Origin of the sequence: Citrobacter sp. RHB25-C09 (assembly GCF_013836145.1) — a bacterium.
Lineage (GTDB): Bacteria > Pseudomonadota > Gammaproteobacteria > Enterobacterales > Enterobacteriaceae > Citrobacter_A.
Genome location: NZ_CP057483.1, coordinates 2,247,986 through 2,305,036, shown reverse-complemented (window position 1 = coordinate 2,305,036; position 57,051 = coordinate 2,247,986). Strand labels below are relative to the sequence as shown.

The window sequence follows — 57,051 nt, the reverse complement described above, 5'->3', positions numbered from 1 at the left end:
CGCTGACTTATGAGCAGCGCCTGCTGGCGGTACAACAACTCGGTCGCGACTACATGGCCGCCGGGTTATATGACCGCGCAGAGGACATGTTCAACCAGTTGACCGATGAAACGGATTTTCGTATCGGCGCATTACAACAGCTCCTGCAAATTTATCAGGCCACCAGCGACTGGCAGAAGGCGATTGATGTCGCAGAACGCCTGGTCAAGCTGGGTAAAGATAAACAGCGTATCGAAATTGCCCATTTCTACTGTGAGCTGGCCTTACAGCAAATAGGCAATGAGGATATGGACAAAGCAATGGCGCTACTGAGAAAGGGCGCTGCTGCTGATAAAAACAGCGCCAGAGTGTCCATCATGATGGGCCGCATCTGGATGGAAAAAAACGACTATGCCAAAGCGGTCGAAAGTCTTCAACGGGTGATTTCGCAGGATAAAGAACTGGTCAGCGAAACGCTGGAAATGCTGCAAACCTGTTACCAGCAGTTGGGTAAAAACGATGAGTGGGCAGAATTTCTGCGCCGGGCCGTGGAAGAGAACACTGGCGCTGCCGCTGAATTAATGCTGGCGGATATACTTGAAGCGCGCGAAGGCCATGATACGGCGCAAATCTACATTACCCGCCAACTACAGCGCCATCCGACCATGCGCGTTTTTCATAAGCTGATGGACTATCACCTTAACGAAGCAGAAGAAGGGCGGGCAAAAGAGAGCCTGATGGTGCTGCGTGACATGGTGGGTGAGCAGGTCCGCAGCAAGCCTCGTTATCGCTGTGGTAAATGCGGATTCACCGCCTATACCATGTACTGGCATTGTCCTTCCTGCCGGGCCTGGTCAACCATCAAGCCAATTCGCGGACTTGATGGGTTGTAATTTTTTAAAACTCCGCACTTTAGTTACAACATACTTTTATTGATTTGTTATCCCTGTTTCGGCAATGGTGCCACATCGCTAAGCAGGGACGAAATCGCGCCTGTTCATTTTGGCCGCTGGCAGGTAGAATGCTCGCCGTTTACCCATTTGCCCTTAGCTAGAAGGCCTGGTTATGACGATTACTGCTTCATCTTCTTCCCGCGCGGTTACCGATTCTCCCGTCGTTGTTGCTCTCGATTATAATAATCGCGATAAAGCGTTAGCATTCGTTGACCGCATCGATCCGCGCGACTGCCGGCTGAAAGTCGGTAAAGAGATGTTTACTCTGTTTGGGCCTCAGTTGGTTCGCGATCTCCAACAGCGGGGTTTTGATATCTTTCTCGACCTCAAGTTTCATGATATCCCGAACACTACGGCGCATGCGGTTGCGGCGGCTGCAGATCTTGGCGTCTGGATGGTTAACGTCCACGCGTCCGGTGGGGCACGAATGATGACCGCCGCACGTGAGGCGCTGCTTCCCTTCGGTAATGATGCGCCGTTGCTGATTGCCGTCACCGTTTTAACCAGCATGGAGGCCAGCGATCTGGCGGACATCGGCGTGACGTTGTCACCGGCAGAGCATGCGGAACGTCTGGCTGCCCTGACGCAAAAATGCGGTCTTGATGGTGTGGTCTGTTCTGCTCATGAAGCGGTACGTTTTAAACAGGTCTTTGGTCAGCCGTTTAAACTGGTTACGCCAGGTATTCGACCACAGGGCAGTGATGCGGGCGATCAGCGCCGTATTATGACGCCTGAACAGGCACAGGCGGCCGGTGTGGACTTTATGGTTATCGGGCGTCCCGTTACGCAATCAGATGCGCCAGCGGAGACGCTGAAGGCGATCAACGCCTCACTCAAACAGAGGGCATGATGAACGATTCAAACAGTCGCCTGGTCTATTCCACCGATACCGGGCGAATAGATGAACCGAAAGCGGTTGCTGAACGCCCAAAAGGCGACGGTATTGTGCGAATTCAGCGCCAGACCAGCGGAAGAAAAGGTAAGGGCGTTTGCCTGATCACCGGGGTGGACCTGAATGATGCTGAGTTAACAAAGCTCGCCGCAGAATTAAAGAAAAAATGCGGTTGTGGCGGAGCGGTTAAAGACGGAATTATTGAAATCCAGGGCGATAAGCGAGATTTAATTAAATCTTTGCTTGAAGCGAAAGGAATGAAAGTAAAACTCGCTGGCGGATAAACGAAAAGCCACGATCATTGTCGTGGCTTTTATATTCTCTTGTGTAGTACAGACCAAAAAATGTTCGTATTTTATTATGAGCCGTTCAATCGTAGATGATTTACGATTATTTACCAACCTGATGGCCGATAATACCACCCACAGCGGCGCCACCCAGCGTACCCAGCGCGCTACCGTCTGTTAAGACAGCACCACCTACAGCACCCGCACCGGCACCAATCGCGGTGTTACGGTCACGTTTGGACATGTTAGAGCAGGCGCTCAGAGACATCGCCAGCGCAATTGCCAGCACCGCAGCGGTCATTTTTTTGCTCGTTACAAACATAATACTTTCTCCTGAATTAATGATTCACGGAAAGAAACTCTCTTTGACTATAGTTTAAATATTCGTCACTGAAAAAGTCATCCGTAAAACCTTATTGCGCAGGGTAATATCACGCAGGTGATAGTCACTTCCTGTTATATCGCTAATAATAATTTTACGACACCCACCTGCTAATAACAGGTAAATAGTCTTAATTGAGGAGTCGGAATAGTCTCAGAGCGCAGAGGATCTGCCATAGGCAAATTCTCTGCGCAGAGATTACCCAGCGTCGACGATATTTACCGTCAGGCCGGCTTTTTCCATCTGAATTCTATCGCGGTCGCTGATTTTGCTATCGGTAATAACGCGGCTGAAACGCGCGATAGGACCCAGCGTGTAGGGATGAACGGCGCCAAACTTCGAGCTATCTGTGAGCACGATGGCCTCTGAACCTTTTTCGAGTACCGCATTGACCACATCGGAACGCATCATATCGCGGCCGGTAAACCCTGTTTCAGGCTGCCAACCGTCAATGCCGATAAATGCCTTACTGAAATGGACCTGCTGAATAAACTGGCGGGTAAGGGGACCGACCATGCTTTCGCTTTTTTTCTGATAGATACCGCCAAGCAGGATCACTTCGCACTGCGTTTCTTTCAGTAAGTGCGCAATATAACTGCTAACGGTAATAATGGTGACATCTTTTTGTTCGGCAAGTGTCCGGGCCAGCAGCGCGTTACTACTCCCGTTTTCGATGAATACCGATTCACCAGGATTCACCAGCGATGCCGCAAATTCAGCCAACTGGCGCTTCAGGGTGTAGTTCGTCATCATCCGAGTTTCAACATCTTCGCTATCGAGAGACACGGCGTAGCCGTGTGCCCGGCGCAGATAACTCTGTTTTTCAAGCGTGTTCAAATCCTGTCGAATGGTGACTTCAGAAACGCCGGTGATTTTTGCCAGTTCAGCCACGCTGACCTGGCCTTTATCAATCACCATTTGCAAAATTGATTGTTGTCGGGAATTCATAACATTATTTTTTTATTGTGGTTTTTATACCGTGGATTAAACACGTGCGGTGGCAGCAACATCCAGACTTTGCTTGTCATCACAACGCTGCGAACAGATTAAATCTCCCATGGCGCTCTGGGTTTGCCTGCGGGTGATGCCGCTTCATCCTGTACCTTACTGAGCAATTCGGCTTTCAGAATTTCGAGATTATGGATGGCGGAGTGGTAATCACCGGCAACCAGAATATCCAGTACAGTATCAATACGCTCGGCAACCCGTTTTGCATCGAGATCGGTCATGGCGGTGATCCTTTATCAGACTCTTATTGCATTTAATGATGCAAAAAATAGCGCCAAAAGAGAAGGGAAAATTAAGGTTCGGTATAATCATTAGGGAATACTATATATAAGCTTATGCTCGCCATACTTCGAGCTGACTATGTTTTAGCTTCACTCACTCACCCCAGTCACTTCATTGAGTAAGCGACTGGGGATTCGTCCCCTTAACGCATTTTGTTGTTCAGATATCGCTTATACCAGCGCTCAAACACGGCGGCAGGCATCGGTTTGGCAAACAGAAATCCTTGTCTTTCATTGACGCCATTTTTAGTGAGAAACGCATCCTCTTTGCGACTTTCGACACCTTCCGCAATGACCTGGAGATTGAGCGCCTGTGCGACGGCGACAATGGCGCGCACCATAGATTGCGAAACAGACTGCTTATGTATGTCCCTGACGAAGGCCTGATCGAGTTTTATCGCATCAATCGGGAAGCGCGCCAACTGGGATAAAGAGGAATAGCCCGTGCCAAAATCGTCGAGATGCACCTGGGCGCCTAATTTACTGAACTGCTGGATCACGGAAAGAGCGAGGGATTCATTCTCGATCAGACAACTTTCTGTTAGCTCAACATCAATAGGGCAATATTCAAAATTGAGTTCCTGCAGCACCTGCTTCAGATCGGTAAAAAGTGTCTGGTCAGCAAGCTGACGGGCTGAGATATTCACCGCTACCCGAAGATTTATTCCTTTATTCCGCCATTTCGCCACCTGGCGAACCACGTCGATGATGACCCAACGCCCAAGCGGTACGATTAACCCGGATTCTTCCGCATAGGAGATAAAATCGTTTGGCGGAATAAGACCGCGTTCAGGAGACTGCCAGCGAACCAGTGCCTCCAGACTTCTAACCTCGCCGCGCCATGTGATCTTGGGTTGATAGTGAATCACGAGCTGATCGTTGTCGAGCGCTTTACGTAAGTTGGTATCCAACCAGAGATACTCGAATACGCGCTCATTCATTTCAGGCGAGAACACGCAAAACTGTCCACGTCCGCCTTCCTTTGCGGTATACATCGCGGTATCGGCGTTACGGATCAAATCCTCGCTGGTGCTGCCATGTTGAGGCGCCAGCGCGATGCCCAGCGAACAGCTGGTATAAATCTCAAGCAGACCGATGCGAAAAGGCTGGCGCAACCGGGTTAATATCCGTGAGGCCACCGCCTCCAGTGAACTCTGTGACGTATGGCTGGCCAGCACTATGAATTCATCACCGCCGAGTCGCGCCAGCAGCTGATTTTCTTCCAGGCAGCTCAACAGCGCTAGTGACACTGCCTGCAAAAGCTGGTCACCAAACATATGACCATAGGCGTCATTGACCTTTTTGAAATTATCGAGATCGAGATAGACAATTCCGACCTGACTGTCATCCGAATGCGAAACAGCTTGGTTAATCAGCTCCAGGATGGCATTCCGGTTAGGTAAACCGGTAATCGTGTCGGTACTTGCCAGCACGCGCAAACGCTCCTGTGCGCGACGTTCTTCGGTGATGTCGGTTCCTGAACAGATAAGATAGATTTCGTTCTTACCGCTGCCGCTGTGAACGAATTTATTGCGGAACAAAAACAGTCTTTGCCCCTTTAGTGTCTTGACCCAGCGCTCCACTTCCCAGGAGTTGCCATTGCGGAAAAAACCACTCATGTTGCGATGAGAAGCGACGGCTTCACGACGACTCATAAAGAGCTTGAATACGCTTTGCCCAATCACTTCCTGTTCTTTGAGCCCGGTATATTCTTCACAAAGACGGTTGAAGCGCTGAATATTGCCCTGGCTATCAAGAATGACGATAACTGAATTAGCCTCGGAAACGACCTGTTCGGCAAATGACAGGCCCTTTACCAGATCGCGGGCGACAGAAGGGGTGTCGTGCCAGGCTGAAGCGCTCCCTGCCCATTGGTGCTTGCTTATTTTGCGGCCAACCAGATGCACAGGAATATCGCTGTTCTCAAATGGCAATGTCATCATCAGGCTTGAGGTAATAACCGTCATATCACGGATGCGCTGAGCTTGTTCAGGCGATAACGCAATCGCTTCTGCGTCATGAGTGGATTCGTTGACCGCCAAATGAAGAACGTCAGACTCATTCGATAAGTGCCAGTAAGGGGTGTGAGTACCCAAAAAGCTATACAACGTAGCGGACTCCTGGAAATCTTTCATGATTTACACCCTCCAGCATAAAGCGCGAACGTCCATGAATGGAAAAGCTAGCCAGATCACATACCAAACGAACGATGCGGAGAATAAGTTTAACTATTTCAACGTCATTGTGTTTTGGATAGGTGTCCAAAAATCACCAAATGACAATGTGAAGTGTAGCGGGTGGAAGGAAATCGGGAGGAAAAAAGAAAACGGCCTTTCTCACAAAAGAAAGGCCGCTGATAAACCGCGCGTCAGACAATCGGGCGGGCGATGATGCTTCGGGTTTCCATCCGCACTTCGGCGATGGTGACATCAATAACATCCGTCACTTTGTAAACCGTTTCACCTTTGATCTGTACAGTACCGTTTTCCTGGCTGCAAACCAGTTCGTCGCGAACGGCATTCAGGAACGGCGCCGGAATAAACGCTACCGCACCGTTATCGACCAGACGGACACGCATACCGCCACGGCTGATATCAACGATCTCTGCCGCAAAGCGCGTATCGGTCCCGACGTTGCCCTTCAGGAAACGGGCATACAGCCAGTCACCGACGTCACGTTCTGCCATACGGTTCAGGCGGCGACGATCGGTCATCTGCTGAGTGATATCATCCTGCGGACGGCTGACGCTTTCACCTTTAATCACCGCTTTCAACAGGCGATGGTTAATCATATCGCCGTATTTACGAATAGGTGAGGTCCAGGTGGCGTAGGCTTCCAGGCCCAAACCAAAGTGCGGGCCGGGATCGATACTGATTTCAGCAAAGGACTGGAAGCGGCGAATACGGCTATCGAGGAAGCCGGACGGTTGTGCATCCAGTTCACGGCGCAGCTTGCAGAAGCCTTCCAGCGTTAACACCTCTTCGGCGTTCACATGCATACCGTGGGATTGCAACAGCGCTGCCAGCGCGTCGGCATTCGCCGGGTCAAACCCGAGATGCACGTTGTAAATACCAAACCCGAGCTTGTCACGCAGGACGCGGGCAGCGCAGATATTAGCGGCAATCATCGCTTCTTCGACAATGCGGTTGGCGGTACGACGCGGCTCAGCCACGATATCCAGCACTTCGCCTTTCTCACCGAGAATAAAGCGGTAGTCGGGACGATCCTTAAAGACCAGCGCATGATGGTGACGCCATTCGCCACGGCTCAGGCAGATGCGATGCAGCAAGCGGATTTGATGAGCGATCTCTTCGCTTTCTGGCTGCCAGCTACCGGTATTTTCCAGCCAGTCGGAGACGTTGTCATAGGCCAGCTTCGCTTTTGACTCGATGGTTGCCGCGAAGAAGGTAATCTCATCCTCGATAGTACCATCGGCGGTGATGGTCATGCGGCAGGCGAGCACCGGACGCTCTTCATTGGGGCGCAGTGAGCAGAGATCGTCAGAGAGCTCTCGTGGGAGCATCGGAATGTTGAAGCCTGGCAGATAGTTGGTAAATGCGCGCACTTTAGCAGCGTTATCCAGCTTGCTGCCTTCAGCGATCCAGGCTGTCGGGTCAGCAATGGCGACGGTCAGTTGCAGTTTGCCGTCGGCCAGCTCTTCAGCGTACAGCGCATCGTCCATATCTTCCGTACTGGCGCTGTCAATGGTGACAAAATTCAGTGCGGTTAGATCCTGACGTTGCAGACCTTCATCCAGCATCTCAGTCGCAATGCCTTCAGGCGCTTCTTTTTCAAGATTGTGGCGCGCCAGGGTTACCCACCACGGCACGAAATGATCGTCGGCGAAGGTAATAAATTGGGTTAATTCAGCATAGAACGTGCGGTCGCCTTTCAGAGGATGACGGCGCATTTCTGCGACAGCCCAGTCACCTTCTTTAAATTCATGTTCCACACCGCGCGCAGCGCGGCAAGGGATAGCATCTTTCAGCAGCGGATGATCCGGCACGATGGACAGACGATCGTTCTTGCCCTGGATTTTACCCACGAAACGGGTCAGGAATGGCTCAACCAGTTCTTCTGGTTCGGCAGTCTCACGATCTTTGTCAGTATGGATCACGGCAATAACACGGTCACCATGCATTACTTTTTTCATCTGCGGCGGCGGGATGAAATAACTTTTTTGCGAGTCGACTTCCAGGAAGCCAAAACCTTTTTCAGTGCCTTTAACTACCCCTTCAGCTCGCGGCGTCTGGGAATGTAATTGCTGTTTTAGCTGCGCTAGCAGCGGGTTGTCCTGAAACATATTTGTCTATTTTCGTGGCCATAAGAGCGGCTGACAGTTTTACGCGAAACTCCCTGATGCGGCAAGCGCTCTTTCTGTTATTTAGCGGTACTAATATGTCTCACCCAGTGCGATTTTTAGCCGATTCAGCCAGCCACACAGGCCACTCCAGCCCAACAGATTAATCGTTTGGGAAACGGATCCGAGCTGTTGCTGTAGCGGGGTAAACTGCGCGGCGCTAAAACGATCTGGTGCGCGGGTGAGTAAATTTATCGCCTGAAAGAGCGGGCGTTGACTGGGCTGTTGTCGCTCCCACCGTTCAATCTCGCACTCATGCTGGCGTAAAGGTATGACAAGGGCAGTCTGTTCAGGGAGGCTGAGTGCCTGCTCGTTAAAGCAACTGACGCTGCCATTAATCCGCGAGGTCAACAGGTTGGCGAATTCATGACTGGCGGTTTGTGCAGATAAGCCGCTTTCCATAAGCCTGGCGAGTAAGGACAGGATCGTCGGCTGATGAACCAACACGGGAGCCAGCGACCTGAGCTTAGCGTTTGATTCAACGCGCAAAAGACATGCACTTTGCTCCGCATTGGCGTAAGGCGTTTCAACCGGGGCGAGTGCGGTATGCCAGGAGGCTTCTGGCTGTTGAAACGGGGTAGCACCAGCATAAGACTGCATATCCAGCCCAGGCAGCCAGCGTACCGCCTGCCCAAGGCTGGCCTGAAAAATAGCGATAACGCGAGCCTGGAACCCCACAAAACCCACGATTTGGTTAATTAACACTACATCCCAGATGGACAACCCTACGTCACTGAGATGCTGACGGGCGCGACCGTCGATGACGGAAGGGGAAATGGCAAGCTGGCGCGCATACTGGGTGATTTGTGCCAGTCGGTGGTTACTCTCGCGTGAGGAGTCAGGGCCGGGCAGGGGCGTCAGGCGGGCAGCGTAATGGTTACACAGCCGCTGAACGCCAGATACTTGTGCCACCGTAAGCGCTGTGCTCATGCGCTCATACGCGCTGAAGGTATGCAGGCGCGTCAGCGAAACATGAGCCGGGAATAGGGCATCGGCAAGTTGGCGAGCGGGCTGTAGCCAGCTTTTGTATGGCAGGAGATCTTCTTCAGAGAGTGCTAAATCCAGCAGCAAGCGATCGTTAACGTGGGCGGCTTCAGGGACTAACGGCAGCACATCCTGTGGCAAGGTACTGGACTGAGTTTCATGATACCAGTGGCTTTTGCCGCTATATCGGCGTTGTTCCATGGGCGTTCCTTGGTCTGAAAGTGGCGACCCGGACACGTCGTCTGCAAAATACGCCGGATCGTTTTCGCTGTTTTATCCTGGCGCAAGCGTGGAAGGGGATGAAAGATTGTTACGTGATAATAAATATCGAAAAGATATATTACGGAGAAAGGCGGGGAGTCTGGGCGGCAGAACGCCGCCCAACGTGGAACGCTGAAGAATTATTTCAGTTCCAGTTCGTTCATTGCGGCGATGCTGAAGCCACCGTCCACGTGTACCACTTCGCCGGAAATACCGCCGGACAGATCGGAACACAGGAAGGCCGCAGAGTTACCCACATCTTCAATGGTAACGGTACGACGGATCGGCGTAACCGCTTCGCAATGCGCCAGCATTTTACGGAAATCTTTAATACCGGAAGCGGCCAGAGTACGGATCGGACCTGCAGAGATGGCGTTAACACGCACACCTTCCGGACCCATCGCGTTCGCCATGTAGCGAACGTTGGCTTCCAGAGACGCTTTTGCCAGCCCCATAACGTTGTAGTTCGGGATAGCGCGCTCTGCGCCCAGATAGGAGAGCGTCAGCAGAGCAGAATTCGGGTTCAGCATGGAACGACATGCTTTCGCCATTGCCACAAAGCTGTAGGAGCTAATGTCGTGTGCGATTTTAAAGCCTTCGCGGGTGACAGCGTTCACGTAGTCACCATCCAGTTGATCGCCAGGTGCGAAACCGATGGAGTGAACGAAGCCGTCAAATTTCGGCCAGGCTTTGCCCAGTTCTGCAAACATCGCGTCGATGCTGGCGTCTTCTGCCACATCGCACTGCAGGACAATGTTTGAACCCAGTTGAGCAGCAAATTCTTCCACGCGGCCTTTCAGTTTGTCATTCTGATAGGTGAATGCCAGTTCAGCGCCTTCACGGTGCATCGCCTGAGCGATACCGTAGGCGATGGACAGTTTGCTGGCAAGACCGGTGATCAGAATACGCTTACCGGAAAGAAAACCCATAGCTTAAATCCTTATGTTATTGTTGTGGCGCCCGGCCTTCGATAAGAGCCAGCCGTCGTTAAAACGCGGCGATTCTATCACGAGACGCCGGGAGAGTTAATCCGACCACTGAGGTTGGTTAACGATCTTTTCGCCAGGCATCGGCAGTGAGCGCATCGCCAAAGTGTCCCGCAATCAAACGGCGGGTGAGTTCGTGCAGCGGCGAGGCCAGTACATCAGCGGTGCTACCGCGTTCGACAACCTCGCCCTGGTGCATTACCAGCACCTGATCGCTGATGTGTTTCATCATTCCAAGATGCTGGGTCACATAAATATAAGAAATACCCTGTTTCTCCTGTAATTCCAGCATCAGATTAATTAACTGCGAACGCATCGACATATCCAGCGACGCCAGCGCTTCATCGGCAATAATCACTTTCGGGCGTAAGATCAGGGCGCGAGCCAGACCCAGACGCTGTTTTTGCCCCGGTGCCAGCATATGCGGGTAATAGCTGACGTGGTCCGGGAGCAGCCCCACCATACGCATGGTTTCGACAATCTGCTTACGCCGCTGTTCCGGTTCAAGCTGGGTATTTAGTCGCAGCGGGAAGTCCAGAATTTGTGAAATACGCTGACGCGGGTTAAGCGACGTGGACGGATCCTGGAAAATCATGCGAATACGCTGACTACGAAACGAGTAATCACCGAATTTTAACGGGTGATCGTCAATCAACACCTCGCCGCTGGTTGGTTCGATCATTCCCACCAGCATTTTAGCCAGTGTCGATTTCCCGGAACCGTTCTCGCCGATGATCGCCAGCGTCTGGCGCTCACGCAGGGTAAAACTGAGGGGCTTAACCGCCTCAACGGTCTGGCGACGAAACCAGCCGGTACGATAACGGAAGGTTTTCGTCAGATTGCGTACTTCGAGTAGTGTCTCAACCATCTCACTCTCTCTCCATGTTTAGCGGGAAATGACAGGCGTAGAGATGGTTTTTCGCCCCCGTCAGACGCGGAGTTTCAATACATTCTCGCTGCGCATAGGGGCAACGCGGCCCGAGACGGCAACCAATCGGTAGTTGTTCCAGCAACGGGATAGCCCCTGGCATGGTATTCAGACGACTTTTATGCGGCATGGCGCTGCCAAAGTCAGGAATGGCGCGGATAAGCGCCTGCGTATAGGGGTGATGCGGAGTGGTTATCAGCTCTTTGCTCGGCGCAGTTTCTACCGTCTGACCACAGTAAAGGACATTGATTTTATCCGCCCACTGGCTGAGCATTTGCAGGTCGTGACTGATCAGCAGAATCGTGGTGTTGCTGTTCTGGTTCAGACGCGTCAGCAGGCGGAAAATCTGCGCCTGCGTCGTGGGCTCCATCGCGTTAGTCGGCTCGTCGGCAATGAGTAGACGCGGCTGGTTCGCCAGAGCAATCGCAATCATCACTTTCTGACATTCACCGTCTGTCAGTTCGTAAGGGAAGCTGCGCATCGCATCTTTATGATCTTTTATCCCCACACGGTGCAGCAGTTCAATCGCACGCCGTTTGCGCCAGCCAAAACGTTGCCACCAGCGGCCTTTGTAGGTCCAGGCAGGGATGTTTTGCATTAACTGTTGGCCGATCTTCTCCGACGGGTCGAGACAGGACTGCGGCTCCTGAAAAATCATCGAGACGTTATGCCCGACCAGCTTGCGGCGTTCACGAGCGGAAAGGCGTAACAGATCGATATCGTCGAAACGCATGCGGTCGGCGGTCACGCGCCAGTTATCTTTGGCGACGCCGCAGATCGCTTTAGCGATCAGGCTTTTGCCGGAACCTGATTCGCCCACCAGCCCGCGAATTTCGCCTTCGGTTAAGGTCATACTGACGCGGTCGACCGCTTTCACCCACTCATCACCGGTTTTGAACTCGATGGTCAGATTGCGGATATCCAGTAATGGCATTATTCCACCCCCGCAATGATTGCGCGGCGGATACCATCACCGAGCAGGTTTACCAGCAGGACGCTGATCATTATTGCTGCGCCAGGCAACATAACCGTCCACGGAGCAACGTAAATCAGTTCCAGCGCGTCGCCGAGCATCGCCCCCCATTCCGGAGAAGGGAGCTGGGCACCAAGGTCGAGAAAACCGAGAGCGGCGATATCCAGAATCGCCATCGACAGCGCACGGGTAATTTCAGTCACCAGCCCCGCAGTGATGTTAGGCAGAATGGCAAACCATAAGATGTTGAGCGTTGATGCCCCGTCCAGACGCGCGGCAATGACGTACTCTTTTTCCAGTTCGTCATGCACCATGCTGTAGACCGAACGCACCATTCTTGGCAGCAGCGCCAGCCAGACGGCAAACATCGCGTGGGATAAATGCGGTCCGGCAAAGGCGACGACGATAATCGCCAGCAGCAGCGACGGAATCGACAGCAGCGTATCCAGAATATGGTTCAGCACAGCGGAACGTAAGCCGTGGGTTGCCCCGGCGATAACGCCAAGCACCAGTCCAAAGAACGTCGCCGCGACCGTAACAACAAACGCGCCGCCCACCGTCGGGGCCGCACCGCTCAGCAGGCGGCTCAGCACGTCACGACCCAGATCGTCGGTACCGAGGAAAAAGGAGACTTCGCCATAACGTGACCACGACGGCGGCAGCAGTTGGTAGCCAAGAAATTGTTGATCGATACCATACGGTGCAAACCAACCGCCGAAGACGCACAGTATCACCAGCCCCGCACAGCCATACAGGCCGATCATGGCGGTGGTATCACCATAAAATTTGCGCCAGGCGGTGCGCAGCGTTCCCGGCGGGCGCTTTTCGCTATAAACGCTATCGGAAGGCATACCATTCCTTATGTTTCAGAGGGTTAGCCATAGCACCCAAAATATCAGAAATCACGTTGACGATAATGACCAGCGAACCGATGACCATCACCCCTGCGGAAATTGCCGCGTAATCCTGCTGACGGATGGCGTTGATCAACCAACGGCCGAGTCCCGGCCAACTGAACACCATCTCGGTGATCATCGCCAGCGTCAGCATGGTGGAAAATTGTAGACCCAGGCGCGGAATCACCGGCGGCAGAGCATTATGCAGAACATGACGGCGCAGAATAGTGAAGCGTGATAAACCACGCGTCGCAGCGGCTTTCACATAGTTCTGGTCAAAAACCTCAATGGTGCTGATGCGCATCAGGCGGATCACTTCCGTCGTCGGTGCAACCGACAGCGTCAGAACGGGCAGAATCATATGGCGCAGCGCACTCATGACCATTTCATCGCGCCAGGGAGAATCAGAAATCCAGGCGTCAACAATCGCCAGCCCGGTAATTGGTTTCACTTCATAAAGCAGGTCGAAACGGCCAGAAACCGGCAGCCAGCCTAGGGTCAGCGAAAAGAATAGCGTGAGCAACAGCGCCAGCCAGAATACGGGAATGGAAAAGCCGATCAGGGCAAGCGCGCTGATTAGGCGATCCTGCCACTTATTGCGGGTGATACCTGCCAGCATCCCTACCGGAATTCCGACCATGAGCGCAAATCCAAACGCGAGGACGCACAGCTCCATGGTTGCGGGGAACACCTCTTTCAACTGTTCAGAAATCAACTGCCCATTGATACTGGAAACGCCAAAGTCCCAGTGCATGAGTCCCTCGAACCAGAAGACCCAGGCATTCCACAGCGATGCGCCTTGTAGCGGAGCATGAGGCGTAAAATAGCTCAAACTGAAACCGATAAACGTCAGAAAGAAGAGGGTAAACATCAGCAATAACAGACGACGCAGGGTGAAAATGATCATGGTTTTTTCACCTCGTCTTTTTTCTCGCGTGACACGCCAGCAAAAGAGGCGTTGCCAAACGGACTGAGCACCAGTCCTTTAATATCGTAGCGATACGCCTGTAAACGCAGCGAAGAGGCGAGCGGCAGAATCGGCAGTTCGGTTGCCAGGATGTTCTGCGCTTCATCATAGGCATCAATGCGCGCGGCGAGTTGCTGGGAAGAGAGCGCTTTTCTCAGTACCTTGTCAAAGGCCGGGTTACACCAGTGAGCAAAATTGGTTTGCGAATCAATCGCGGCGCAGCTCAGTAACGGACGGAAAAAGCTGTCCGGATCGTTACTGTCCGTTGCCCAACCGGACAACGTCAGATCGTGGTTCATGTCCATCAATCGCGCCTCCTGGAAACGACCCTCAACCGGCACAATCACCACATTGACGCCGACCTGCGCCATATCGGCCTGAATCAGCTCGGCCGTTTTCAGCGGGCTTGGGTTCCACGCCTGTGAACTTGTCGGTACCCACAGTTGCAGCGTCAGATTTTCCAGCCCCAGCGCTTTGAGTTGCTCGCGCGATTTTGCCGGATTGTATTCCGTAATTTTAGCCTCGTTGTCATAAGCCCACGAGGCGCGTGGTAAAATAGAAGCAGCGGTTTCTGCCGTGCCATAGTAAATCGACTGCATTAAACGCTGGTTGTTAATGGCCAGCGCCAACGCATGACGTACCGCGGGATTATTGAGCGGCGCTTTGTTGGTATTAAAGGCCAGATAAGCGATGTTCATTCCAGGACGCAGCGTCAGGCGAAGGCGCGGGTCGTCACGCAGGATCGTTAACTGGCTGGCGGCTGGCCAGGCCAGCACGTCACATTCACCGGTCAACAGCTTTGATAAACGCCCTGTACCGCCGGAGCCTAAATCCACGACTACCTGCGGCATTAACGGCCTGCCGCGCCAGAATTTGTCATGGCGCTGCAGGCGAATGTACTGCCCTGAGCGATATTCCGAGAGCTGGAATGGTCCCGTACCGACGGGTTGTCTGTCGAGTAACTCCTGGCGATCCTGCCTGGTCAGTTGTGTCGCATATTCGGCAGACATGACTGACGCATAGTGCGTTGCCAGATGCCACAGGAAAGAGGCGTCGGGCTGAGTCAGGCGGAACTCAACGGTGTGGCTGTCAAGTTTACGGACGCTTTGCACGTTATCTGCAAACTGAAGGCTGTCGAAATAGGGAAAGCTACTGCCATTCACGTTATGCCACGGATGTTTACGATCGAAAATCCGCTGAAAGGTGAAAACAACATCGTCGGCATTCAGTTTGCGCGATGGGGTAAACCACGCGGTTTTTTGAAAGGACACATCGCGGCGTAGATTAAAGCGATACGTGGCGCCGTTGTCGAGCACCTCCCAACTTTCGGCCAGTTCAGGGACCAGACGGTAGGTGTAGGGATCGACATCCAACAGCCGGTCATAAAGTTGCGCGGCGAGTGTATCGACGATCAGACCGCTGCTCGCTTTCTGTGGATTGAAGGTGTTGACTTGCCCGCTCACGCAATAGACAAAACCGCTGTCGCGGATATCTTCATGCGGAGTTGACACTGGCGCAGCCGCCACCTGACCCGTCAGGAGTCCAGCCATCACGCTCAGAGAGGATAAAACCAGGCGCATAATTTTTAAGATTTTTAGGTACGATTGACAAAGTGTATCGCACTATGGCTTGTCAGGTAAAAATGTCTGCAGGTAACTGCCGTAATTATGTGCAATTCCGGTCAGATATACCTGACAAGGTGTCGCCAGCCATGGTCCGGAATTCATACGCGCATTACGATATCTGATGCTTTTTAAGCAATGCGCGCAGCTGATGGTAGGTTAACCCCAATAATTCCGCCGCTCGTTTTTGATTGAATTTCGCCTGTTGCAGGCTGGCCTGTAACAACGCTTTCTCCTGCCGCTGCTGAAAATCCCGTAAATCCACAGGCAATGATGGACCTGATGCCGGGGATTCCGGCTCATGATGTCTAACGCCGTGACGTTTAAACGGGTCGATCACAATGTCATCCAGCGCTGTCTCACTGCTGCCGTGTCGATATACCGAACGTTCGACGACGTTTTTCAGTTCACGAATATTTCCCGGCCAGCTGTAATGCATCAGCGTATCTCTGGCGCGTTCGCTAAACCCCGGAAATAAAGGGAGTTTGATCTCACGGCACATCTGAATAGCGAAGTGTTCTGCCATCAGCATGATGTCGGCCTGACGTTCCCGCAGCGGCGGCAGTTGCACCACGTCAAAGGCCAGTCGGTCCAGCAGATCCGCGCGGAAAGTCCCTTCATTGACCATCACCGGAAGATCCGCATTCGTTGCGCACACCAGGCGCACGTTGACCTGCAAAGGCTGGCTACCGCCGACGCGTTCCAGTTCGCCATACTCAATCACTCTCAGCAGCTTTTCCTGTACCAGCATTGGCGCAGTGGCTAGCTCATCAAGAAATAACGTTCCCCCGTCGGCACGCTCAAACCTTCCGGGATGGCGTTTTTGCGCGCCGGTGAATGCCCCAGCTTCATGACCAAACAGTTCACTATCGAGCAGATTTTCATTCAGCGCCGCGCAGTTAAGAGAGATAAACGGCCCCTGCCAGCGGGAGGAGAGGTAGTGAAGGCGGTTGGCGATAAGTTCTTTACCGGTTCCACGCTCACCGATAATCAGTACAGGTTTATCCAGCGGTGCCAGGCGTGAAACCTGCTCCAGCACTTCAAGAAAGCTGTTAGCTTCGCCTAACAGATTATCTTTGTATTCAGCCATGATGAATTTCGCCACTAGTTAGTGTATTTCACCACTTTACCCTGTTTTACCGTTGAGGTAAAACTACCCATATTTTATAAAATCAATAACTTAAAAAGTTGGCACGCAGATTGTATTAGAGAATCAGCAGGGCTTAGCCCGACATCAGAAAAATGTGAGGATTGAATTATGGGTATTTTTTCTCGTTTTGCCGACATCGTGAACGCCAACATCAATGCACTGCTGGAAAAAGCGGAAGATCCGCAGAAGCTGGTGCGCCTGATGATCCAGGAAATGGAAGATACGCTGGTAGAGGTGCGTTCTAACTCAGCGCGTGCACTGGCAGAAAAGAAACAGCTAACGCGTCGCATTGAGCTGGCGACGGCGCAACAGGCAGAGTGGCAGGAAAAAGCCGAACTGGCGCTGCGTAAAGAGAAAGACGATCTGGCGCGTGCCGCACTGATTGAAAAGCAGAAGTTGACCGACCTGATTGCCTCTCTGGATCATGAAGTGACGCTGGTAGACGATACGCTGACACGGATGAAGAAAGAGATTGGCGAGCTGGAAAATAAACTCAGTGAAACGCGTGCTCGTCAGCAGGCGCTGATGCTACGCCACCAGGCGGCGAATTCATCCCGTGACGTGCGCCGTCAACTGGACAGCGGTAAGCTGGATGAAGCGATGGCTCGCTTTGAATCCTTCGAACGTCGCATCGATCATATGGAAGCAGAGGCAGAAAGCCACAGCTTTGGTAAACAGAAAACGTTGGATCAGCAGTTTGCCGACCTGAAAGCCGATGACGAAATCAGCGAGCAACTGGCGCAACTGAAAGCCAAAATGCAGCAAGACAAGCAATAATAACACCAGGCGGTGCCCGATCGCGCCGCCGCTCTTCACCTGTAAGGAGTACTCATGAGCGCGCTATTTCTCGCCATCCCGTTAACCATTTTCGTGCTGTTTGTCCTACCGATTTGGCTTTGGCTGCACTACAGCAATCGCGCCAGTCGGGGTGAACTTGCACAGAGCGAACAGCAACGTTTAATGCAGTTGACCGATGACGCGCAGCGTATGCGTGAACGTATCCAGGCGCTGGAAGATATTCTTGATGCGGAACATCCGAACTGGAGGGATCGCTAATGGTTGGTATTGATCTGAATAAAAAGTTATGGCGCATCCCGCAACGGGGTATGGTGCGTGGAGTGTGCGCGGGTATCGCGCAATATCTGGACGTACCGGTAAAACTGGTCCGTATTTTAATGGTACTGTCGATCTTCTTTGGGCTGGCGCTGTTCACCCTGGTCGCCTATATCATTCTCACTTTTGCGCTCGATCCGATGCCGGATAACCTCGCTAATGGCGAGCCGCAACCGACCAACGGCGAACTGCTGGATGCCGTAGACAGAGAACTGGCGGCGGGGGAGAAGCGCCTGCGTGAGATGGAACGTTATGTGACCTCTGATGCGTTTACGTTGCGCAGTCGTTTTAGACAGTTGTAATTGATCCGTGAGGGTGAAGATGAATACTCGCTGGCAACGCGCCGGGCAAAAGGTAAAACCCGGTCTGAAAATCGCAGGAAAGCTGGTGCTGTTAACCGCGCTGCGCTACGGCCCGGCAGGCGTTGCAGGCTGGGCGGTGAAATCTGTCGCCCGACGCCCGCTCAAAATGTTGCTGGCGTTAGCACTGGAACCGCTATTAAGTCGAATGGCGGCAAAAGTTTCGAAACGCTATTCCGGAAATTAGTTTTGCCGATAACGGTCCGCCGGGGCCGTAACATTTGAATTACAATTCTCGTTCTTAATTTGCGGCAGCTCACAAATACGATTTTTGGGCTGCTAAATCGCTTTTATTTCCTCTCTGAAAATCCTCTCACTGCATTGACAGCTAATTTTACCGGGAGTAGTCTCTTGCGTCATGGGACCGCTACCACGGAAAAGTAAAGTGAACCACAAAATTCAGGAATGCCTTAGTGCTGTCTATGGGGATACATGGACAACGCTTCATCATGAAACGTTGAAATCGCGAATTGAAGAAGCACGAGCGGTAATTACGAAACAGCGTAAATCGCATTGGGATGAAAACGATGTGGTACTCATAACCTATGCCGATCAATTCCATTCGAACGAAGAAAAACCACTGCCAACGTTTAATCATTTTTATTCTCAGTGGCTTAAATCTATTTTCTCGCATGTCCATCTTCTGCCTTTCTATCCCTGGTCTTCAGACGATGGCTTTTCAGTTGTCGATTACTATCAGGTTGCTGAAGAAACCGGTGAATGGAAAGACATTAGTGAATTAAACCATTCCTGCAATTTGATGTTCGATTTTGTTTGTAATCATATGTCGGCGAAAAGTGAATGGTTTAACCGTTATTTACAACAGCAGCCGGGATATGAAAACTTTTTTATTGAAATGGACCCTGAAACCGATCTAAGTGCAGTAACCCGCCCACGCGCTTTACCGCTGCTGACACCATTTACTTTGCACGATAATACGGTTCGTCACGTGTGGACAACCTTCAGTGACGATCAGATCGACCTGAATTACGCTAATCCTGATGTGCTGCAGGCCATGGTCGATGTGCTACTAACCTACATCGAGAAGGGCGCAGACTATATCCGCCTGGATGCGGTAGGTTTTATGTGGAAAACACCCGGCACCTGTTGTATTCACCTGGAAAAGACGCACCAGTTGATCAAACTTTTCCGCGCTATTGCCGATGAAGTGGCACCTGGCACAGCGATCATCACCGAAACCAACGTCCCGCATAAAGACAATATCTCTTATCTTGGCAACGGTCATGATGAAGCCCATATGGTCTATCAGTTCTCTCTGCCACCGTTGGTTCTGCATGCGGTGCATCGCCAGGATACCCGAAAGCTAAGTCAGTGGGCACAGGCGCTGAAACTGCCATCGCAAAAAACCACCTGGTTCAATTTCCTTGCCTCACACGATGGCATTGGCTTAAACCCGCTGCGTGGATTATTACCTGAAGAGGAAATTCTGGCGCTGGTGTCTGAACTGCAAAATGAAGGTGCGCTGGTCAACTGGAAAAATAATCCTGATGGTTCGCGCAGTCCCTATGAAATAAATGTCACCTATATGGATGCATTGAGTTCCCGGGACAGCAGCGACGATGAACGTCTGGCGAAATTTACGCTTGCTCATGCGTTATTATTGTCATTGCCGGGTATTCCCGCTATTTATATCCAAAGTATTCTGGGATCGCGCAATGACTACGAAGGGGTAGAGTCGCTAGGATATAACCGGGCGATTAATCGTAAAAAATATCAACGCGACGGTATTGAAACTGAATTAATGTCTGGCGGTACACTTCGTCATCGGGTTTATCATACGTTGTCTCGGTTGGTCGTTATTCGTCGAAATAATAAAGCCTTCCATCCCGATAGCCATTTTGAGATCTGTAGTATTACGCCCACGGTGATGAAAATTAAACGCGTAGCAGAAAAGGGTGAAACTATTACGGCTTTATTTAATTTTAGCGATAAATCTCAACGTGTCGGCGAAGATATAAAAACAGGCGTCGATCTGATTAGTGAAGCTAATGTTTCGGGTGAAACATTAACGCTTCATCCCTGGCAGGTTATGTGGATTAAAAATTAAAAAGGAACATCTGATGCTTAAAACGAAAATTGTGCTGTTATCAGCACTGGTTTCCTGCGCCCTGATTTCAGGTTGCAAGGATGATAAAGCCACCCATGTATCGATTGAGTTTATACACTCTTCTGTTGAACAGGAGCGTCAGGCCGTTATTACAACGCTTATTGAGCGTTTCGAAAAGGCAAACCCTGACATTACGGTGAAACAGGTGCCCGTAGAGGAAGATGCCTATAACACCAAAGTGATTACTCTCGCCAGAAGCGGTTCACTGCCAGAGGTGATCGAAACCAGCCATGACTACGCCAAGGTGATGGACAAGGAGCAGTTGATTGACCGGAATGCAGTGACGAACGTAATCCAGGCCGTGGGGGAAAATGCGTTTTACGATGGCGTGTTGCGTATTGTGCGTACCGAGGACGGCAGTGCGTGGACCGGCGTTCCCGTTAGCGCCTGGATCGGCGGTATCTGGTATCGCAAAGACCTCCTGGCGAACGCCGGCCTGGGCGAGCCAAAAAACTGGGAGGATCTGCTGACCGTTGCCAAAAAACTCAACGATCCGTCACATAAGAAATACGGTATTGCGCTGCCTACGGCGGAAAGCGTGCTGACCGAGCAATCCTTTTCACAGTTTGCATTATCCAACAAAGCCAACGTCTTTGACGCACAGGGGAATATTACCCTCGATACGCCGGAAATGAGCCGGGCACTGGATTATTACCGCGAACTGGCAGCCAATACCATGCCTGGCTCCAATGACATCATGGAAGTCAAAGATGCCTTTATGAACGGTACGGCGCCGATGGCTATCTATTCCACCTACATCCTCCCGGCGATTATCAAAGAGGGCGATCCACAGAATATTGGTTTTGTCGTGCCAACAGAAAAAACGCCTGCGGTCTACGGGATGTTGACTTCGCTGACGATTACCAATGGTCAAAAAGAGGAAGAAACCGCCGCGGCAGAAAAATTTGTCGCCTTTATGGAACTGGCCGACAACATTGCCGACTGGGTGATGATGTCGCCGGGTGCCGCGCTACCAGTCAATAAAGCGGTGGTGACAACCAAAACCTGTCAGGACAACAGCGTGATTAAAGCGTTGGGCGAACTGCCTGCGCAACTGATTGCAGAACTGCCGAATATTCAGGTTTTCGGTGCGGTAGGGGATAAAAACTTCACTCGCATGGGGGATGTGACCGGGTCTGGCGTGGTGAGCAGCATGGTGCATAACGTCACGGTAGGGAAAACCGATCTCTCTTCAACGCTTCAGGAAAGCCAGAAAAAGCTGGATGACCTGATTAAGCCGCGTTAATGAGGACCGGGACATTCATGATGAGCCGCATTTTTTCCGGTCGATCTGATATGCCATTCGCGCTGCTGCTCCTGGCGCCCAGCCTGCTGTTGCTGGGCGGCCTGGTGGCCTGGCCAATGATATCAAATATCGAAATCAGCTTTCTGCGTCTACCGCTGAACCCGCGCATTGACGCCACGTTTGTTGGGTTGAGCAACTATATCCGTATTCTTTCCGATCCGGGCTTCTGGCACTCGCTGTGGATGACGGTGTGGTACACCGCGCTGGTCGTGGCGGGGAGTACGGTATTAGGGCTGGGCGTGGCGATGTTCTTCAATCGCGAGTTCCGGCTGCGTAAAACAGCACGTTCGCTGGTGATCCTCTCCTGCGTGACGCCGTCGATCTCGCTGGTATTTGCCTGGAAGTACATGTTCAACAACGGCTACGGCATTGTGAACTATCTCGGGGTGGATCTGCTGCACCTCTACGATCAGGCACCGCTGTGGTTCGACAATCCAGGCAGTAGTTTCGTACTGGTGGTGTTGTTCGCCATTTGGCGTTACTTCCCGTACGCATTTATATCGTTCCTGGCGATTTTACAGACCATTGATAAATCGCTGTACGAAGCGGCGGAGATGGATGGCGCGAACGCCTGGCAACGGTTTCGTATCGTCACATTACCCGCGATTATGCCCGTGCTGGCAACGGTGATTACGCTCCGCACGATCTGGATGTTCTACATGTTCGCCGACGTTTATCTGCTGACCACTAAAGTCGACATCCTCGGCGTCTATCTCTACAAAACGGCATTTGCATTTAATGACTTAGGCAAAGCAGCGGCAATTTCCGTCGTGCTGTTCATCATTATATTCGCCGTCATTTTGCTGACCAGAAAACGGGTAAACCTCAATGGCAACAAATAAACGTAAGCTCGGGCGCGTGGGTTTTTACTGCGGACTCATTGTCTTTCTGATCATCACGCTGTTTCCGTTTTTTGTAATGCTGATGACCTCATTCAAGAGCGCAAAAGAGGCCATTTCGCTACACCCCACATTGCTGCCGCAGCAGTGGACGCTGGAACACTATGTCGACATTTTCAACCCGCTGATTTTTCCGTTTGTGGATTATTTCCGTAACAGCATGGTGGTGTCCGTCGTGTCCTCGGTTGTGGCGGTATTTCTGGGAACGCTTGGCGCTTACGCGCTATCACGCCTGCGCTTTAAAGGGCGGATGACCATCAACGCCAGCTTTTACACGGTGTACATGTTCTCCGGGATCCTGCTGGTGGTGCCGTTGTTCAAAATCATCACTGCATTGGGGATTTACGACACCGAAATGGCGCTGATCGTCACCATGGTCACGCAGACGCTACCAACAGCGGTATTCATGCTGAAAAGCTACTTCGACACCATTCCGGACGAGATTGAAGAGGCGGCGATGATGGACGGACTGAACCGGCTGCAAATTATCTTCCGCATTACCGTACCGCTGGCGATGTCCGGGTTGGTATCGGTCTTTGTCTACTGCTTTATGGTGGCGTGGAACGACTACCTGTTTGCCTCGATATTCCTCTCCAGCGCCAGCAATTTCACGTTGCCGGTTGGGTTGAACACCCTGTTCAGTACGCCAGATTACATCTGGGGACGCATGATGGCGGCCTCGCTGGTGACGGCACTACCTGTCGTGATTATGTATGCGCTTTCCGAACGATTTATTAAGAGTGGTTTGACCGCTGGTGGCGTGAAGGGCTAAGGCGGCCAGTTTAATCAAGGAGTTGTAGATGAAAAAGTTAGTTGCAACCGCACCGCGCGTCGCGGCGCTGGTGGAATATGAAGACCGCGCGATTGAAGCTCATGAAGTGCGCATCCGCGTACAGTTTGGCGCGCCGAAACACGGTACGGAAGTGGTGGATTTTCGCGCCGCCAGCCCGTTTATCGATGAGGATTTTAACAGTGAGTGGCAGATGTTTATGCCACGTCCAGAAGGTGCGCCGCGTGGCATCGAATTCGGCAAGTTTCAACTGGGCAATATGATCGTCGGCGAGATCGTCGAATGTGGCAGCAGCGTTACTGAGTATGCCGTGGGTGATAGCGTCTGCGGATACGGACCGCTGTCAGAAACGGTAATTATCAACGCCGTCAACAACTACAAGCTGCGCAAAATGCCGCAAGGCAGTTCCTGGAAAAATGCGGTGTGCTACGACCCGGCGCAGTTTGCGATGAGCGGTGTGCGTGACGCTAACGTGCGTGTGGGTGATTTCGTGGTGATTGTGGGACTGGGCGCGATTGGCCAGATCGCAGTGCAACTGGCGAAAAAGGCCGGTGCTTCGGTGGTTATCGGCGTCGATCCTATCGCACATCGCTGCGACATTGCTCGCCGTCACGGTGCTGACTTCTGCCTTAACCCCATTGGCACTGATGTAGGTATGGAGATCAAAAAGCTCACCGGCAAGCAGGGCGCGGATGTGATCATTGAAACCAGCGGCTACGCCGATGCGCTGCAATCGGCGCTACGCGGACTGGCCTATGGCGGCACCATCTCTTATGTCGCTTTTGCGAAACCATTCGCTGAAGGCTTCAACCTGGGTCGTGAGGCGCATTTTAACAACGCCAAAATCGTCTTTTCACGCGCCTGTAGCGAACCAAACCCAGATTATCCACGCTGGAGTCGCAAACGCATCGAAGAAACCTGTTGGGAACTGCTGATGAACGGTTATCTGAACTGTGAAGACCTGATCGACCCGGTGGTGACGTTCGCGAATAGCCCGGAAAGCTATATGCAGTATGTCGACCAGCATCCGGAACTGAGTATCAAAATGGGCGTCACTTTTTAATTGTAAGGGAAGACAGTCATGAAAATTGGCACACAGAATCAGGCATTCTTTCCAGAGAATATTCTGGAAAAATTTCGTTATATCAAAGAGATGGGTTTTGATGGTTTTGAGATCGACGGCAAACTGTTGGTCAACCATCTTGACGAAGTGAAAGCAGCGATCAAAGAAACCGGTCTGCCCGTCACCACGGCTTGTGGCGGCTACGATGGCTGGATTGGTGACTTTATTGAAGAGCGTCGTCTGAACGGCCTGAAGCAAATCGAGCGTATCCTTGAGGCGCTGGCCGAAGTCGGCGGGCAGGGCATCATCGTTCCGGCCGCCTGGGGCATGTTTACTTTCCGCCTCCCGCCGATGACCTCGCCGCGTAGTCTGGCGGGCGATCGCCAGATGGTGAGCGACTCTTTGCGCTATCTCGATAAAGTCGCGGAACGTACCGGCACGGTGGTGTACCTCGAGCCGCTGAATCGCTATCAGGATCATATGATCAACACCCTGGCAGACGCGCGTCGTTACATTGTGGAAAACGACCTGAAGCATGTGCAGATCATCGGCGACTTCTATCACATGAATATCGAAGAAGACGACATGGGGAAAGCGTTGCACGACAATCGCGATCTGCTGGGACATGTGCATATTGCTGACAATCACCGCTATCAGCCGGGGACCGGTACCCTGAATTTCAAACAGCTGTTTGATCAGCTGCGGGCGGATAATTACCAGGGATACGTGGTGTACGAAGGGCGCGTTCGGGCGGAGAACCTGCCTGAAGCCTACCGTCAGTCATTGACCTGGCTGCGCACCTGCTAAGAGGTTTCCGTGAAAAGTGCACTGACAAGCTCGCCGCTGCGTGTCGCCATTATTGGCGCAGGACAAGTGGCGGATAAGGTTCATGCTTCGTACTACTGCACCCGCGACGATCTGGAACTGGTGGCTGTCTGTGACAGCCGCCTGTCTCAGGCTCAGGCGCTGGCAGAGAAATACGGTCATGCGCAGGTCTGGGACGATCCGCAGCAAATGCTGCAAAGCGTAAAGCCGGACATCGTTAGCGTGTGTTCGCCCAACCGTTTTCACTTTGAGCACACCATGCTGGCGCTGGAAGCGGGCTGTCACGTGATGTGCGAGAAGCCACCGGCCATGACCCCAGAACAGGCGCTGGAGATGTGCAACACCGCCCGCCGCATGGGGAAAGTATTGGCCTACGATTTCCATCATCGCTTTGCGCTTGATACGCAACTGCTGCGTGAACAGGTGACGGCGGGCGTGTTGGGCGAGATCTATGTGACCAACGCCCGCGCGCTGCGTCGCTGCGGTGTTCCCGGCTGGGGAGTGTTCACCAATAAAGCACTTCAGGGCGGCGGTCCGCTGATCGACCTTGGTGTACATATGCTGGATGCGGCGATGTATGTGCTGGGCTTCCCGCTGGTGAAACGGGTGACCGCGCACAGCTTCCAGAAAATTGGTACGCAGAAAAATAACGGCCAGTTCGGTAAGTGGGATCCGTCAACCTACACCGTAGAGGATTCGCTCTTCGGCACCATTGAATTTCATAACGGGAGTATTCTTCGACTTGAAACTTCGTTTGCACTGAATATTCCAGAACAATCAATAATGAACGTGAGTTTCTGTGGCGATAAAGCGGGCGCAACGCTGTTCCCGGCGCAGGTGTATACCGATCGCAACGGTGAGCTGGAGATGCTCGCCCAGCGAGAGCATGCGGACGACAATCGCCATTATCGCAGCATGGAGGCATTCGTGAACCATGTTCAGGGCGAACCGGTCACGATCGCGGATGCGGAGCAGGGGTTTGTGATTCAGCAACTGGTTGCTGCGTTGTACCAATCCGCCGAAACAGGGATGTGTATTGAATTATGAGTAAGCCAGAGTTGTTATCCGAAGCGGCTTTTTGCCCGCATAGCCTGAATAAGTACGCTTCTCTTATGGCGACAGGCAATGGCTATCTGGGGATCCGCGCCACGCATGAAGAGGCTTATACCCAGCAAACACGCGGCATGTATCTTGCCGGGTTATATCATCGGGCAGGCAAAGGTGAAATTAACGAAATCGTCAATTTGCCGGATGTGATTGGCGTCGACATTCAACTGAATGGCACCCATTTTTCTCTACTCAGCGGTACGTCTGAACGCTGGCAGCGAGTGCTTAATTTCGCCAGCGGTGAATTGCAGCGCTCGGTGATCTGGCGCGCTCCGGATGGCGCACGTTTCGCTATCGAAAGCCGTCGCTTTGTCTCTGCAGTGCAGCTACCGCTGATGGGGCTGCAATTGTCGATCACGCCGCTCGATGCAGATGCAACGGTGTCAATTTCCACTGGTATTGACGCAACCATCACCAACCACGGCAGACAGCATCTGGATGAACGGCAGGTGCGGGTGTTCGGCCAGCATTTGCTGCAAGGGATCTACACCACTCAGGATGGCCGCAACGATATCGCTATCACAACCTGGTGTAAGATCGCTGGTGATGCCCAGTCCTGCTTTACGGCAAAAGAACGTCGGCTTTTGCAGCACAACAGTGCGCAGGTCAAACAGGGAGAACGTCTGACTCTGGAGAAGCTGACATGGGTGGAATGGACATGTGGACGCGACGTTTCGCTGGACACCTGGGCCAGACAGGGGCGTCAGGCGCTGGAAAAATGCGCCACTCAGGGGTACGACACCCTGATGGCGAAGTCTGCCCAAAATTGGGAAGACTGGTGGCAGCGTTGCCGGGTCGAAGTGCAAAGCGACAACGAAGCCGATCAGCGTGCGTTGGACTATGCGCTTTACCATCTGCGGACGATGACCCCCGCCCATGACGAACGCAGCAGCATTGGCGCGAAGGGCATAACCGGCGAAGGCTATAAGGGGCATATCTTCTGGGATACTGAAGTCTTTTTACTGCCGTTCCATCTTTTTACACAGCCAACTGTTGCACGGAACTTATTGCGCTACCGCTGGCACAACCTGCCGGGCGCGCGTGAAAAGGCGCGCCGCAACGGCTGGCAGGGCGCGCTATTTCCGTGGGAAAGCGCCAGAAGCGGTGAAGAAGAGACGCCGGAATTTGCGGCGATCAACATTCGCACCGGGCTACGGCAAAAGGTTGCGTCCGCGCTGGCGGAACACCATCTGGTCGCGGATATCGCCTGGGCAATTGTCGCCTACTGGCAGGCAACCGGTGATGAACAGTTCATGCGCCGGGAAGGGTTAACGCTATTGCTGGAAACGGCACGGTTCTGGATCAGTCGCACAATAGAGGTGAATGGTCGCCTGGAAATCCACGATGTTATCGGCCCGGACGAATACACCGAGCATGTGAATAACAACGCCTTCACCAATTATATGGCGCATTACAACGTCACCCAGGCGCTGCACTTTGCGCGTCGTTTCGGCTGTACGGACGACGCGTTTCTCAGTCGCGCCGACTATTTTCTTCAGCATCTCTGGCGACCAGCTGTGGGAGAAGATGGTGTACTGCCGCAGGATGACTCGTTTCTCAGCAAGCCGTCGATTGATCTCACACCGTACAAAGCAAAAGCGGGCAAACAAACCATCCTGCTGGATTATTCGCGCGCAGAAGTCAACGAGATGCAGATCCTGAAACAGGCCGATGTTGTGATGCTCACCTATATGCTGCCGGAACTATTTTCCCGGGATGTCTGCATGGCGAACCTGCACTTTTATGAGCCACGCACCATTCATGATTCTTCGCTGAGTAAAGCTATTCACGGTATTGTCGCCGCGCGCTGCACAGACGCGGAACAGGCGTATCAATACTGGCATGAAGGAACACTGATTGACCTTGGCGACGATCCGCATAGCTGTGATGACGGCATACACGCAGCGGCGACGGGGGCTATCTGGCTGGGCGCAATTCAGGGCTTTGCCGGTTTGAGCGTACATGAAGGGCAGTTACACCTTAATCCCGCTTTACCGCAAGGCTGGCAGCAATTGCGTTTCCCGCTGCGCTGGCAGGGAAGTGAGATGCTGATTTCACTGAGTCGTCAGACGGCGATCGTCAAAAGCTCACTGCCGGTGACGCTGTACATGAATGGAAGCCAACTGACGATTTCAGGTGAACAGACCTTTGCATTGCGCGATTTTATTATGCCCAGCAATGGGACCGCTACCAGCCACAAGGAGGGTGAATGAAACCACAGGCCGTTGTCTTTGATTTAGATGGTGTCATTACTGACACCGCACACCTGCACTTCCAGGCATGGCAGCGAATCGCCGCTGACATTGGGGTCGAAATCGACGAGGTTTTCAATGACAGCCTGAAGGGCATAAGCCGTCAGGAATCGTTGCGCCGAATTTTGCGCCACGGTGGGAAAGCGGAGGCCTTCGGTGAGCAGGAGTGTGAGGCTCTGGCTGCGCGCAAAAATGCGCTGTATGTGCATTCGCTACGCGATCTGAACGTTGAGTCGATCCTGCCGGGCATTCGTCAACTCCTTTGTGATCTGCGGGCACAGCAAATTGGCATCGGCCTGGCGTCGGTATCGCTCAATGCGCCAACCATTTTACAGGCGCTGGAGATCGCTGACTTTTTCGATTACTGCGCCGATGCAGAGCAGGTCGCACGTTCAAAGCCGGACCCGGCGATCTTCATTGCCGCCTGTCGTGGGCTTGGCGTGCAGCCGGAGGCGTGCATTGGCATTGAAGACGCGCAGGCAGGTATCGAGGCAATCAACGCCTGCGGAATGCGCTCTGTGGGTATCGGTTCGTCCTTAACGGGAGCGGGGCTTCTGCTACCGACAACCGAATTTCTGACGTGGCCGTGCTTATCGGCTTTCTGGCAACACGACAAGTAAAGGAATCAACATGGCACAGCTCTCGTTGCAGCATATCCAGAAAATTTACGACAACCAGGTTCATGTCGTGAAAGACTTCAACCTGGAGATAGAAGACAAAGAGTTCATCGTTTTCGTCGGCCCGTCAGGTTGCGGTAAATCGACCACGCTGCGCATGATTGCCGGTCTGGAAGAGATCAGCGCCGGCGATCTGCTGATCGACGGCAAACGGATGAACGACGTCCCGGCGAAGGCGCGTAATATCGCGATGGTATTTCAGAACTACGCGCTGTACCCGCATATGACCGTTTACGACAACATGGCGTTCGGTCTGAAGATGCAAAAGATCGACGTAAAAATTATCGACGAACGCGTCAATTGGGCAGCGCAAATTCTGGGGTTACGCGAGTACCTGAAGCGTAAACCGGGGGCATTGTCTGGTGGTCAACGTCAGCGCGTGGCGCTGGGGCGCGCCATCGTGCGCGAAGCGGGCGTGTTTTTGATGGACGAACCGCTTTCGAACCTCGATGCAAAACTGCGCGTCCAGATGCGCGCGGAAATCAGCAAACTGCATCAAAAGCTGAACACCACCATGATTTACGTCACTCACGATCAGACCGAAGCAATGACCATGGCAACGCGGATCGTGATCATGAAAGACGGCATTGTTCAGCAGGTTGGGGCACCAAAACAGGTGTATAACCAGCCGGCAAATATGTTCGTCGCCGGTTTTATCGGTTCTCCGGCAATGAATTTTATTCGCGGCGCGATCGACGGAAATAAGTTTGTTACCGAAACGCTTAAATTAACGATTCCGGAAGATAAGTTAGCGGTATTAAAAGCGAAGGGATACGAGCATAAAGCGATCGTTATGGGGATCCGTCCCGAGGATATTCATCCTGATTCAAACAATGAAAATAGCGTGGCGGCAAAAATCAGCGTCGCGGAACTGACGGGCGCAGAATTTATGCTTTACACCACTATTGGGGGGCACGAGTTGGTGGTACGTGCCGGGGCCGTAAATGATTATCATGCAGGAGAAAATATCACCATTCATTTTGATATGGCGAAATGCCATTTCTTCGACGCAGAAACGGAATTTGCCATATAACAAAAAACTGACCGGGGAATGTTTTCCCCGGCACTAGCAGCATTTTATTTATCTGTATTTTAATAAGGAATAAAAATGAAAACCTTACTTTCCTCTACTGCGCTAATCATGTGCGCGGGGATGGCCTGCGCGCAGGCTGCTGAAAATAATGACTGGCATTTTAACATTGGCGCCATGTACGAAATAGAAAACGTCGAAGGCTATGGCGAAGATATGGACGGACTGGCCGAACCTTCTGTCTATTTTAATGCCGCCAATGGGCCATGGAGAATTTCTCTTGCCTACTACCAGGAAGGCCCGGTTGATTATAGCGCAGGTAAACGCGGCACCTGGTTCGATCGTCCCGAACTGGAGGTTCATTATCAGTTTCTGGAAAGCGATGATGTCAGTTTCGGCTTAACGGGTGGCTTTCGTAACTACGGCTACCATTATGTCGATGAACCTGGTAAAGACACGGCTAATATGCAGCGCTGGAAAGTGGCGCCGGACTGGAATGTTAAGCTGACGGACGACCTGCGGTTCGGCGGCTGGCTGTCTCTGTATCAGTTCGTCAACGACCTGAATACCACCGGCTATGCTGACAGTCGCGTTGAGACGGAAACCGGCTTTACCTACACCCTTAACGAGACGTTCTCCGCGGTAGCCAATTACTACCTTGAGCGCGGATTTAACCTCGACAAGTCGCGCAACAACGGTGAATTCTCTACTCAGGAAATTCGCGCGTATTTACCGATTGCGCTAGGGAACACCACGTTAACCCCGTACACACGTATTGGTCTTGACCGTTGGAGCAACTGGGACTGGCAGGATGATATCGAGCGTGAAGGACATGATTTTAATCGCTTGGGGATGTTGTATGCCTATGACTTCCAGAATGGTTTATCGATGACTCTCGAATATGCCTTTGAATGGGAAGATCATGATGAAGGTGAAAGCGATAAATTCCATTACGCGGGTGTCGGCGTGAACTACGCCTTTTAACTGTGGCGGGGCATAATTATGCCCCGTTATTCCTTCTGTGCCGCAGACCTGACCGGCGCAGCGCCATCAGGCAGTCAGGCATTACGCCAGCGACCCCGCCAGGCTAATGTGCGTACTAACAATCATGTTCTCCTGACCCGTTTTACCGCGAATCAGATTAAACAGCAGACCGCAGCTTGCCTCACCGAGTTCATGCGTCGGAATATCAATACCGCCAGGCGGTGGCGTTAAAATAAACGACAGCATTTCATTGCTATAGCCCACGACCGCGAGCTGTTCTGGAATCGCAATATTCAGTTCGGCAGCCGCACGATACAGACTCATCAGCTTTAAGCTATCTGTCGCAAATACTGCATCGGGTAATGGGCTCTGGCTTAGTAACTCTCTCGCCGCGCATAACGCGCTCTCGTGGGTATATCCACCGTCGATAATCCATTCCTGGCGTACGCTTAGCTGGTGCGCTGCCAGGCTGGCTTTATAACCGTTAACCCTGTCAACAGAAACATGATAATCCAGCGGTGCGTGCAAGCAGGCAATATGCTGATGTCCGCTATTGATTAAGGCATCGGTGAGGGCAATGCTGTCGCGGTAATTATCGGTATCAACAGAATAAACGTGATTGTATTCGCCTTCGACTTTGCCAATCACCACCACCGGAATATCGTACTTATCCAGTCGGGAAAAGAATGACTCATCGGCAGGCGAGCTAAGCATAATGATGCCCTTAATCATCTTTTGCTTAACTTTGTTTTCGCACTTCTGCAGGTCATCTTCGGTACTGCGCGAGGTTTGCAGAATAACGTCAAAACCTTCTTCTTCCGCTTTGGCCGTGATGGCATGGAGCACCTCGGAGAAGAAGGGATTGCCGGCGGTGGTTTTGGCCGAACGGGTCGATATCACCATGATGGCGTCGAAGCCGGAGGAGGTCAGGGCGCGAGCCAGTTTGTTAGGTTGATACTGCAACTCATCGATGGCCCGCAGCACCTTCTCCCGCGCTTCCGGCGAGATGTTGGTTTGCTTATTCAGCACGCGAGACACTGTCGATTTCGACACGCCCGCGACGCGAGCGATATCATAAATAGTGGGGGACATGAATCTGGAACTCCATCAGAGAGTTAATGGCACACATCTTATGGAGTTAACCGGCGGTTGACAACACAACAGGGTTGATTATCAACAGCCTGGCATGATTTTTTCAAAACGATCGTTCCTTTTTTCGGGTGAGTTTGGAAGCCCCTAACGTCGGATAGGCGGTCGTCTATTCTGAACACTTGACCGAGCTGTTACAGCAGTTCAGGCAATCCTCACCAGTAGATAAAAAGGACTTTTCAATTCACTGGGGAAATAAATATAGCTTTACCATGTTAAAAATATTTATTCGCCTCGTTCAATTATTCGCTATTGCTATCAATACCTGAGGGTGATGTGTGAATATAATTTCTAGCTCCAGGTTTATGAGTGTTTTTTTTGAGAATAAATTGGGCGAAAAATAATTTTTCAGGGTAAAGTAACGTGAAAGAAGTCACAGAAAGAACGCATTTAAATTAGATAATAAAATCATGCCGGTTTGTATTGTTAAGTCCAGGGTGTTAATAATGCAAAACACTGCGAGTGGGTATTTTATTGATTAGCTGAATGCTTTTTTATGCTTTTATTTACTCTTTAATATGAGTCAGGCATTTCTACTACCAATAAGAGTGGATTTGATCTCATTTCCGTTGAGATAAGGATGTTTTTATATCATGCCTGTACAAGGAACATGTGCTCACGGGCGTAGTCTGGATGATGAACTGGATGCCCAGTGGGAGCAGTTCAGGCCTTTGGCGGAAGATCTTGATATCACTTCCCGCGAGAATATTGTTCTGCCTGACGCGCCGGAACTCCCGGCCAGAGAAACCTGCTGTACCTGGCAACGCTCTGGTACAGTTTTCCACCAGTGGCAGCTGGCGTTATTACTGTCGGATGGTGTTTCACTACTGGTGATAACCCAGACTATCCCCGGATCGGTGAGTAGAAATGACCTGCTGTACCGCGATCGCCTGAAACAGGATCTTAAACTGTCTGTCCGGGGTGGGTGATCGCGATGGGAGACAATTTTGCCGCCCGTGTGAGTGATAAGATCATTCATACCAGTGCCCTGGCCGATATCGCTTCCGTTGCGTTTGAAGGTGTCGTTTATGCCGCCGCCGGTGCCATTGTGGCAGGCGTGGCTGTAGCTGCTGCGCCGGTACTGGCGGGAGCGGGTATGGCCGGGGCGGCAGCCACCGCCACAGCAGTAGGCAGCAGTTGTGCCGTCTCGGGCATGATCGCGGGTCTGATGATAAGCGCTGCCGGTCTGACGGAAACCATCAGCCAGGGCTGCAGCGACCTGGCGAATATGCTCTTCCCTCCGTCGCCTTCCGGTGTTATCAGCACCGGCTCCGAAAATGTCCTGACGAATAATCTTGCTGCCGCCCGGGCTGCGGGACGTCTGATGACCACGACGGAAAAAGCGGCGCAGGAAAAACTAAACGAAGAGCAGGAGAAGAAAGCGAAGTCCGTGTGGGACTACGCCGCGATGTTGCTCAGCGCCGGCGATACTCTGTTGTCTCAGCTGATTGATCCGACAGTGGAAGAGCCGTCAGCATCCGTGGTTCCGTCTGGTGTTGACAAAGTCATTTGCGACAGGCACTGGCCTGAACAGTATCTTGCTGAAGGCTCCGCTTCCGTTGCCATCAATGATTTACCCGCCGTCCGGGGCAAAGACAGGACCACCTGCGGCGCAACGGTCAGCACGGAAGTTTCTCCGGATGTCATTATCGGGGGACCTCCTCTGGTGGTCCGCCCGATAAAAAGCGGGAAACTGCCGGGGCTTGAACTCGTGACCATGGCGCTTTCTCTGCTGACGGGTAATCCCAGAAAAATAATCAAAGAGCTTCCCTGCATGCTGGCGATGGCGGGTGCAGGCATACTGGGCAGTAAGCTTGGCGACGCCGTCCAGGCAACGTCTTTCCCGGTTCATGCCGCCACGGGTGCCAAGGTTCTGGCGGATGAAGACGATCGGGATTTTTCACTACCGGCACGCTTCCCCCTCGTCTGGCAGCGGGTCTATAACAGTCGTAACCACCATGAAGGGCTCTCTGGCCCGGGATGGCGGACGGAATTCGAAACGTTTATCACTACAGAAGATGAACACTACTGCTTTCACGATCTGAGCGGAAGGGAGCTGCGTTTTGTACCGCCAGCTTCCGGCGTGCAGGATTTTTATGCGGATGAAGGACTGATTATCGCCCGTGGCGGAAAGGGGCAGGTCGTGATTGGTGATGCGGACGGCAGCGTCTGGCGACTGTATCTCCCTGAGCCGCGGGAGCCTGGCGTGCTGAAGCTGGCCAGCCTGAGTGACGAATACGGTAACGGACTGATGCTGACATATGATGCATCGGGACGTCTGTCGGCGCTGGCGGACACGGAAGAGACGCTTCGGGTGCGCCTGTACTATGAAGATCCCCGCCATCCGCAGCGTCTGACCCGCGTGACCGGACAGCATGAAGAGGAGGAGGCAGGGGAGCACCTGCTGGTGCAGTATCACTATGATGTTCACGGCTTCCTCACTGGCGTGGTTGACGCCTGTGACCGGGTCTGCCGCCGGTTTGAATGGACGCCGGAAGGGTTATTGTCGGCGCATCAGTTACCCGGGGGGCTGCGCTGTGAATACCGCTGGCAAAAGTCTGACGACTGGCGGGTGGTTGAACAGTTCACCAGTGCCGGTGAACACAGCGTGCTGAATTACGATCTGCAGGCGCAGACGACGACCGTCACCACGGAACAGGGATATACACGCCGGCATTACTGGAATGCGGAATTCCTGCCGGTCCGCTATACCGATGAGGCCGGGGGGGACTGGCATTATGTCTGGAACAGTCTGGGGCTGCTGGCGGAAAGTCGCGACCCGGAAGGTAACCGCTGGCGGTACTGTTATGACGCCGCAGGGAATCTGACAGAAGAATACGATCCGCCGGGAAATGTGACGCTGACGACGTGGCTGACGGAACGCGCACTCCCGTCCAGTGTAAAACTGCCGGGCGGAGGACTGTACCTTTATGGCTACGACAGATGTCACGGCCTGACGGAAATCGCCGGGCCGGAAGGAAAGTGTGAAAAACGGGAACGTGATGCCTGCGGGCAGGTTATCGCCGTGCAGGACGGCAGCGGCGCCGTTCTACAGCGTTTCAGTTATAACCGCCGCGGGCAGATTACGGAGGCGCTGGACTGTTCCGGTAACAGAACCTGTTACCACTATGATGAACGCTACCGGCTGGATGAAATTCGCGATGCGGCGGGTGAGTGCTGGCGCAGAAAATATGACCCGTCAGGGAACGTGCTGGAGATAAGTGGCGCGGAAGGCTGGTATGAGCGGGTGGAATACAATGAACGGGGCTTACCGGTGCGCCACCGTACGGCGGACGGAGCGGAGACGCGCTATGGCTATGACGGGACCGGCTGGCTGGTATACCGGCGCGACCCCCGCGGCGGGGTGGTTTCCCGCCATCGTGACAGCCGGGGACGGCTGGTCGGGTTATGTAACGAAAACGGCGAACGCTGGCAGTTTGTCCCGGGGCCGGACGGCCGTCTGCTTGAAGAGCGCGGGTTCGACGGGGCGCTGACCCGCTAACCGCACGGTGACCGGACTGCCCGACGGACGGAAGCTGAGAAACCATTACTACGGCAGCGGACACCTGCTGCAGACGGCGCTGGACGGCCTGGTGCTGTGCGAGTTCAGCCGCGACGCGCTGCACCGGGAAACCCGGCGTACGCAGGGGGCGCTGTTCAGCCTGCGGCGGTATGACCGCCTCGGCCGGGTGTCGGAGACCAGCGTACTGAGGGAAAGCCGCCCCCTGCGCGCTGAACGGGAATGGCGGCAGCAGTACGACATGCGGCACAACCTGGTGGAGAACCGGGAAATCACCGACCCGTGGCGGGAACGGCATTACCGTTACGACGAAGCCGGTCATCTGCGTGAGGCGCGACAGGGCGTGCTGCCGGCAGAGCAGTTTTACTGCGACCCGGCGGGAAACATCACGGAAAGTGAGGGGCCGGTGCGGCATAACCGGGTATCCGTTACCGTTACGATGCGCTGGGCCGGCGCACGGAAAAGCGGGTGGAAAGCTGGGTGCCGGGCGCGCTGCGCGACCTCGACCCGCCTGTCGTGAGCGGGACACGTTTTGTGTGGGAGGGATTACGGCTGCTGTCGGAGGAGCAGGACGGCAGGACAAGGCTGTATGTGTATGAGGACCAGAACAGCCACACGCCGCTGGTGAGGGTGGAGGGAAAGGGCAAGGAAACCCGTTACCGCTGGTATCACTGTCAGCCGAACGGCATGCCGGAGCGGCTGACGGATGAGAAGGGTGACATCCGCTGGGAGGGGGTGACGCGGGCATGGGGAGGCACAGCGCGGGAAGCCGGAGATGAGGAAGAGAACCTGCGTTTTCAGGGGCAGTACTTGACTGTAAGTATCCCGCATAATCGTGCCATTCACATTTAGAGATCCTCCGGCATAATCAATCTGCCAACAAAGGAGATCGCTATGCGTAAAGCCCGTTTTACTGAGCATCAGATCATTGCCGTAATTAAATCGGTTGAAGCCGGACGAACTGTTAAGGATGTCTGCCGGGTGGCCGGTATATCTGAAGCCACCTACTACATCTATCCGGCATCAGGAAAACCTGTGCCCAAATGGGTAATCCGCACACAATCGCCTCAACAACTGGACGGCCTCTGAGGCCAGTATAAAAATCAGGTTCCGATTGTGCAGGTGCAACCTGTCACCATTTCTCAGTACGCTGCAACTTTTGCTGACAGGGATTAACTTCCCACGGCCTGATATTCTGTATCATTTCTCAGCATCGACCAGATTATTCTCGCGTTTTTGTTAGCGACCGCCACGGTAGTTTTATTAAATCCGCGACGTTCCTTTAACTGGTTAACCCACTGATTCAGATATCCATCATTATTATTCGTGGCAACTCTGACGACAGCGCGGGCACCATGAATAAAAAGTGTCCGCAGATGCTTGTCGCCTTTTTTCGTCATATTCATGAGAACTTGCCTGTTGCCACTCGAGTGCTGGCGTGGAACCAGACCCAGCCATGCAGCAAAGTGACGACCATTCTTAAATTCAGTTCCTTTGCCAATCGCAGCAACAACGGCCGTGGCCGTTTTAGGGCCAATGCCTTTCACTTTGGCAATACGCTGACAGGCTTCTGATTGCCTGAATACTGTTTCAATTTCTTTATCAAAAAAATGAATACGACGCTCAAGATCGTTAAAGAGATCATAGAGCTCTGCAATCGTTCTGCGCATACGGGCGCTTAGCCCGTTTTCTGCATCTTCAAGGATCAGCGGAACGGCACGACGAACTCTTGAAACTGCCGCGCCGATAGTTATTCCCCGATCAAGCAGCAGTCCCCTGATTTGACAAACGGTCGCAGTGCGGTGATTAACAATACGCTGCCTTGCCCGGTGCAAAGCCTGGATATCCTGCTGTTCCGGGCTTTTTGGCGGCACGAACTGCATTGTCGGTTGCATCAGAGCCACTGCGATGGCCTGCGCATCATTACCGTCATTTTTTTGCCCACGGACAAAGGGCTTTACATACTGGGGGCTGATGACCTTTACGTTATGCCCCAGTTTTTCAAACTCACGCTGCCAGTAAAATGCCCCTGTGGATGCTTCGACACCAATCAGGCAGGCCGGAATATTCGCCACTGTCTGAAGTAATTCTTTTCGACCAGTGCGTTTTGAATAAACCGGCTTACCGGCCTGGTTTAGCCCACAAAGCTGAAAAACATTTTTAGCCAGATCGATACCCAGATATACGATATTCATGGTGATTCTCCTGCTGAGCACATTTCGTACAGTTAACCGCAGAGGAAGGAGGTAGTCCATCCCATTAACTGGAAGTCCAGATACGGCGGCATGGAGGCTTCTGATATTAAAAAGATCAAGGATCTTGAGGACGAGAATCGGCGTCTCAAACAGATGTTTGCCGACCTGAGCCTTGAGAACCGGGCGCTGAAAGACGTTATCGAAAAAAAGCTTTAAAACCAGCCTTTAAGCGTGAGCTGGTCACTCATCTGATAACGACATTTGGACTCAGTATCCGTCAGGCCTGCCGGAGTCTTAACCTGAGCAGAACGGTTTACCATTACCGTCCGGATACCACACGTGACGAACCCGTTATTGTCGCGTTGCAGGCAGTGGCAGAGCGATACCCACGGTACGGTTTTCCAAAACTTTTCCAGGTTCTGCGGCGGCAGGGATACCCGTGGAATCACAAAAGGATCCATCGTATTTATTGTCTGCTGAAACTGAATTTTCGCCGTAAAGGCAAACAACGGTTGCCAGTACGTAATCCCTCGCCACTGGCCACACCGGAAGCGCTGAACCAGAGCTGGTCTGTCGATTTTATGCATGATGCCCTGGTCTGTGGCCGTCGTTTTCGCACGTTCAATGTCGTTGATGACTTTAACCGTGAGGCGTTGTCGATTGAAATCGATCTGAATCTGCCAGCTCTTCGCGTCGTCCGGGTACTCGACAGGATCGCGGCAAATCGCGGCTATCCGGTCATGCTACGCATGGATAATGGTCCGGAATTTATCTCACTTGTACTTGCTGAATGGGCAGAGCAACATGCAGTAAAACTGGAATTTATTCAGCCGGGTAAGCCGACGCAGAACGCTTTTATTGAGCGCTTTAACCGAACATACCGTACAGAAATACTCGATTTTTATCTGTTCAGAACGCTGAATGAAGTGCGGGAAATCACGGAAAGATGGGTGTCAGAATATAACTGTGAACGCCCGCATGAATCACTGAACAATATGACGCCAGAGGAATATCGACAACACCATTATTTGGCCGGGATCTCAAAAAATGCCTGGAACTAAAACGGGTCTATTTACAAGTACGTGGTCAATTTCCTGTTATTGTCCATCAGGCTCCAGATACGCGATCAATGCGGAAGGTATTAAACATCAAGCCGTCCATCAGTGTTGTGTAAATGGTAAAAACTGATAAATCGCCACCATTGCTGAAATATTTAACACCACAGTGACGATAAAGTAGATTTTAAACGGCTGCTTTTGTGTTTTATGGCGAAAAAGTTGCTGACCCAAAATTGCACCAGGCCAACCACCCACAAGCCCAAACATGAGCAACGTAGATTCTGGTACTCTGCGCCAGGCTTTACGCGCGGCCATTTTGTCCAGTCCGTAAATTACCAGCGTCAGAACGTTGACAAGCAGGCACCCTATGACAATAGGGTGCGGCGTAAAAATGCTGCCGAGTACCGCGCAGGCGAGTAGTAAGTAACAAAAAATATTGAGATTCATATGAATAGCTGAAGCAATCGCCAGATCGTATAGAAGGGACATTATACGTAAAATCTCAGAATGCGGAACGCGGTAGTCCTGATAAGCGCAGCGCCATCAGACAACAGTTCGTCATCAGCCTCCGCGCCGTTACGATTTGCTCATGTTCCAGGGCTTTCGTGGCGTCGTTATTATATTAATCCTGCTAATAATTAACATCCAAACAAGACGTAGCGCTCATTTTATGTACTGCATGAGGAATATTCTGTGAACATTTCTCAGGGGGTAAAAAATGAAAAAGTTACTGATATGTTGTTTGTTCGGCAATACCGCAAATTCTCTCGCCAAAAAGATGCAGTTATTGGCAGATAAAAAGGGCGACCATCTGATTATCAGCGCAGTGGGACTGGATAATTTTGCCAGTGTGGCTCCCGCTTTTGATGGTTTTCTCATTACGCCACACATTCAATACAAGATGAGTGAAATTGAAGAAATTGTCGGAGACTCTCGTCCCATTGCCATCGTTGAAAGTCTACCCTTTGCGTCTCTCGACGCAGAAAAGGTATTAGCGTTTGTGAAAGAGCAAATGCCTGAACTGGTAGTCTGATGCAGAAGGCCGCATCTTCGGTGCGGCCTTCTTCTAATACGTAGCGCTATTACTTATAGCGGCGCAAAGTGGACGCAGGATGCCGCAAGAGAGCGGATTCTGGGCGTATTGGGCGCCGCACTAATTCACCCCCGCAGTTTGGGCACTTGCCGTTGAATTGAACTGTCACGCAATCAATACAAAAGGTACACTCGAACGAACAGATAAATGCCTTTTCTGATTCTGGCGGCAGATCTTGATCGCAGCATTCACAGTTAGGGCGAAGTTCGAGCATGGTGTTCTCCTGTTATTAAGAGGGCATGATGAGTTTAAATGAGTACGATCGACCTGTATCGCATACTCATTGCGTTAACGCGCATAATGAGCATGGTCTACTTACAGGAAAAATCGAGAGATTGCGCATTATCTGTCATTGGCGTCTATTGTGCGGTGCTTTATGGTCTGATAAAACAAAAAACTACTCATTCCATTTTGAAAACAAAGATGATTTCCATTCTCTCCTTCCAGGTACCGTTTCAGAACAAAATGATTTCAGCCGAAAGTACATTTGGGAACAATGGGCATGTATTGATGCTCCATGGTGGCGGTAAAGATCGGACGGTTTTCAATAAATATCGCGCGCTTCTTGATGCGTCAGGCATCGGAACGACGACATTTGACTTCATAGGCCACGGTGAAACGGGGGGAGAACTGCACGAATCCTCGCTATTTAGCCGTACGTTGCAGGCTGAGGCGGTGCTTGCCTCGCAGGAAATCGCTATCACAGGGTGTATGGGCGTAAGTATGGGAGCCTATAACGCACTTCAACTAACTAGAACGGTTCGGTTTCAGTCCCTGATCCTCATGGTACCCGGTGTCTACTCAATGCCTGCCTATAAGGTTAAGTTTGGCCCTGATTTTTCAGCAATCATACGTAAAGATCGAAATTGGGAACAAACGGATGCGTGGGATATTGCTGCGGAATTTACCGGAGATATACTTATTATTGCTGCCGAAAATGATTCAGTGATTCCTGCTGAGATACCCGAAAAACTGTTTTTCTCAGCGTCTCGCTGCCGTCAAAAAAAACTTATGCTTATTCCAGGTGCCGATCATAATACTGTCTGGGACAATTTAATGCTTTCAGACACGCTGTATGAAAATGTGCGTTCAGCTTTTGTGAAAACTCTAATCCACTGAGGTGAGGAGTTTATAATATAAAGGAATCTGCCGTAATGACAGATTCCTTTAATATATAATTAGAGATTTGCCACGTTATGATAGACTTTTTGAACATCTTCGTCATCTTCAAGGGCATCAACAAGACCCGCAAAGATTTCTAAATCTTCTGGTGAAAGTTCAACTTCTGATTGAGCAATCAATTCTAATTCTGTCGTTGAAAATTCAGTAATTCCAGCGGCTTTAAGCGCTGCAATTCCTTTATGAAGGTCTGTAGGTTCAGTATAAATAACGATGTTACCTTCTTCTTCGGTGACATCACGGACATCAACTTCAGCATCAAGCAAAATTTCAAAAATACGATCGGGGTCTGTGCCTTCAAATACAATCACCCCAGTATTGTCAAACATATAGCTGACAGCACCTGCCGCGCCGATATTTCCACCTTTTTTATTGAAAATTGTACGGACGTTAGCAATCGTACGGTTGACATTGGAAGTTAAGGTTTCAGCGATAACCATTGAACCACTGGGACCAAAGCCTTCGTAACGCCCGTGCACGAACGTTTCATCGCCGCCGCCTTTGGCTTTATCAATGGCTTTATCAATAACGTGTTTGGGAACTTGTGCTTGTTTCGCACGTTCAATAACGAATTTTAAAGCGGTGTTTAATTCAGGGTCTGGTTCACCTTGTTTAGCTGCAGCATAGATTTCCACACCGAATTTTGAATATACTTTAGACGTTGCACCGTCTTTAGCCGTTTTTTTGGCAACAATGTTGGCCCACTTACGTCCCACTGGAGTCATCTCCCCGAAAATTTATTTACATAATTGGCAGGTTAATTACCTGCGTATTTGCCAGTGATATTATATCATGATATGTAAATCTTCGTCTATGAAAAACAAAAACATCCCAATATTATGTGGTGTTACCTTAATATTTTAATTGTTAAGTTTTTGGGTGAATTATTTCTGAGTTTTCTGTTGGGTTTTCTTTTTTGATTCTTAATAATGTAAATCCAGCAATAATACATAAGACAAGAAAATGTGTTAATTCACACCAAAAGACCTACGAGCAACGTTGCCGCTGCACTTCGCTATGTTCGCTTCTGGCACAAACCGGCCAGAAAATAGCCTCCAGCCCACTTTACGCAAAACCCACTCAAATACGCATCCCCATAACCTTAAGTACACTTCGCTGGGATGCCGTCTCGAACACAACGTCCTTGATGAACTTCATACCTTGTTTTTCATAGAATCGATACGCACGTTCGTTCTGTTCCAGCACCTCCAGCCATAAAAAATCCTTCGTGTTGCTTCGGACGAGATCGATAACTCGACTGAACATCTGTTGGCCGTACTGTTGACTCGTACTCGTCGGAGCAAGGTATAGCTTGTTAAGAAGAACTCCGTGAAGAAGGGTATCAGGGATTGTCGCTTCCCATGTCAGTTTCACATAACCCAACGGCCGCGCAGTTTCTGCGATGTACCAGCTTGTATTTCCATCCATCAGGCTTTTCTCAAGCACAGAAAGTGAATATTCGCTCTTCAGGTAATCGTTCATTTCCGACACCGACTTCCACAAATGCTTAAAGTGCGCGGGATAGATGCTATTGCCAAGTGCATTGAGTAATACTGAATCGGCTAATGTTGCTTGTCGGATGTGCAACGTCATGGGGTAACCCTTACGTGTGAATAAAAGAAATTATATATTTAATAGCCATTATCCCTCAAAACTACCCGTTTGGAGCGAGCAACCCCAGCTTAACCTGGTATTTTAACATCTGTATCTACCGCCAAAGCGGTTGATTATCAACTCCCTGACCCCACATCATACGTATACGTTATAATTTTCTCTGGTCTTCAGGCATAACGGGATGGCGATGAAGAGACTCACCAACGAACTCAATGCGCTGGTTAATCGTGGGGTTGACCGGCATCTGCGCCTCGCGGTCACAGGCCTTAGCCGTAGCGGGAAAACGGCGTTTATCACCGCAATGGTTAATCAACTGCTGAATATCCACGCGGGTGCGAGACTGCCGCTGCTGAGCGCAGTGCGCGAGGAGCGCTTGCTCGGGGTAAAACGCGTCCCGCAGCGGGATTTCGGCATTCCTCGTTTTACATATGATGAAGGGCTGGCACAACTGTATGGCGACCCGCCAACCTGGCCAACACCCACACGCGGCGTCAGCGAAATACGTCTGGCGCTGCGGTACAAATCCAATGACTCACTGCTGCGTCACTTCAAAGAGACGTCCACGCTGTATCTGGAAATTGTCGATTATCCTGGTGAATGGTTGTTAGACCTGCCAATGCTGGCGCAGGACTATCTGAGCTGGTCCCGGCAGATGACCGGACTGTTAACCGGGCAGCGGGCGGAATGGTCGGCAAAATGGCGACAGCTCTCAGAGGGGTTGGACCCACTAGCGCCGGCAGACGAAAACCGGCTGGCGGACATAGCCGCCGCCTGGACAGACTACCTGCACCAGTGCAAACAACAGGGGCTGCACTTTATCCAGCCAGGACGCTTTGTTCTGCCTGGCGATATGGCAGGCGCACCGGCGCTGCAATTTTTCCCCTGGCCGGACGTCGACGCGTGGGGAGAATCGAAACTGGCGCAGGCAGATAAACATACCAACGCCGGAATGCTGCGTGAACGCTTTAACTACTATTGCGACAAGGTAGTTAAGGGGTTCTATAAGAACCATTTCCTGCGCTTTGATCGGCAGATTGTGCTGGTGGACTGCCTGCAACCGCTCAACAGCGGGCCACAGGCGTTCAATGATATGCGCCTGGCGCTAACCCAACTGATGCAAAGCTTCCATTATGGTCAGCGGACGCTGTTTCGCCGGCTGTTCTCTCCGGTCATTGATAAGCTGCTGTTCGCGGCTACCAAGGCCGATCACGTCACCATCGATCAACACGCCAACATGGTGTCGCTATTGCAACAGCTGATCCAGGATGCGTGGCAAAACGCCGCATTCGAAGGGATTAGTATGGATTGCCTGGGGCTGGCTTCCGTACAGGCCACCACCAGTGGGCTGATTGATGTCAATGGCGAGAAGATCCCGGCATTGCGTGGAAACCGCTTGAGCGATGGCACACCGCTGACGGTCTATCCCGGCGAAGTTCCTGCGCGGTTGCCAGGACAGGCATTCTGGGATAGCCAGGGCTTTCAGTTCGAGGCATTTCGTCCGCAAAAAATGGACGTCGACAAACCGTTGCCGCATATTCGCATCGATGCCGCGCTGGAGTTTTTAATAGGAGATAAATTGCGATGAGCGAGCCGTTAAAACCGCGCATTGATTTCGCCGGTCCGCTGGAGGTTGAGCAAAACCCGGCCTTTAAAGCACAGCAAACGTTCAACGATGCGCAAGCGCAGACTTTTGCACCCGCTCAAATTGATGAACCGCTGGAAGACGAAGGGCAGGCCGAAGCGGTGATCGATGCGGCGCTGCGTCCGAAGCGCAGTCTGTGGCGCAAAATGGTGATGGGCGGGCTGGCATTATTTGGTGCAAGCGTCGTGGGTCAGGGCGTTCAGTGGACAATGAACGCCTGGCAGACGCAGGACTGGGTCGCGCTGGGGGGATGTGCGGCGGGAGCGCTGATTATCGGTGCGGGCGTGGGGTCGGTAGCAACGGAGTGGCGTCGTTTATGGCGTCTGCGCCAGCGCGCGCACGAGCGTGATGAGGCCCGGGAACTGCTTCACAGCCATGGTGCCGGCAAAGGCCGCGCATTTTGCGAAAAACTTGCCCAGCAGGCGGGTATTGACCAATCGCATCCGGCCTTACAGCGTTGGTATGCTTCGATTCATGAAACGCAGAACGACCGCGAAGTCGTTGGCTTGTATGCGCATCTGGTTCAGCCGGTGTTGGATGCGCAGGCGCGGCGCGAGATTAGCCGGTCTGCTGCTGAGTCGACGTTAATGATTGCTGTCAGCCCGCTGGCGCTGGTGGATATGGCATTTATCGCCTGGCGCAATCTGCGGTTGATCAACCGCATTGCCACGCTTTATGGCATCGAACTGGGTTATTACAGCCGTCTGCGTCTGTTTCGCCTGGTGCTGCTTAATATCGCGTTTGCTGGCGCCAGTGAACTGGTGCGGGAAGTGGGAATGGACTGGATGTCACAGGATCTCGCGGCGCGCTTATCCACTCGCGCCGCGCAGGGGATCGGAGCTGGACTACTAACGGCGCGTCTGGGTATCAAAGCTATGGAACTCTGCCGTCCCTTGCCGTGGATTGATGATGACAAACCGCGGCTCGGCGATTTCCGCCGTCAGCTGATCGGTCAGGTCAAAGAAACCCTGCAAAAGAACACGCCACCGCGCGAAAAATAAACCAAAATGGGCGCTGACCGCGTAACTTTACGCCACAGTGCCCATTTTTCCGTCATGCTGTCAATATTTGTTGACAGAATCCTTCCTGACATTCCATTCATGGCTTATCATCTTATCTATAGTCCATTATTCAGGTGAAGGTTCCCTCCATGCGTCTGGAAGTGTTTTGTGAAGACCGACTGGGTCTGACTCGCGAATTACTCGATTTACTGGTGCTGCGCGGTATTGATTTACGCGGTATCGAAATTGATCCCATCGGGCGAATCTACCTCAATTTTGCAGAACTGGAGTTTACGAACTTCAGCAGTCTTATGGCAGAAATTCGCCGCATTTCAGGCGTTACGGATGTGCGCACCGTACCGTGGATGCCTTCAGAACGTGAACATCTGGCGCTTAGCGCGCTGTTGGAAGCGCTGCCAGAGCCTGTGCTTTCGCTGGATCTGAAAGGCAAAATCGAGATGGCTAACCCGGCAAGTTGTCAGTTGTTTGCCCTGAGCCCAGAGCGGATGCGCAATCAAACGGCTGCTCAACTGATCAGCGGCTTTAATTTCCAGCGCTGGCTGGAAGGCAACCCGCAGGCCTCTCACAACGAACATGTCGTGATTAATGGTCAAAATTTCCTGATGGAAACCACCCCAGTGTACCTGCAGGGGGAAGATGACGAACAGATGCTCACCGGGGCCGTGATGATGCTGCGTTCTACCATCCGGATGGGGCGGCAGTTGCAAAATCTGTCCTCCCAGGATGTTAGCGCCTTTAGCCAGATTATTGCCACCAGTGCAAAAATGAAGCACGTTGTCGAACAGGCTCGCAAGCTGGCGATGCTCAGTGCACCGCTGTTAATCACCGGCGATACCGGTACAGGGAAGGATCTTTTCGCTCATGCCTGCCATCAGGCCAGCCCGCGCGCCGGGAAACCGTATCTGGCTCTTAACTGTGCGTCGATTCCGGAAGATGCTGTCGAGAGCGAACTGTTTGGCCATGCGCCGGAGGGCAAAAAAGGTTTCTTCGAGCAGGCAAACGGCGGTTCGGTTCTGCTGGACGAAATTGGTGAGATGTCTCCGCGAATGCAGACTAAGCTGCTGCGCTTTCTGAATGACGGTACGTTCCGTCGTGTCGGCGAAGATCACGAGGTTCATGTCGATGTGCGCGTTATTTGTGCGACACAAAAGAATCTTGTTGAACTGGTGCAGAAAGGTTTGTTCCGTGAAGATCTTTATTATCGTCTTAACGTACTGACTCTGAACCTGCCGCCGCTGCGTGATTGCCCGCAGGATATCATGCCGCTGACAGAGCTTTTCATTGCGCGCTTTGCCGATGAGCAGGGCGTTCCACGCCCCAAGCTGTCTGCGGATTTAGCCACTATGCTAACCCGCTACAGTTGGCCGGGTAACGTGCGGCAACTGAAAAATGCGGTCTATCGTGCATTGACGCAACTCGACGGCTTTGAACTGCGTCCACAGGATATTTTATTGCCGGATTATGATGGCGCGACGGTCGCGGTGGGTGAGGATGCGATGGAAGGTTCTCTCGATGAAATTACCAGCCGTTTTGAACGGTCGGTACTGACACAATTGTATCGCAATTACCCCAGCACCCGTAAGCTAGCTAAGCGGCTTGGCGTCTCGCATACGGCAATAGCCAATAAATTGCGTGAATACGGTCTGAGTCAGAAGAAGGGCGAAGAATAAGAGGGCGGATGGCGCTGCGTTTGTCTGGCCTACGAGCTAATGCGTTAGTAGGCCGGATAAGGTGCCAGGCGCCATCCGGCAAAAAGAACCTGGTTCTTTCTGTTACGCTTTCAGCACGTTCAGCGCTGCTTCATAGTCCGGCTCGGTGGTGATTTCATTCACCAGTTGGCTGAACACAACGTTGTCGTTTTCATCGATCACTACGACGGCACGGGCAGCCAGGCCTTTCAGCGGACCGTCAGTAATTTCAACGCCGTAGTTTTTCAGGAAATCAGCATTACGCAGCGTCGACAGGGTGATTACGTTGCTCAGACCTTCTGCACCGCAGAAGCGGGACTGTGCGAACGGCAGGTCAGCAGAAATACACAGAACGACGGTATTTTCGATTTCAGTGGCCAGTTGGTTAAACTTACGTACTGATGCCGCGCAAACGCCGGTATCAATGCTTGGGAAAATATTCAGCACTTTGCGTTTGCCAGCAAACTGGCTCAGTGCGACGTCAGACAGATCTTTTGCCACGAGGGTAAAAGGCTGCGCTTTGCTGCCCGCCTGAGGAATGGAATTGGCGACAGCAACCGGGTTGCCCTGGAAATGAACGGTTTGTGACATGGTTATCTTCCTGTTTACATATAGTTAACGTCGCAGCTAGTTTATGCCAACAGTCAATAACACGGCAAACCCTATTTCTATAAAACGCACAATCGACCACGTCACTGCATGAGGAGAAAAAATGAGATCTGTGAAGGTTTATGAGGAAGCATGGCCGCTGCATACTCCGTTTGTCATCGCTCGTGGGAGTCGCAGTGAAGCGCGTGTCGTGGTGGTTGAACTGGAAGAAGACGGCATTAAAGGCGTCGGGGAATGCACACCTTATCCGCGTTACGGTGAGAGCGATGCTTCGGTCCTTGCTCAGATCATGAGTATTGCACCACAACTGGAAAAGGGGCTTAGCCGGGAAGAATTGCAACAGTTGCTACCCGCAGGCGCTGCGCGCAACGCCGTGGATTGTGCGTTGTGGGATTTAAGTGCACGAAAACAGCAGCAAACGCTTGCTGAAAATATCGGAGTGTCGTTGCCCGAGACAATTGCCACCGCCCAGACAGTAGTGATTGGTACGCCGGAGCAGATGGCGGGCAGTGCAGCCGCCCTGTGGGAGGCCGGAGCCAGACTGTTAAAAGTGAAGCTGGATGACCGGCTCATCAGCGAGCGGATGGTGGCGATCCGTTCAGCGGTACCGGAGGCAACAATCATTGTTGATGCCAATGAATCCTGGCGCGCCGAGGGGCTTGCTGCCCGCTGCCAGCTGTTAGCCGATCTTAATGTGGCGATGCTGGAACAACCGCTCCCGGCGCAGGATGATGCCGCGCTGGAGAATTTTGTTCACCCTTTGCCAGTCTGCGCGGATGAAAGTTGTCATACCCGTAGCAGCCTGAAGGCGCTGCATGGGCGGTATGAAATGGTAAATATCAAACTTGATAAAACCGGGGGACTGACAGAGGCCCTGGCCCTGGCAAAAGAAGCGCGCGAGCAGGGTTTCGCGTTGATGCTGGGGTGTATGCTCTGTACCTCGCGGGCAATTAGCGCAGCGTTACCGCTAACGCCGTCCGTTAGCTTTGCAGACCTGGATGGCCCCACCTGGTTGGCCGTTGACGTTGAACCCGCGCTGCACTTTACGACCGGGCAATTGCATCTTTAGGGTGCCAGTGCAGGAGCGTGGACATTGCTTGCAGATACTTCTCACTGGCTTCGTCAGAGGAGATCGGCGGAAACTCAGCGGTGATGCAGGGTAAGTCGAGATCTGCACACCAACTGCCGAAAGAGCCTGGCGTTTCGTATCCGACGCTGGTCACCAGCGGCAGTTCGAACGCCTGCGCCAGCCATGCGCCGAGTTCACTGTTGCCCGGGTCTTCAATACAGGCCAGCGGGTCATGGAACGAGACAACCCACGCCGGATGAATCTGATGAATCAACTGACACAGCGCCCGGGTTTCTGGTTCAGAACCGGGGTGATCTCCCGTCAACAAGACGACGTCGCGCTCTTCAGCCGCGCTATTCCAGCGATACACCGTTTCACCAGGCTTCCAGTTCGCTGCCGGAAAATTACGATTGAGATCAACACCGTTGGCATTGGCGCGCAGTCCTAACTGGCATCCATCCGGGTTCACGGCGAGGATCACATGATGGCGGCGCAGGGAGGGCGTTAGTGTGCGTAGCGCGCAGGATAACGTCACCACCGAAGAATTCTCATCGCCATGGGTGCCGGCGATAATCAACCCCGTTTCGCGGTCAGCGGCTGGGGCCGGAAACCAGATAAGCGGGGCGCCAAGCAGTGAACGGCCATAATGTTCAGTTCCTGGCGGAAATGCGCCGCGTTCGGCACGGGGACGGGAAAGTGTCATAAGCGTCTCTGTATCCTGAAGTTCTTCTTCGCAGTGTTGTGCAAATTTTATGGATAAGCAAATCGTTTTCGTCAGCGCATTTTTTTAGCTGCAATATCAATTTTTTGCCGTAAGGTAATTGCATTTCTTTCAGGTGAAACAAATAATTACGCAAACGTCTAATGACCGGATTGAGGGTATCGTATGAAGCACTCTGTTTCAGTAACCTGTTGCGCGCTGTTGGTTAGCAGCATTTCACTCTCTTATGCTGCAGATGTTCCCGGCGGAACGGTACTGGCAGAGAAGCAGGAACTGGTTCGCCATATCAAGGATGAACCCGCATCGCTCGACCCGGCCAAAGCGGTTGGCCTACCGGAAATTCAAGTCATTCGCGACCTGTTTGAAGGACTGGTTAATCAGAATGAAAAAGGGGAGATCATCCCTGGCGTTGCGACGCAATGGAAAAGCAACGACAACCGCATCTGGACGTTTACTCTGCGTGACAACGCGAAATGGGCCGATGGTACGCCCGTTACCGCGCAGGATTTCGTCTATAGCTGGCAACGATTGGTTGACCCGAAAACCCTGTCTCCTTTTGCCTGGTTTGCCGCGCTGGCGGGAATTACTAATGCTCAGGCGATAGTGGATGGCAAAGCAACGCCGGACAAACTCGGTGTGACTGCCCTGGATGACCGCACCCTGAAAGTGCAACTGGATAAGCCGCTGCCATGGTTTGCCAATCTGACAGCAAGTTTTGCTTTTTATCCGGTGCAAAAAGCCAATGTGGAAAGCGGTAAAGAGTGGACTAAACCGGGCAACCTGGTGGGTAACGGCGCTTATGTGTTAAAAGATCGCGTAGTGAATGAGAAGCTGGTCGTGGTGCCTAACAGCCATTACTGGGATAATGCGAAAACGGTGCTGCAAAAAGTCACCTTTCTACCGATTAATCAGGAATCTTCCGCCACCAAACGCTATCTGGCAGGGGATATTGATATCACCGAATCCTTCCCGAAAAACATGTATCAAAAGTTGATGAAGGATATCCCAGGGCAGGTTTATACGCCTCCGCAGTTGGGCACCTATTATTACGCCTTTAACACTCAGAAAGGCCCGACTGCCGATTCCCGGGTACGTCTGGCGCTAAGCATGACGATTGATCGCCGCATTATGGCGGAGAAAGTGCTGGGCACGGGCGAAAAACCGGCCTGGCATTTTACCCCAGACGTGACCGCCGGGTTTACACCTGAACCTTCACCGTTTGAGCAGATGAGCCAGGAAGAGCTCAACGCACAGGCGAAAACGTTATTACGTGCGGCGGGCTACGGCCCGCAAAAACCGCTCAAGCTGACGCTGTTATACAATACATCCGAAAACCATCAGAAGATTGCCATCGCTGTAGCGTCGATGTGGAAGAAAAACCTGGGCGTTGATGTGAAGCTGCAAAACCAGGAATGGAAAACCTATATTGATAGCCGTAACACCGGTAATTTCGATGTGATCCGCGCCTCCTGGGTAGGGGATTACAACGAACCATCAACATTCCTTTCTCTGCTGACCTCAACGCACTCGGGAAATATTTCCCGTTTTAACAATCCGGCCTATGACAAAGTCATTACCCAGGCAACGATGGAAAACACGGCGCAAGCACGCAATGCCGACTACAACGCGGCTGAAAAAATTCTGATGGAGCAGGCACCGATTGCGCCGATTTATCAGTACACCAACGGCCGCTTAATCAAGCCGTGGCTGAAAGGTTACCCCATCCTTAACCCTGAGGACGTGGCTTACAGTCGCACGATGTATTTAGTGAAGCACTAAGTGAGTTCGGGGTTTCGCAGTTGCGAAACCCCGTCCCGCAATCAGGCGCCAAACGCGCCATCAATCGTGTGCATCGCACCGGTTACAAAAGAGGCTTCCGGGCCCGCCAGCCATGCCACCATCCCCGCAACTTCTTCAGGTCTGCCATGGCGCTTAATAGCCATAAAGCTGTGCATCAGTTCCTTCATCGGGCCTGATTCCGGGTTGGCATCGGTGTCGATAGGGCCAGGTTGAACAACGTTGACGGTAATTCCCCGAGGACCAAAGTCACGCGCTAAGCCGCGCGCCAGACCCTGTAAGGCTGATTTACTCACGGCATATGACGCCATTCCCGGTATCGGCATACGATCGCCATTCACGGAACCAATCACAATAATACGACCACCTTCCGGCATCTGACGTGCTGCTTCAACGGCGGCATGGTAGGGTGCATGAATGTTGATACGGAATAAACGGTCGACAGCGTCGCTGTCTTGTTCCAGCGCGTCGCCGAAGAGAGCGATACCCGCGTTAACGACCAGAACATCCAAAGGTCCGCTGTCACGCACCAGTTTTATCACCGCATCACGGTCGGCACTGTCCGTGAGCACAGCGGTACTTCCGGTTTCTTTCGCCAGTTGTTCTGCGGCCTCGGGTGAACCGGCGTAGCTGAAAATGACCGATGCGCCATCAGCCTTAAAACGCCGAACGATCGACGCGCCAATTCCACGACTTCCACCCATGACCAGTACAGATTTCTTTTGTAATGCAGCCATAACACTCGCCTCATGATATTGTAGTGAAGATTACAATATGCTGCGGTAACTCATGCCGTCAAGGAGTAATGTAGTGAGCACTACAAAAATTAGACGAACCCCGGGACGCCCTCGTCGGTTTGATCTTGATCAAGCCATTGAAACTGCACAGTATCTTTTTCATTCGCAAGGATATGACGCGGTGAGCGTCGCCGATCTGACAAAAGCATTTGGTATCAATCCGCCGAGTTTCTATGCAGCATTTGGCAGTAAGTTTGGGCTGTATACACGTGTACTGGAACGCTATAACCGTACCGGTGCAATCCCATTAGCGTCGCTTTTACGTAACGATCGTCCGGTGGCTGAATGTTTGACTGACGTTCTGAACGAGGCGGCAAAACGCTACGTTGCTGATCAGACCGCGTCCGGCTGCCTGGTGCTGGAAGGCACCCATTGCAACGATCCCGAGGCTCGCGAAGCGGCGAGTGCGTTATACACGGCTGCTGAACAGAGCATTCACGACTATATTGCCCGGCAGTACCCGCAGGACGCCGTTAGGTTGACAGACTTTATGAGTACGTTGATGTCTGGCCTTTCCGCGAAAGCGCGAGCTGGAGATAGCCTGGAACGATTACAGCAAACCGTGCGCCTGGCGGGTCTGGCACTAAAGCAAATTATTCCTGAGTGATGCGTTGTTTTTTAAGTCATTGATTCTAATAAATATTTAATGCCTTGCTGGTGACTAAAAAGAGCGAGAAAGGCAGATTTTCGCTTGCGACTTCATACGGTATAAATGCGAATGTCATGTTCGCGAAAGGCTTCGCCGTACTCCTTGCTGATGTTTTCCTCAACCACCAGTACGTCAATCTCACTGCTTTTGGCGACAACATAGCGGGCAACGGCGGGGATTTTATCGGCGGTGAGTGACACTATCGTCTCATTGCATTGATGGATCACCGCGCGTTTGAATTCGCAGTCGCTGAAATCAAACCCCGTAAGGCCAGACTCGGGTGCCATGGCACAGCCGCCGATAAATCCCTGATCGAAGAAAATTTCGGATAGCTGCGCGATGGCCGTTGCGCCAACGCTGCCACCTGTTGTGCGTTGCAGTTGACCACCCAGCATAATGACGTTGAACAGTGGTTTTTTAAGCAATACGGCAGCAATGTCAGGCGCGTTGGTGACGACGGTCAGCGCGAGTTCGGCGGGCAATGCTTCGGCCATCATCAGGTTTGTTGTGCCGGAATCGATGAATATACAACTGCCGGACTTGACCAGTCGTGCACATTTCTGCGCGATACTGCTCTTTTGTTCTGGTTTATTGCTCTTACGCGCGGCATAGTCAGCGGATTCAGGAAGCATCACGACCGCGCCACCATAGACCTTTTTGCAAATGCCTTCTTTGCTAAGTTCTTGTAAATCACGGCGAATGGTATGTTCTGACACGTTCAGCCTACTGGCAAGGTCGCTACAAACCACGCGCCCATTTTCCAGAAGAATTTGTTGAATAAGCGCTTGTCGCTGTTCCGGGAAAGCTGCATAATCGAGCATAATAAATCCTGATTTTTGTACCTTCGAGCAATAAGCTGCATGATCGTGCATAAAGAGGATTGCTGTCAACATGGTGGATGATGAAACTGAGGTGAACGATGAAAATAGCCCATATGGCGTTATGGACCACGGATCTCGAAACGATGGCACGTTTCTGGGGCGACTTTTTTGGTGGGACGATCAACGAGAAGTATTGCAGTGAAAACAATCCGGGATTTGAGTCGTATTTTGTCAGAGTCGGTGAGGAGATTGCCATTGAACTGATGACCAAACCCCGCTTACGGTCAGTGCTTCCTGACAATCACACCACGGGTTGGGTTCATCTTGCGCTTTCTGTGGGAAGTAAGGAGCAGGTGAACGCGCTGGCTAAAAAAGCCGAGGAAAAGGGGATTCTGGTGTCGCCGCCACGAACTACCGGCGATGGTTACTACGAAGCCGTGATCAAGGATCCTGACGGGAATTATATCGAAATTGTTGAGTAGCACGTTGACGGGTCGTCATGGTATTGTTACGCGCACGTAACAAGGCTTTCAGCTATTAAAGGATGCGCTAATGATTTTCGGAAAGCTTAAGACGGCGAAGGGCAAAAAGTTTCTGCTGTGCCTGCTGGGTGTGTTTATTATCGCGGCGACCGTGGTGACGCGGGCTACGATTGGTGGTGTGATTGAGCAGTACGACATTCCGTTGTCCGACTGGACGACATCAATGTATGTTATTCAGTCCTCCATGATTTGTGTCTACAGCCTCGTCTTTACAATTCTGCTGGCGATTCCGTTAGGGATTTATTTCCTCGGTGGCGATGACCAGAAATGAGAAAAGGCCCGAAGAGTCGGGCCTTAGTCATTTATAGCGTGTTATTTAATCGTCGTCTTCGTCGTCAATCTCAACCGGTGTCTGATATTGATCGGGCTTAATGACCAGTAGGTCGCAGCGCAGATGGTCAATCACCTGTTCCGCTGTGTTGCCAAGAAACGCGGCTGAGATCCCGGTGCGCCCGACGGTACCCAGAACCACAATCCCTGCCTGCAAATGCTCGGCTAAGTCTGGAATGACTTCCTCCGGCAAACCTTTCTCAACGTGCGTGACTTTTTCATCAATACTGAATTTTTGACGCAGCGATTTCATGGCTAAAAGATGTTGACCCCGGATCGCATCGTTATAGACGCTGGGATCAAATTCCGGTAACTCAATGGCAATATTGATTGGGGTAACGGGGTAGGCACCCACAAGATGAACTTCGGTGTGGTTGACCTGTTCTGCCAACAATAAGGTCTCTTTCACCAGTTTTTCGTTGAGGGCATTGTGATACTGCTCCTCGCTGGCAAGGTTAACCGCCACCAGCGCTTTCCCCCCTTCAGGCCAGGGTTGGTCCTTCACCATCCATACCGGGCTTGGACATTTACGCAACAAATGCCAGTCGGTTGGGGTAAAGATCACCGCTTCGAGCTTGTCGTGTTGGTGCGCCATCTTCAGTACCAGATCGTGACCACCGCTGATGACCTCCTGGATAATGGCTTCAAATGGACGGTTGTGCCAGACCACTTTAATCTCAACGGGGACACCCGCATCGATATAGTATTTAGCTTGTTCCTGGATCCAGGCGGTGCGCTGACTAATGACGCCCTGTCGCATAGCGGTACGCTCATCGGGTGACAGCAGGGTAGTCATTTCATAGGAAAAGTCATAAATCGGCAAAAAAGCTTTAATTTTGCCGCCAATCCGTTGGTGTAAATAAACCGCACGCCGTAACGCAGGCTGATCGTCCTGATTAGGATCGATTACCACCAGCATGTTTTGATACATAGCCATACAGGGTCTCCTTACAACTGTCATCGCAGTTTGTTATTAAAAGAGTAACCCAAGAATGTGAATTGAAACAGGGAAGAACCTCCTGCCAGATCAATAAATCGGGAAAATTTAACGATTTGACAGAAGGGTATCAGAAGCGTTTGCGGAAGAATTACGCAACGTTACGCGTGTGGCCGGCGAGGATTGCCAGGGCGTCACTGTTTTCGATAGTAATGTATTTGCCTTTCACAGCAAGCATCCCGCTCTTCTGGAAACGACCCAGTAGACGGCTGATGGTTTCGACGGTCAGCCCCAGGTAGTTACCAATATCGCCACGGGTCATTGTCAGGCGGAATTCGCGCGGGGAGAAACCACGCTGCGCAAAACGACGTGACAAGTTATAAATGAATGCCGCCAGGCGCTCTTCCGCATTTTTCTTTGACAGCAGAAGGATCATATCCTGATCGCCTTTAATCTCACCGCTCATCAGGCGCATCATCTGCTGACGCAGGTTGGGCATTTTACCAGACAGATCGTCCAGGGTTTCAAAGGGAATTTCACAGACCATGGAGGTTTCCAGCGCCTGCGCAAAGCTTGGATGATGACCGGTGCCGATGGCGTCAAAGCCAACCAGATCGCCCGCAAGGTGGAAACCCGTGATTTGCTCATCGCCTTGCTCGGTGATGGTGTAGCTCTTGATCGTACCGGAACGAATGGCGTAGAGCGATTTCAGCTCATCACCCGCTTTAAATAGCGTTTGGCCTTTTTGAATGGGCTTTTTACGCTCGATGATATTATCAAGCTGATCAAGCTCATGCTCATTAAGTGTGAACGGGATGCAAAGCTGGCTGATGCTGCAATCCTGGCAATGGATAGCACAACCGCCAGACTGAATGCGCCGTATAATTCGCTTTTCCGGGATCATAGGTCTGCTCAAGCCGTAATTGATATTTGTCAATTTTAACATCTTTTTGGTGAGCACGTAAGTCTGCGCAGCCGTCAAGAGCGGATAATTCCGGAATGTGTGTAAATTAATTTACTAACCCATTGAAAAACCATGGTTTACGTATGGGCTCTTTACTCAAAAGTGTGAAGCAGAAGGCACGAATTGCCTGGAATTTACAATAAAAGATAGCCTTCATGGCGCAATAACCACTCTTTACGCTGCACACCGCCGGCGTAGCCGGTCAGAGTACCG

58 protein-coding genes and 2 pseudogenes (2 of these 60 only partly in view) are annotated in these 57,051 nt (G+C 52.0%); 34 read left to right on the top strand and 26 right to left on the bottom strand.

Annotated elements, in window-relative coordinates:
- The 3 genes from lapB to yciH form a co-directional block, all read left to right on the top strand.
- On the top strand, positions 1-872 hold the 3' portion of the coding sequence (gene lapB, locus HVY19_RS10720) for a lipopolysaccharide assembly protein LapB (RefSeq protein WP_181680591.1). 298 nt of this gene lie to the left of the window's left edge; only the last 872 of its 1,170 coding nucleotides appear in the window; its start codon lies off the left edge, out of view; its stop codon occupies positions 870-872.
- Positions 873-1,044: 172 nt separating this feature from the next.
- Positions 1,045-1,782: an orotidine-5'-phosphate decarboxylase gene (pyrF, locus tag HVY19_RS10715; RefSeq protein WP_181680590.1), complete on the top strand. Its 738-nt coding sequence runs from the start codon at positions 1,045-1,047 to the stop codon at positions 1,780-1,782.
- Complete coding sequence (gene yciH, locus HVY19_RS10710; protein WP_181684263.1) at positions 1,782-2,108, top strand: stress response translation initiation inhibitor YciH; 327 nt, start codon at positions 1,782-1,784, stop codon at positions 2,106-2,108. Before pyrF ends, yciH begins: the two co-directional genes overlap by 1 nt.
- Before the next feature lie 106 nt (positions 2,109-2,214).
- On the opposite strand, the gene osmB is transcribed toward yciH, so the two are convergent.
- From osmB to pspF, 13 genes are all read right to left on the bottom strand, one after another.
- Entirely contained in the window at positions 2,215-2,433 is a 219-nt protein-coding gene (gene osmB, locus HVY19_RS10705) for an osmotically-inducible lipoprotein OsmB (RefSeq protein ID WP_181680589.1), read from the bottom strand.
- A gap of 258 nt (positions 2,434-2,691) precedes the next feature.
- On the bottom strand, positions 2,692-3,441 hold the full coding sequence (locus HVY19_RS10700) for a DNA-binding transcriptional regulator YciT (RefSeq protein WP_181680588.1): 750 nt from the start codon (positions 3,439-3,441) through the stop codon (positions 2,692-2,694).
- A 98-nt stretch (positions 3,442-3,539) separates the two neighbouring features.
- Positions 3,540-3,722: a hypothetical protein gene (locus tag HVY19_RS10695; protein WP_181680587.1), complete on the bottom strand. Its 183-nt coding sequence runs from the start codon at positions 3,720-3,722 to the stop codon at positions 3,540-3,542.
- 203 nt (positions 3,723-3,925) lie between these two features.
- Positions 3,926-5,917: a cyclic di-GMP phosphodiesterase gene (gene pdeR / locus HVY19_RS10690; protein ID WP_181680586.1), complete on the bottom strand. Its 1,992-nt coding sequence runs from the start codon at positions 5,915-5,917 to the stop codon at positions 3,926-3,928.
- A 233-nt stretch (positions 5,918-6,150) separates the two neighbouring features.
- Positions 6,151-8,085, bottom strand: coding sequence for an exoribonuclease II (locus HVY19_RS10685; protein WP_181680585.1), 1,935 nt, complete (start codon positions 8,083-8,085; stop codon positions 6,151-6,153).
- A gap of 90 nt (positions 8,086-8,175) precedes the next feature.
- Positions 8,176-9,327, bottom strand: a complete 1,152-nt coding sequence (locus HVY19_RS10680; protein WP_181680584.1) for a CMD domain-containing protein — start codon at positions 9,325-9,327, stop codon at positions 8,176-8,178.
- A 200-nt stretch (positions 9,328-9,527) separates the two neighbouring features.
- Positions 9,528-10,316 carry an enoyl-ACP reductase FabI gene (fabI, locus tag HVY19_RS10675; RefSeq protein ID WP_181680583.1) on the bottom strand — a complete coding sequence of 263 codons (789 nt, stop codon included), beginning with the start codon at positions 10,314-10,316 and terminating at the stop codon, positions 9,528-9,530.
- A gap of 118 nt (positions 10,317-10,434) precedes the next feature.
- Positions 10,435-11,241, bottom strand: coding sequence for a peptide ABC transporter ATP-binding protein SapF (sapF, locus tag HVY19_RS10670; RefSeq protein WP_181680582.1), 807 nt, complete (start codon positions 11,239-11,241; stop codon positions 10,435-10,437).
- A 1-nt stretch (position 11,242) separates the two neighbouring features.
- A complete protein-coding gene (gene sapD, locus HVY19_RS10665) occupies positions 11,243-12,235 on the bottom strand; it encodes a peptide ABC transporter ATP-binding protein SapD (RefSeq protein WP_181680581.1) in 993 nt (330 codons plus the stop codon).
- Positions 12,235-13,125 (bottom strand): peptide ABC transporter permease SapC, encoded by an 891-nt coding sequence (sapC, locus tag HVY19_RS10660; protein WP_181680580.1) that lies wholly within the window; start codon positions 13,123-13,125, stop codon positions 12,235-12,237. The genes sapD and sapC overlap by 1 nt, the downstream gene beginning before the upstream one ends.
- Positions 13,112-14,077 (bottom strand): peptide ABC transporter permease SapB, encoded by a 966-nt coding sequence (gene sapB, locus HVY19_RS10655; protein WP_181680579.1) that lies wholly within the window; start codon positions 14,075-14,077, stop codon positions 13,112-13,114. Before sapB ends, sapC begins: the two co-directional genes overlap by 14 nt.
- Positions 14,074-15,717 (bottom strand): ABC transporter substrate-binding protein SapA, encoded by a 1,644-nt coding sequence (gene sapA, locus HVY19_RS10650; protein WP_181680578.1) that lies wholly within the window; start codon positions 15,715-15,717, stop codon positions 14,074-14,076. Before sapA ends, sapB begins: the two co-directional genes overlap by 4 nt.
- Positions 15,718-15,871: 154 nt before the next feature.
- Entirely contained in the window at positions 15,872-16,849 is a 978-nt protein-coding gene (gene pspF, locus HVY19_RS10645; protein ID WP_181680577.1) for a phage shock protein operon transcriptional activator, read from the bottom strand.
- 168 nt (positions 16,850-17,017) lie between these two features.
- On the opposite strand from pspF, the gene pspA reads away from it, so the two are divergent.
- The 15 genes from pspA to HVY19_RS10570 all read left to right on the top strand — a co-directional run bounded on the left by pspA (position 17,018) and on the right by HVY19_RS10570 (position 31,442).
- Positions 17,018-17,686, top strand: coding sequence for a phage shock protein PspA (gene pspA, locus HVY19_RS10640; RefSeq protein ID WP_181680576.1), 669 nt, complete (start codon positions 17,018-17,020; stop codon positions 17,684-17,686).
- Positions 17,687-17,740: 54 nt separating this feature from the next.
- Positions 17,741-17,965, top strand: coding sequence for an envelope stress response membrane protein PspB (gene pspB / locus HVY19_RS10635; protein WP_181680575.1), 225 nt, complete (start codon positions 17,741-17,743; stop codon positions 17,963-17,965).
- Positions 17,965-18,324: an envelope stress response membrane protein PspC gene (gene pspC / locus HVY19_RS10630; RefSeq protein WP_181680574.1), complete on the top strand. Its 360-nt coding sequence runs from the start codon at positions 17,965-17,967 to the stop codon at positions 18,322-18,324. Before pspB ends, pspC begins: the two co-directional genes overlap by 1 nt.
- Positions 18,325-18,343: 19 nt before the next feature.
- Complete coding sequence (gene pspD / locus HVY19_RS10625; protein ID WP_181680573.1) at positions 18,344-18,568, top strand: phage shock protein PspD; 225 nt, start codon at positions 18,344-18,346, stop codon at positions 18,566-18,568.
- A 198-nt stretch (positions 18,569-18,766) separates the two neighbouring features.
- Positions 18,767-20,449 carry a sugar phosphorylase gene (locus HVY19_RS10620; protein WP_181680572.1) on the top strand — a complete coding sequence of 561 codons (1,683 nt, stop codon included), beginning with the start codon at positions 18,767-18,769 and terminating at the stop codon, positions 20,447-20,449.
- A gap of 13 nt (positions 20,450-20,462) precedes the next feature.
- Positions 20,463-21,755: an ABC transporter substrate-binding protein gene (locus HVY19_RS10615; RefSeq protein ID WP_181680571.1), complete on the top strand. Its 1,293-nt coding sequence runs from the start codon at positions 20,463-20,465 to the stop codon at positions 21,753-21,755.
- 20 nt (positions 21,756-21,775) lie between these two features.
- Positions 21,776-22,657: a sugar ABC transporter permease gene (locus HVY19_RS10610; RefSeq protein ID WP_181684262.1), complete on the top strand. Its 882-nt coding sequence runs from the start codon at positions 21,776-21,778 to the stop codon at positions 22,655-22,657.
- On the top strand, positions 22,644-23,486 hold the full coding sequence (locus HVY19_RS10605; protein WP_181680570.1) for a carbohydrate ABC transporter permease: 843 nt from the start codon (positions 22,644-22,646) through the stop codon (positions 23,484-23,486). The genes HVY19_RS10610 and HVY19_RS10605 overlap by 14 nt, the downstream gene beginning before the upstream one ends.
- A gap of 28 nt (positions 23,487-23,514) precedes the next feature.
- Positions 23,515-24,567 (top strand): zinc-binding alcohol dehydrogenase, encoded by a 1,053-nt coding sequence (locus tag HVY19_RS10600; RefSeq protein ID WP_181680569.1) that lies wholly within the window; start codon positions 23,515-23,517, stop codon positions 24,565-24,567.
- Between the two features lie 18 nt (positions 24,568-24,585).
- Positions 24,586-25,374: a sugar phosphate isomerase/epimerase gene (locus tag HVY19_RS10595; protein ID WP_181680568.1), complete on the top strand. Its 789-nt coding sequence runs from the start codon at positions 24,586-24,588 to the stop codon at positions 25,372-25,374.
- A gap of 9 nt (positions 25,375-25,383) precedes the next feature.
- Positions 25,384-26,439, top strand: coding sequence for a Gfo/Idh/MocA family oxidoreductase (locus HVY19_RS10590; protein WP_181680567.1), 1,056 nt, complete (start codon positions 25,384-25,386; stop codon positions 26,437-26,439).
- Positions 26,436-28,712, top strand: a complete 2,277-nt coding sequence (locus HVY19_RS10585; RefSeq protein WP_181680566.1) for a glycoside hydrolase family 65 protein — start codon at positions 26,436-26,438, stop codon at positions 28,710-28,712. Before HVY19_RS10590 ends, HVY19_RS10585 begins: the two co-directional genes overlap by 4 nt.
- A complete protein-coding gene (gene pgmB, locus HVY19_RS10580; protein WP_181680565.1) occupies positions 28,709-29,371 on the top strand; it encodes a beta-phosphoglucomutase in 663 nt (220 codons plus the stop codon). Before HVY19_RS10585 ends, pgmB begins: the two co-directional genes overlap by 4 nt.
- Before the next feature lie 10 nt (positions 29,372-29,381).
- On the top strand, positions 29,382-30,461 hold the full coding sequence (locus HVY19_RS10575; protein ID WP_181680564.1) for an ABC transporter ATP-binding protein: 1,080 nt from the start codon (positions 29,382-29,384) through the stop codon (positions 30,459-30,461).
- A gap of 75 nt (positions 30,462-30,536) precedes the next feature.
- The gene (locus HVY19_RS10570) at positions 30,537-31,442 is read left to right on the top strand and encodes an OmpG family monomeric porin (protein ID WP_181680563.1); all 906 of its coding nucleotides are present in this window, start codon (positions 30,537-30,539) and stop codon (positions 31,440-31,442) included.
- Positions 31,443-31,523: 81 nt separating this feature from the next.
- On the opposite strand, the gene HVY19_RS10565 is transcribed toward HVY19_RS10570, so the two are convergent.
- A complete protein-coding gene (locus HVY19_RS10565; RefSeq protein WP_181680562.1) occupies positions 31,524-32,534 on the bottom strand; it encodes a LacI family DNA-binding transcriptional regulator in 1,011 nt (336 codons plus the stop codon).
- Between the two features lie 650 nt (positions 32,535-33,184).
- On the opposite strand from HVY19_RS10565, the gene HVY19_RS10560 reads away from it, so the two are divergent.
- From HVY19_RS10560 to HVY19_RS10540, 5 genes and pseudogenes are all read left to right on the top strand, one after another.
- On the top strand, positions 33,185-33,520 hold the full coding sequence (locus HVY19_RS10560) for a DcrB-related protein (RefSeq protein WP_181680561.1): 336 nt from the start codon (positions 33,185-33,187) through the stop codon (positions 33,518-33,520).
- A gap of 5 nt (positions 33,521-33,525) precedes the next feature.
- Entirely contained in the window at positions 33,526-36,093 is a 2,568-nt protein-coding gene (locus HVY19_RS10555) for a DUF6531 domain-containing protein (RefSeq protein ID WP_181680560.1), read from the top strand.
- A 7-nt stretch (positions 36,094-36,100) separates the two neighbouring features.
- Positions 36,101-36,631: a hypothetical protein gene (locus tag HVY19_RS10550; protein WP_181680559.1), complete on the top strand. Its 531-nt coding sequence runs from the start codon at positions 36,101-36,103 to the stop codon at positions 36,629-36,631.
- On the top strand, positions 36,580-36,963 hold the full coding sequence (locus HVY19_RS10545; RefSeq protein WP_181680558.1) for an RHS domain-containing protein: 384 nt from the start codon (positions 36,580-36,582) through the stop codon (positions 36,961-36,963). Before HVY19_RS10550 ends, HVY19_RS10545 begins: the two co-directional genes overlap by 52 nt.
- A gap of 42 nt (positions 36,964-37,005) precedes the next feature.
- Positions 37,006-37,122 (top strand): annotated as a pseudogene (locus HVY19_RS10540) (transposase); the annotation flags it as partial.
- Between the two features lie 161 nt (positions 37,123-37,283).
- On the opposite strand, the gene HVY19_RS10535 reads toward HVY19_RS10540, so the two are convergent.
- Positions 37,284-38,306 (bottom strand): IS110 family transposase, encoded by a 1,023-nt coding sequence (locus HVY19_RS10535; RefSeq protein WP_181680557.1) that lies wholly within the window; start codon positions 38,304-38,306, stop codon positions 37,284-37,286.
- Positions 38,307-38,372: 66 nt separating this feature from the next.
- Between HVY19_RS10535 and HVY19_RS10530 the strand changes: the two are divergent.
- Positions 38,373-39,367, top strand: a pseudogene (locus tag HVY19_RS10530) (IS3 family transposase); the annotation flags it as partial.
- A gap of 99 nt (positions 39,368-39,466) precedes the next feature.
- On the opposite strand, the gene HVY19_RS10525 reads toward HVY19_RS10530, so the two are convergent.
- On the bottom strand, positions 39,467-39,811 hold the full coding sequence (locus tag HVY19_RS10525; RefSeq protein ID WP_181684261.1) for a DUF1294 domain-containing protein: 345 nt from the start codon (positions 39,809-39,811) through the stop codon (positions 39,467-39,469).
- A gap of 271 nt (positions 39,812-40,082) precedes the next feature.
- Here HVY19_RS10525 and HVY19_RS10520 point away from each other — a divergent pair, with 271 nt between their 5' ends.
- Entirely contained in the window at positions 40,083-40,397 is a 315-nt protein-coding gene (locus HVY19_RS10520) for a PTS cellobiose transporter subunit IIB (protein WP_181680556.1), read from the top strand.
- Positions 40,398-40,446: 49 nt separating this feature from the next.
- Here HVY19_RS10520 and HVY19_RS10515 read toward each other — a convergent pair whose 3' ends face one another.
- A complete protein-coding gene (locus HVY19_RS10515; protein WP_181680555.1) occupies positions 40,447-40,671 on the bottom strand; it encodes a DUF1272 domain-containing protein in 225 nt (74 codons plus the stop codon).
- Positions 40,672-40,709: 38 nt separating this feature from the next.
- On the opposite strand from HVY19_RS10515, the gene HVY19_RS10510 reads away from it, so the two are divergent.
- Positions 40,710-41,576, top strand: coding sequence for an alpha/beta hydrolase (locus HVY19_RS10510; protein WP_181680554.1), 867 nt, complete (start codon positions 40,710-40,712; stop codon positions 41,574-41,576).
- 59 nt (positions 41,577-41,635) lie between these two features.
- On the opposite strand, the gene HVY19_RS10505 is transcribed toward HVY19_RS10510, so the two are convergent.
- A complete protein-coding gene (locus tag HVY19_RS10505; RefSeq protein ID WP_181680553.1) occupies positions 41,636-42,352 on the bottom strand; it encodes a YebC/PmpR family DNA-binding transcriptional regulator in 717 nt (238 codons plus the stop codon).
- 364 nt (positions 42,353-42,716) lie between these two features.
- Positions 42,717-43,229 (bottom strand): GNAT family N-acetyltransferase, encoded by a 513-nt coding sequence (locus HVY19_RS10500; RefSeq protein WP_181680552.1) that lies wholly within the window; start codon positions 43,227-43,229, stop codon positions 42,717-42,719.
- Positions 43,230-43,437: 208 nt separating this feature from the next.
- Here HVY19_RS10500 and HVY19_RS10495 point away from each other — a divergent pair, with 208 nt between their 5' ends.
- The 3 genes from HVY19_RS10495 to tyrR all read left to right on the top strand — a co-directional run bounded on the left by HVY19_RS10495 (position 43,438) and on the right by tyrR (position 47,584).
- Positions 43,438-44,835, top strand: a complete 1,398-nt coding sequence (locus HVY19_RS10495) for a YcjX family protein (RefSeq protein ID WP_181684260.1) — start codon at positions 43,438-43,440, stop codon at positions 44,833-44,835.
- Positions 44,832-45,893 (top strand): YcjF family protein, encoded by a 1,062-nt coding sequence (locus HVY19_RS10490; RefSeq protein WP_181680551.1) that lies wholly within the window; start codon positions 44,832-44,834, stop codon positions 45,891-45,893. The genes HVY19_RS10495 and HVY19_RS10490 overlap by 4 nt, the downstream gene beginning before the upstream one ends.
- 149 nt (positions 45,894-46,042) lie before the next feature.
- Positions 46,043-47,584, top strand: a complete 1,542-nt coding sequence (gene tyrR / locus HVY19_RS10485) for a transcriptional regulator TyrR (RefSeq protein ID WP_181680550.1) — start codon at positions 46,043-46,045, stop codon at positions 47,582-47,584.
- 102 nt (positions 47,585-47,686) lie between these two features.
- On the opposite strand, the gene tpx is transcribed toward tyrR, so the two are convergent.
- On the bottom strand, positions 47,687-48,193 hold the full coding sequence (gene tpx / locus HVY19_RS10480) for a thiol peroxidase (RefSeq protein ID WP_181680549.1): 507 nt from the start codon (positions 48,191-48,193) through the stop codon (positions 47,687-47,689).
- A gap of 121 nt (positions 48,194-48,314) precedes the next feature.
- On the opposite strand from tpx, the gene ycjG reads away from it, so the two are divergent.
- On the top strand, positions 48,315-49,280 hold the full coding sequence (gene ycjG / locus HVY19_RS10475) for an L-Ala-D/L-Glu epimerase (RefSeq protein WP_181680548.1): 966 nt from the start codon (positions 48,315-48,317) through the stop codon (positions 49,278-49,280).
- Here ycjG and mpaA read toward each other — a convergent pair.
- Complete coding sequence (gene mpaA, locus HVY19_RS10470; RefSeq protein ID WP_181680547.1) at positions 49,255-49,983, bottom strand: murein tripeptide amidase MpaA; 729 nt, start codon at positions 49,981-49,983, stop codon at positions 49,255-49,257. The genes ycjG and mpaA overlap by 26 nt on opposite strands.
- A gap of 183 nt (positions 49,984-50,166) precedes the next feature.
- Between mpaA and mppA the strand changes: the two genes are divergently transcribed.
- Entirely contained in the window at positions 50,167-51,780 is a 1,614-nt protein-coding gene (gene mppA / locus HVY19_RS10465) for a murein tripeptide ABC transporter substrate-binding protein MppA (protein WP_181680546.1), read from the top strand.
- Between the two features lie 41 nt (positions 51,781-51,821).
- Here the strand turns inward: mppA and bdcA are convergent, their stop codons facing one another.
- Entirely contained in the window at positions 51,822-52,535 is a 714-nt protein-coding gene (bdcA, locus tag HVY19_RS10460) for an SDR family oxidoreductase (RefSeq protein ID WP_181680545.1), read from the bottom strand.
- 73 nt (positions 52,536-52,608) lie between these two features.
- Here bdcA and HVY19_RS10455 point away from each other — a divergent pair, with 73 nt between their 5' ends.
- Positions 52,609-53,202 (top strand): TetR/AcrR family transcriptional regulator, encoded by a 594-nt coding sequence (locus HVY19_RS10455; RefSeq protein ID WP_249419071.1) that lies wholly within the window; start codon positions 52,609-52,611, stop codon positions 53,200-53,202.
- A 92-nt stretch (positions 53,203-53,294) separates the two neighbouring features.
- On the opposite strand, the gene HVY19_RS10450 is transcribed toward HVY19_RS10455, so the two are convergent.
- Positions 53,295-54,065, bottom strand: coding sequence for a DeoR/GlpR family DNA-binding transcription regulator (locus tag HVY19_RS10450; RefSeq protein WP_181680543.1), 771 nt, complete (start codon positions 54,063-54,065; stop codon positions 53,295-53,297).
- Positions 54,066-54,163: 98 nt separating this feature from the next.
- On the opposite strand from HVY19_RS10450, the gene HVY19_RS10445 reads away from it, so the two are divergent.
- A complete protein-coding gene (locus tag HVY19_RS10445; protein WP_181680542.1) occupies positions 54,164-54,547 on the top strand; it encodes a VOC family protein in 384 nt (127 codons plus the stop codon).
- Between the two features lie 70 nt (positions 54,548-54,617).
- Positions 54,618-54,878: a DUF2534 family protein gene (locus HVY19_RS10440; protein WP_181680541.1), complete on the top strand. Its 261-nt coding sequence runs from the start codon at positions 54,618-54,620 to the stop codon at positions 54,876-54,878.
- A gap of 45 nt (positions 54,879-54,923) precedes the next feature.
- On the opposite strand, the gene uspE is transcribed toward HVY19_RS10440, so the two are convergent.
- The 3 genes from uspE to ogt all read right to left on the bottom strand — a co-directional run.
- Positions 54,924-55,874 carry a universal stress protein UspE gene (gene uspE / locus HVY19_RS10435; protein ID WP_181680540.1) on the bottom strand — a complete coding sequence of 317 codons (951 nt, stop codon included), beginning with the start codon at positions 55,872-55,874 and terminating at the stop codon, positions 54,924-54,926.
- 151 nt (positions 55,875-56,025) lie between these two features.
- A complete protein-coding gene (gene fnr / locus HVY19_RS10430) occupies positions 56,026-56,778 on the bottom strand; it encodes a fumarate/nitrate reduction transcriptional regulator Fnr (protein WP_061708991.1) in 753 nt (250 codons plus the stop codon).
- Positions 56,779-56,972: 194 nt separating this feature from the next.
- A protein-coding gene (gene ogt / locus HVY19_RS10425; RefSeq protein ID WP_181680539.1) for a methylated-DNA--[protein]-cysteine S-methyltransferase crosses the window boundary here: on the bottom strand, positions 56,973-57,051 show its final stretch. The gene runs 437 nt beyond the window's last position; 79 of the gene's 516 nt are visible here — the last part of the coding sequence; the start codon falls outside the window, past its right edge; its stop codon occupies positions 56,973-56,975.

Coding starts and splice junctions, on each gene's coding strand:
- pyrF (WP_181680590.1), top strand. CDS start 1,045: ATGACGATTACTGCTTCATCTTCTTCCCGCGCGGTTACCGATTCTCCC.
- yciH (WP_181684263.1), top strand. CDS start 1,782: ATGAACGATTCAAACAGTCGCCTGGTCTATTCCACCGATACCGGGCGA.
- osmB (WP_181680589.1), bottom strand. CDS start 2,433: ATGTTTGTAACGAGCAAAAAAATGACCGCTGCGGTGCTGGCAATTGCG.
- HVY19_RS10700 (WP_181680588.1), bottom strand. CDS start 3,441: ATGAATTCCCGACAACAATCAATTTTGCAAATGGTGATTGATAAAGGC.
- HVY19_RS10695 (WP_181680587.1), bottom strand. CDS start 3,722: ATGACCGATCTCGATGCAAAACGGGTTGCCGAGCGTATTGATACTGTA.
- pdeR (WP_181680586.1), bottom strand. CDS start 5,917: ATGAAAGATTTCCAGGAGTCCGCTACGTTGTATAGCTTTTTGGGTACT.
- HVY19_RS10685 (WP_181680585.1), bottom strand. CDS start 8,085: ATGTTTCAGGACAACCCGCTGCTAGCGCAGCTAAAACAGCAATTACAT.
- HVY19_RS10680 (WP_181680584.1), bottom strand. CDS start 9,327: ATGGAACAACGCCGATATAGCGGCAAAAGCCACTGGTATCATGAAACT.
- fabI (WP_181680583.1), bottom strand. CDS start 10,316: ATGGGTTTTCTTTCCGGTAAGCGTATTCTGATCACCGGTCTTGCCAGC.
- sapF (WP_181680582.1), bottom strand. CDS start 11,241: ATGGTTGAGACACTACTCGAAGTACGCAATCTGACGAAAACCTTCCGT.
- sapD (WP_181680581.1), bottom strand. CDS start 12,235: ATGCCATTACTGGATATCCGCAATCTGACCATCGAGTTCAAAACCGGT.
- sapC (WP_181680580.1), bottom strand. CDS start 13,125: ATGCCTTCCGATAGCGTTTATAGCGAAAAGCGCCCGCCGGGAACGCTG.
- sapB (WP_181680579.1), bottom strand. CDS start 14,077: ATGATCATTTTCACCCTGCGTCGTCTGTTATTGCTGATGTTTACCCTC.
- sapA (WP_181680578.1), bottom strand. CDS start 15,717: ATGCGCCTGGTTTTATCCTCTCTGAGCGTGATGGCTGGACTCCTGACG.
- pspF (WP_181680577.1), bottom strand. CDS start 16,849: ATGGCTGAATACAAAGATAATCTGTTAGGCGAAGCTAACAGCTTTCTT.
- pspA (WP_181680576.1), top strand. CDS start 17,018: ATGGGTATTTTTTCTCGTTTTGCCGACATCGTGAACGCCAACATCAAT.
- pspB (WP_181680575.1), top strand. CDS start 17,741: ATGAGCGCGCTATTTCTCGCCATCCCGTTAACCATTTTCGTGCTGTTT.
- pspC (WP_181680574.1), top strand. CDS start 17,965: ATGGTTGGTATTGATCTGAATAAAAAGTTATGGCGCATCCCGCAACGG.
- pspD (WP_181680573.1), top strand. CDS start 18,344: ATGAATACTCGCTGGCAACGCGCCGGGCAAAAGGTAAAACCCGGTCTG.
- HVY19_RS10615 (WP_181680571.1), top strand. CDS start 20,463: ATGCTTAAAACGAAAATTGTGCTGTTATCAGCACTGGTTTCCTGCGCC.
- HVY19_RS10610 (WP_181684262.1), top strand. CDS start 21,776: ATGAGCCGCATTTTTTCCGGTCGATCTGATATGCCATTCGCGCTGCTG.
- HVY19_RS10605 (WP_181680570.1), top strand. CDS start 22,644: ATGGCAACAAATAAACGTAAGCTCGGGCGCGTGGGTTTTTACTGCGGA.
- HVY19_RS10600 (WP_181680569.1), top strand. CDS start 23,515: ATGAAAAAGTTAGTTGCAACCGCACCGCGCGTCGCGGCGCTGGTGGAA.
- HVY19_RS10595 (WP_181680568.1), top strand. CDS start 24,586: ATGAAAATTGGCACACAGAATCAGGCATTCTTTCCAGAGAATATTCTG.
- HVY19_RS10585 (WP_181680566.1), top strand. CDS start 26,436: ATGAGTAAGCCAGAGTTGTTATCCGAAGCGGCTTTTTGCCCGCATAGC.
- pgmB (WP_181680565.1), top strand. CDS start 28,709: ATGAAACCACAGGCCGTTGTCTTTGATTTAGATGGTGTCATTACTGAC.
- HVY19_RS10575 (WP_181680564.1), top strand. CDS start 29,382: ATGGCACAGCTCTCGTTGCAGCATATCCAGAAAATTTACGACAACCAG.
- HVY19_RS10570 (WP_181680563.1), top strand. CDS start 30,537: ATGAAAACCTTACTTTCCTCTACTGCGCTAATCATGTGCGCGGGGATG.
- HVY19_RS10565 (WP_181680562.1), bottom strand. CDS start 32,534: ATGTCCCCCACTATTTATGATATCGCTCGCGTCGCGGGCGTGTCGAAA.
- HVY19_RS10560 (WP_181680561.1), top strand. CDS start 33,185: ATGCCTGTACAAGGAACATGTGCTCACGGGCGTAGTCTGGATGATGAA.
- HVY19_RS10555 (WP_181680560.1), top strand. CDS start 33,526: ATGGGAGACAATTTTGCCGCCCGTGTGAGTGATAAGATCATTCATACC.
- HVY19_RS10535 (WP_181680557.1), bottom strand. CDS start 38,306: ATGAATATCGTATATCTGGGTATCGATCTGGCTAAAAATGTTTTTCAG.
- HVY19_RS10525 (WP_181684261.1), bottom strand. CDS start 39,811: ATGAATCTCAATATTTTTTGTTACTTACTACTCGCCTGCGCGGTACTC.
- HVY19_RS10520 (WP_181680556.1), top strand. CDS start 40,083: ATGAAAAAGTTACTGATATGTTGTTTGTTCGGCAATACCGCAAATTCT.
- HVY19_RS10515 (WP_181680555.1), bottom strand. CDS start 40,671: ATGCTCGAACTTCGCCCTAACTGTGAATGCTGCGATCAAGATCTGCCG.
- HVY19_RS10510 (WP_181680554.1), top strand. CDS start 40,710: ATGAGTACGATCGACCTGTATCGCATACTCATTGCGTTAACGCGCATA.
- HVY19_RS10500 (WP_181680552.1), bottom strand. CDS start 43,229: ATGACGTTGCACATCCGACAAGCAACATTAGCCGATTCAGTATTACTC.
- HVY19_RS10495 (WP_181684260.1), top strand. CDS start 43,438: ATGAAGAGACTCACCAACGAACTCAATGCGCTGGTTAATCGTGGGGTT.
- HVY19_RS10490 (WP_181680551.1), top strand. CDS start 44,832: ATGAGCGAGCCGTTAAAACCGCGCATTGATTTCGCCGGTCCGCTGGAG.
- tyrR (WP_181680550.1), top strand. CDS start 46,043: ATGCGTCTGGAAGTGTTTTGTGAAGACCGACTGGGTCTGACTCGCGAA.
- tpx (WP_181680549.1), bottom strand. CDS start 48,193: ATGTCACAAACCGTTCATTTCCAGGGCAACCCGGTTGCTGTCGCCAAT.
- ycjG (WP_181680548.1), top strand. CDS start 48,315: ATGAGATCTGTGAAGGTTTATGAGGAAGCATGGCCGCTGCATACTCCG.
- mpaA (WP_181680547.1), bottom strand. CDS start 49,983: ATGACACTTTCCCGTCCCCGTGCCGAACGCGGCGCATTTCCGCCAGGA.
- mppA (WP_181680546.1), top strand. CDS start 50,167: ATGAAGCACTCTGTTTCAGTAACCTGTTGCGCGCTGTTGGTTAGCAGC.
- bdcA (WP_181680545.1), bottom strand. CDS start 52,535: ATGGCTGCATTACAAAAGAAATCTGTACTGGTCATGGGTGGAAGTCGT.
- HVY19_RS10450 (WP_181680543.1), bottom strand. CDS start 54,065: ATGCTCGATTATGCAGCTTTCCCGGAACAGCGACAAGCGCTTATTCAA.
- HVY19_RS10445 (WP_181680542.1), top strand. CDS start 54,164: ATGAAAATAGCCCATATGGCGTTATGGACCACGGATCTCGAAACGATG.
- HVY19_RS10440 (WP_181680541.1), top strand. CDS start 54,618: ATGATTTTCGGAAAGCTTAAGACGGCGAAGGGCAAAAAGTTTCTGCTG.
- uspE (WP_181680540.1), bottom strand. CDS start 55,874: ATGGCTATGTATCAAAACATGCTGGTGGTAATCGATCCTAATCAGGAC.
- fnr (WP_061708991.1), bottom strand. CDS start 56,778: ATGATCCCGGAAAAGCGAATTATACGGCGCATTCAGTCTGGCGGTTGT.